The organism is Burkholderia sp. DN3021 (assembly GCF_049805555.1).
Lineage (GTDB): Bacteria > Pseudomonadota > Gammaproteobacteria > Burkholderiales > Burkholderiaceae > Burkholderia > Burkholderia pyrrocinia_C.
On the sequence record NZ_JBNCAB010000029.1, the window covers coordinates 1 to 56910 of the forward strand.

Consider the following 56910-nt stretch of genomic DNA (forward strand, 5'->3'; position numbering starts at 1 on the left):
CGGCGGCGTTCGGCGAGCGCGGCCAGCCGCCGCGCGACGTGCCGGCGACGCCGCCCGCGACCGACGTGTCGCCCGCGACGCTCGCGGGCTGGCTGAAGGAAGCCGCGCCCGGCGAACTCGCGATCGTCGACGTGACGGCCAGCGCGAATTACGTGAAGCGCCATATTCCGGGCGCCTGGTTCGTCGTGCGCGCGCAGTTGCGCGACGCGCTCGCGGCGATTCCGCCCGCGAAGCGCTACGTGTTCACGTGCGGATCGAGCCTGCTCGCGCGGTTCGCGGCCGACGATGCGCGCGCGCTGCTGCCGGCATCGGCCGACATCTCGGTGCTGACCGGCGGCACGGCGGCATGGATCGACGCCGGGCTGCCGCTCGAAAGCGGCGAGACGCGGCTCGCGTCGCCGCGCGTCGACCGCTACCGGCGCCCGTACGAGGGCACCGACAATGCGGCTGCCGCGATGCAGGCGTATCTCGACTGGGAATACGGGCTGGTCGACCAGTTGAAGCGCGACGGCACGCACCACTTCAGCGTGATCTGACCGCTGCGGCGGAACCGGGCGCAGCGGCACGCAGTGCGCCGCGCCCGGCTACCGCACGTTCAGCACGTTCCGGGCATTCAGCGCTTGAACGTATCGACGGCCGTGCGGTCGACCGCCGGATCGTCGGTGAAGAAGCCGTCGATGCCCGCGCGCAGGTAGGCCTGGATCTCGCGCACCGAGCCGGCCGTGTTGCGCGTGGCTGGCGTGCCGCCGTCCTTCAGCGACGCGGGCAGGAAGTTGTTCTCCGGGCGGAACGTGTACGGATGCACGACGAGGCCGGCCTCATGTGCATAGCGCACGTACGGCGTCGGCTGCTGCAGCGTGCCGTCCGCGGCGACCGCGATGATCGACGTCTTGTACGGGCCGACGCCGTTCGCATAGGTCGCGATCTCGCGCATGCCGTCGCGTGTCGACAGGTCGCCGTAGGTGCGCTTGTCGTTCGCCTTCACGAAGTCGTACGGGCGCTGGCCGGCTTCGTCCATCAGCTGCACGAGCTTCCAGTTGGGTTGGCTCGACTTGATCCGGTTGCGGATCGTCTTCAGGTTCGCGACCTCGAACGACTGGATGTAGACGGTCGCCGTGCGCGACGTGTACGGATCCTTCAGCAGCGCATCGACGAGACGGTCCTCGAGCGGCAGATTGATCGACTGGAAGTAGGTTGGATGCTTGGTTTCCGGATACAGGTGGATCGTGCGGCCGGTCTGCGCGGACATCTGCTTCGCGAGCGCGACGATCTCGTCGAAGGTCGGAATCTCGAACTGGTCGTTATACGCGGTGTTCGCGGGGCGGATCTGCGGAATGCGCTCGCGCGCACGCAGCGTCTTCAGCTCGGCGAGCGTGAAATCCTCGGTGAACCAGCCCGTGAGCTGAGCGCCGTCGATCGTCTTGGTCGCCTTGCGGCTCGCGAACTGCGGCAGCGCCGATACGTTCGTCGTGCCCGAGATTTCGTTCTCGTGGCGCGCGACGAGAACGCCGTCGCGCGTCGACACGAGGTCGGGCTCGATGACGTCCGCGCCGTCTTCGATCGCCTTGCGGTACGACGCGAGCGTGTGTTCGGGGCGCAGCGCGCTCGCGCCGCGATGGCCGACCACCTGGACCTTCGCGGAAATCGGCTGCGTGGGATCGGACGTCAGGTCGTCGTCGCCACCGCACGCAGCGAGCAGGAAGGCTGCGGCACAGGCGAACGGGACGTAGCGCAGGGCGGTCGGGCGCGTGAAGAACATGTCGATGAACCTTCGAAACGGGAGTCGGAAAAGTCGGGAAAGGGTGCTCGCTCCGCCGGCGCGGCTGTCGTGCCGCGCCGTATGGGATCGAACGGGACGCGATCGTCGCATTGAATAATTACATATGTATTACTTCGGCCTTTCCGTTTTGTTCGGGGCTGTGACGAGGGCGGCGGGGAGCGGCGCGGCATCGATGTGCATGCCGCATTCCGGCCGTCTCGGACAGGCCTTGCGCCGGATGCACTAAACTTGCGGGAATTTTGCATCGCAGCGCCCGGGCCGACGCCCGCGCGGCGCGACGATGCGGCGACTCGCGAGCCGGCGCGGGCGCCCGGCGCCCGTGTGCGTCCGGGGCCCGCGCCGGCCGATTTTTCCCGACCCATGACGACCCGAACCGATTCCGCCTACCTGCTCGGCGACCTGCTGAAGAACGTTTCCCGCTCCTTCTATCTGACGCTGCGCGTGCTGCCCGACGGCATGCGCGACCCGGTCGGGCTCGCGTATCTGCTCGCGCGCGCGGCCGACACGATCGCCGACACCGCGCTCGTCGCGCCCGATCGCCGGGCCGCATTGCTGACCGACCTGCGCGACGAGATCGAGCGGCTCGGCGACGGCGCGGCGCTGTCGCGTTCGCTCGACGACGTGACGCGGATGCAGACGGATTCGCACGAGCACGTGCTGCTCGGCTCCATGGAGCCGATGCTCGCGCTGCTGCGCGCGCAGCCGGACGCCGACCGGGCGTCGATCCGCAAGGTCGTCGCGACGCTGACGTCAGGCATGGAATTCGATCTGCGCACGTTCCCGGACGAGCAGTCGGGGCAGGTCGCGTCGCTGCCGACGCGCGACATGCTCGATCGCTACACGTACCTCGTCGCGGGCTGCGTGGGCGAGTTCTGGACCGACATGACGGGCGCGCACACGCGTGCCGCGCGCGGCTGGGATTTGCCGGGCATGCGCGAGAAGGGCATCCGTTTCGGCAAGGCGCTGCAGATGACCAACATCCTGCGCGACTGCGCGAAGGACCTGCGCATCGGCCGCTGCTACCTGCCCGACGACGTGCTGCGCACGCACGGGCTCGGCGTCGCCGACCTGATGCAGCCCGACGCGTCGGCGCGCGCGCGCGGCGTGCTGGTCGACCTGCTGCGCATCGCGCTCGACCAGTATCGCGATGCATGCCTGTATACGCTCGCGATTCCGCGCCGCTTCGTGCGGCTGCGGCTCGCGTGCCTGTGGCCGATCATGATCGGCCTCGAAACGCTCGAACTGCTGGCCGGCCACGATGCGTGGCTCGCCCCGGCGAAGCCGGCCAAGGTGCCGAGAAAACGTATCTACCGGATCATGGCGTCGTCGCTCGCGCTGGTCGGCTCGAACACGGCGATCCGTGCGCGGATGACCGCGCTCGCCGATGCGGTGAACGCGCGGCTCGTCGCGCCGGCATCGCGTTGAATGTCGCCGGCGCGCCGCGCCGGCATCGTCCTTCGGCCCGCGTTCGCCGGGCCGCTCCCGTCCGATCTCCCGCGCGCGGACTGAAACGTTTTCATGATTTCGTTTCGCGAAATGTGGGTGTCATGAACGTCAGCGATCCTGCGCGGCGGCGTGAATCGCGGCGTCAGCTGCGATCGCGCATTTGTAAGACGATTTTTTGCCGAAGGCGTCTGACGACATGAGGCGGTCGCGTTGCACCCGTAAAAATGTAAAGCTAGGGTTTTCACCGGGAAATGCCGGAAATGCCCGCCGCGTAAGCGTTTTCAGGTGTTATGTAACTGCTTGGTGAACCCGTGCGTTGCGTCGATCATACGATGACCGACTGCGCGTGTTGGGAAATAATCGGTAATCCGTCAGAATTGCGCCGGCATGTACTCGCACATGTGTCAGTCATAAAACCACACCAGAAAAGAAATCATTCTTTGAGGACGGAGAATCAATGAAAAAGCGCGTCGCTTTCGCCATGACGGCAGCGGGCCTTGCAGCCGCTACCGCCGCCCACGCCCAGAGCAGCGTGACCCTGTACGGTATCGTCGACAACGCCATCGCTTGGCAGAACAACTCGTCGGCAACTGGCGCGACCACGGGTGGTCACTCGAAGGTGCAGATGGCCACCGGCATTTGGGCAGGCAGCCGCTTCGGCCTGAAGGGCAGCGAAGATCTCGGCGGCGGCACGAAGGCGATTTTCCAGTTGGAAGCCGGCTTCAACGCGAACAACGGTTCGTCGCAGTGGGCCAACGGCATCTTCACGCGTCAGGCGTGGGTGGGTCTGTCCAACGCAGCGTACGGTACGCTGACGGCGGGCCGCCAGTACACCGCGTACTACACGCTGCTGTCGCCGTATAGCCCGACGACCTGGCTGACCGGTTATTACGGCGCGCACCCGGGCGATATCGACTCGCTGGACACCAGCTACCGCGCGAACAACTCGCTCGTCTACATGTCGCCGAAGTTCTACGGCTTCACGGTCGGCGGTTCGTATTCGCTCGGCGGCGTGGCAGGCAGCTTCAACCGCGGCTCGACGTGGAGCGCGGCGATCCAGTACCTGAACGGCCCGGCAGGCATCGCGGTCGGCTTCCAGAAGGTCAACAACTCGACGCTCGGCGGCGGCGTGTGGGGTGACAATTCGACGGTCACGAGCGGCGGCCAGCCGGCCGTGTCGGCGATTAACAGCGGCTACCAAACGGCGCAAACGCAGCAGCGCCTCGGTGTGACGGCCGGCTACCAGTTCACGCCGGCATGGGACGTGTCCGTGTCGTACACGAACGTCCAGTACGTGCCGGGAGTCGGTTCGGCGTTCCGCAACACGGCGATCTTCAACACGGCAGGCGCCGTGCTGCACTGGAAGGCAGCGCCGCAGTGGGACTTCGCGGCAGGCTACTCGTACACGGCGGCAACGCAGTCGAACGGCATCTCGAGCGCGGCCAAGTACCACCAGGTCACGCTCTCGCAGTACTACAGCCTTTCGAAGCGCACGGGCCTGTATGCAGTTGAGGCTTACCAGCACTCGACCGGCAACACGCTGAACAAGGCTGGCGGCATCCAGGCAGCAACGACCTCGATCGGCGACGGCGTGGGCGCAGGTTCGAAGCAGAACCAGATCGCTGCAGGCGTCGGCCTGATCCACCGCTTCTGATGTCGCGCGGCGCGCGAGCGCCGCTCACGGCATGCAGTATGAAAAAACCGGCCTTCGGGCCGGTTTTTTATTTGCGTCACGCGTTGCGCGTATAGCAGGTTCAGTCATCGGCTGGCATCGAGTGGAAGCGAGCGGCGACGGCAGCCGAACCTGACAAGTGCGCTGCTTACGTGGTGCGGGGCGTGCAGACCGGCAGTGTCCGGCCGGTGCCAATGCCGTCGTGCCGGTCACCGCGCAGCATCATCCGTCCAGCTTCCCGCCAGCGCCTGAAACAGCGCCGCCGTATCGGTAAGCCGATCGGCCTGCGCGCGAGTACGGTCGAGCGTCGTCTGCAACGTCTGCCGCTGCGCGTCGAGCAGGTCGAACGTGCTGATCCCGCCGGCCGCGTAACGGTCGCCGGCAATCGCGTTGCGTGCCGCCGCTTCCTGCGCGGCCGTGTCCCGCGCCTGCAGCTCGGCTGCGTCGTGCTCGACCGCGCGCATCGCGTCGGCTACCTGCTGAAGCGCCTGCAGCACGGTTTCCCGATAGCTCGCGAACGCGGCGTCGTACGCCGCTTCGGCCGCGCGTTTCTTCGCGCGCAGCTCGCCGCCGTGAAAGAGCGGCTGTGTCAGACCCAGGCCAACGTTCCATACATTCAACCCGCTCACGATATCCGCGATGCGCGTGCGTTCCGAGCCGATCCCGGCCGAAATCGAAAAACGCGGATACAGGTTCGCGGCGGCCACGCCGACGTTCGCGCTCGCCTGGTGCAGCACGGCTTCCGCCGCGCGGATGTCGGGCCGTTCGCGCGCGAGCGTCGACGGCAGCGTGACGGGCAGCGTGCGCGGCAGCGCGAGCGCATCGAGCGCGAGATCGGGCAGCACGGCGCTGGACGGCGGAGCGCCGAGCAGGATCGCGAGCCGGTGGCCGGCCTGCGCGAGGCGGGCCGCGAGCGGCGGCAGCGATGCCTGCGTCTGTGCGAGCAGTGCGCGCTGCGCATGCACGTCGGCCTGCGACACGCCGCCCGCCGCGAAGCGCGCTTCGACGATGCGCAACTGCCGCGCCTGCGCGTCGACCAGTTGCTGCGTGAGCGCGACCTGCTGCGCGAGCGACGCGCGCAGGATCGCGGTGGCGACGACGTTGCCCGCGAGCGTCAGCCGCGCAGCGTCGAGCGTGTACGCCTGATAGTCGACCTGCGCGCGCAGCGCTTCGAGCGCGCGCCGGTTGCCGCCGAACACGTCGAGCACGTACGACACGCTCACCGACGCGTCATACAGCGTGAACGGCCCCGGATTCGGCACGTTGGCCGGCAGCCCGAACGCGGCGATGTCGACCTTCTCGCGTGTGGCGGACAGGTTCGCGTCGACACGCGGCAGCATCGTCGCGCCGGCTTCGGCCGCATGGTTCTGCCGCGCTTCGTCGAGCCGCGCGCGGGCCTCGGCGAGCGTCGGGCTGTTTTGCCATGCGGTGTCGACGAGCCGGTTCAGCGGTTCGGAGCCGAACTCGGTCCACCAGCGTTGCGGCGTGTGCGCGGCCGATGCGAACGTCTGCGCGCCGCCGGCCGGGCCGCCGGCGGCCGCCGTCGTGACGGGCGGCTCGTCGCGCGTGTATTGCTGCGTGGCCGGTGCGTCCGGCGTGAGGAAATCCGGCCCGACCGCGCAACCGGCGACGAGCAGCGCAGCGGCGGCCAGCGTAACGCCGCTTGCAGCGATGGAGGCGCGATGCGAAGCCGGTTTCATCGTGCGGCACCTAATCGAGCGTGCGCCGGTAGAAGCGCAGCGCGATGCCCATCACGACGACGGTGAACAGCGCGACCGGCCACACGGACGGCCACAGGTCGGCCCAGCCGTTGCCCTTCAGCAGGATGCCGCGCACGAGGCGGTTGAAATAGGTGAGCGGCAGCAGGTTGCCGATGAGCTGAGCCCACTTCGGCATCCCGGCGAACGGGAACATGAAACCGGACAGCAGGATGTTCGGCAGGAAATAGAACACCGCGAGCTGCATCGCCTGCAACTGGTTCTGCGCGAGCGATGAAAGCGTGATGCCGACCGTCAGGTTCGCGGCGATGAACAGCAGCGCGGACAGGTAGATCGCGAACACGCCGCCGACGAACGGCACGACGAACACGAACCGCGCCGCGGCGAGGATGATCGACACCTGGATCAGCCCGATCAGCACGTACGGGACGATCTTGCCCGTCATCACCTCGAGCGGCCGCACGGGCGTCGCGAGCAGGTTCTCCATCGTGCCGCGCTCGCGTTCGCGCGTGATCGCGAGGCCCGTCATCATCACCATCGTCATCGTCAGGATCACGCCCATCAGGCCCGGCACGACGTTGTACTGCGTGATGCCTTCCGGGTTGTACAGCCGGTGCAGCACGACGTCGAACGCGGCCGGGCGGCCGCTCAGGTGGGCGAGCGGCCCCGTCAGGTCCTTGTCCGCGACGGGTTGCACGAGGCCCGGCAGCGCGCCGATCGCGGATGCGGTCGCGACGGGATCGGTCGCGTCCGCCTCGACGAGCAGCGACGGACGCTCGCCGCGCAGCAGCCGCCGCGAGAAATCGGCCGGCACGCTCAGCACGAACTGCACGTCGCCGCGGGCGAGCGCATGCCGGCCGGCCGCTTCGTCCGGCAGCGTCTCGACGATGTCGAAGTAAGCGGAATTGCGCATCGCGGCGATGAAGCTGCGCGCGAACGGGCTCGAATCGGCGACGATCACCGCGGTCGGCAGGTGCTTCGGATCGGTGTTGATCGCGAAGCCGAACAGCGCGAGCTGGATGATCGGCACGCCGACGATCATCGCGAACGTCACGCGGTCGCGGCGCAACTGCAGGAATTCCTTCAGCACGATGCTCCACCAGCGCGCGACCGAGAACCATTCGCGCAGGCTCGCCCACGCGTTCATGACGATGCTCCGCCGGGCGGCCCGGACGCGCGGCCCATCATATAGATGAAGACGTCCTCGAGCCCGGTGTCGATGGGCGCGACCTGCAGCGACGCATCGTCGCTCGCGACCCGCGCGAGCGTCGCGTCGAGCGCGGCGCGATCGCGGCCGCTCACGTGCAGCGCGGAACCGAACACGACGGTTTGATCGACACCCGGCATCGTGCGCAGCCGCGCGGACAGTTCGGTCAGGCGCTCGCCGGTGATCGTGCGGGTCGACAGGTGCTGCGACGCGACGATCTCCGCCGACGTGCCTTGCGCAAGCAGTTCGCCGGACGCGATATAGGCGAGCTTGTGGCAGCGCTCGGCTTCGTCCATATAGTGCGTGCTGACGAGCACCGAGATCCCCTGCGCGGCCAGCCGGTGCAGTTCCTCCCAGAAGTCGCGGCGCGCGGCCGGATCGACGCCGGCGGTCGGCTCGTCGAGCAGCAGCAGTTCGGGCTCGTGCAGCATGCACGCGGCCAGCGCGAGGCGTTGTTTCCAGCCGCCCGACAGCGCACCCGTGAGCTGGTCCGCGCGGCTCGCGAGGCCGAGCCCGTCGAGCGCGCGCGCGACGGCCGCCTTGCGGTCGGGCATCCCGTACACGCGCGCGACGAAATCGAGGTTCTCGCGGATCGACAGGTCTTCCCAGTACGAGAAGCGCTGCGTCATGTAGCCGACGTGCCGCTTGATCTGCGCGCTGTCGCGCACGATGTCGTAGCCGAGGCAGGTGCCGCTGCCCGAGTCGGGCGTGAGCAGGCCGCACATCATCCGGATCGAGGTCGTCTTGCCGCTGCCGTTCGGCCCGAGAAAGCCGAAGATCTCGCCGCGCGCGACGCGCAACGAGACGTCCTTCACGACGTGCTTGTCGCCGAAGCGCTTGTTCAGGCGATCGACGTCGATCGCGTACGGAGCGGCCGGCGCGTTCATTGCACCCTCACGGCGACGGGCTGGCCCGGATGCAGCTTCGGCGCGTCGGCGACGGCGGGGCGCGCCTCGATCATGAACACGAGCTTGGTCCGGCTCTCGTTGCTGTAGATCACGGGCGGCGTGTATTCGGCCTCGCTCGACACATAGGTGATACGCGCGGGTACGTCGGCCGCGCAGCCGTCGCAGCGGATCGCGACCGCGCGCCCCGGCGCGAGCGATGCGATGGCGGCTTCCGGCACGAAGAAGCGCACCTTCAGGTTCTGCGGCGGCAGCATCTGCACGACCGGATTGCCTGCCTGCACCCATTCGCCGACGCGGTACAGCGTGTCGTACACGCGCCCGGCGGCGGGTGCGGCGACGCGCTTCTGGTCGAGCTTCCATTGCGCTTCCGCGACCGCTGCCTGCGCGGCGTCGACCTGCGCTGCCTGCGCGGCGACCTGCTGCGCGCGGCCCGGCAGGCGAGCGACGTCGACCTGCTTCTGCAGTTCGCGCATCTGCGCGGCAGTGGTTTGCGCGGACGTGCGCGAATCGTCGAGCTGCTGCTTCGACAGGCCGCCGGCCGCGTACTGGCGTTCGTCGCGCGCGAGTTGAGCGGCAGCCCGTGCGGCCTGCGCGGTGGCCTGCGCGAGTTGCGCCTGCGTGACTGCCACTTCCGGCGGGCGCTTGCCGGTCTGCAGGTCGGCGAGCTGCGCGCGTGCCGCGGCGAGCTGATGCCGTGCCTGCAGCAGCGCGGCCGTTTCGTTCGCGGCTTCGAGCGAGAACGCGAGCGTGCCGGCGGCGACGGCCTGACCGCGTGCGACCGACAACTGCGTCAGCGTGCCCGATTGCGACGACGACAGGTATACGAATTCGCCTTCGACATAACCCTGGTAGGTCGCGCCGTGGTCCGTCGATCGTCCGCAACCGGCGAGCAGCGCGAAGGCGGCGAGCGCGAGCGGCAGCGCGCGGGCCGCGTTCACGACGGCCTCCGCGGCGAGCGCGTCCGCGCACGTGGCGTGGCGGCCGGCGGCTGCAGGCCGGAACCAAGCAGCGCGCGGACGTGCCGGTGCAGCACGTCGCGATCGATCGGCGGCAGGCCGCGCGCGCTTTGCCACAGCTTCGCGGTCGCAAGCGGCAGCATCACGAGCGCGATGATCGAATGGAACAGGAACGCGGGTTCCAGCGCGGGGTTCAGCGTGCCGGCCTGCTGCGCGGCGCGGATGCGTTCGGCGAAACGCCCGACATGCTCGAGCGGAATGCGCCGGACCATCCGTTCGCGCAGCAGCCCGCCTTCATGGACGATCTCGCGCAGCCAGATCGACGGCAGCCACGGCATGCGATGCGTGACGTCGAAGAAGCGGTCGACGAGTTCGGCAACGAGCGCGAACGGATCGTTCTCGATCTGCGGCTCGGTCGGGCGCCACACGAACGCGATGACCTGCGCGAGCCGCTCCTCGACGATCGCGTCGAGCAGTTGCTCGCGATTCGTGAAGTAGTAGTGGACCATCGCGGACGTGACGCCGGCGGCGGCGGCGATCTGCGCGACCGTCGTCGCGGCGATGCCGTGCTCGGCGAACAACTGCATCGCGACGTCCAGCATGTGGTCGCGCAGGTCGAAGTCGTCCACCGACGGGCGGCGCCCGCGCGGCCTGGCGACGGTGGATTTCGCGTTCATGCAGACGACGCTAATTGATGAGTTAGTTAATTTCAAGGAAGGGTTTTCGCCGGCGTTGATCGAGATCAGACGCGCGTCGAATGGCGGCGCGGACGAGCGGGGACGTGATGCGGCGGCACGCCGTGTGCTGGCGATGGAGTGTAGGGAGTGGTTAAGGCAGAGGCGGCTTAGGGGAAACGGCAGAGGGATACGGCGAAGGGGATACGGCGAAGGAAAGGAGATGCGGCGACAAGCGGTGGAGAACCTTCTCGGAACCGGCGGGAAAGCCGTCCGCGAAGCGGGGGCGCGGCCTTGACATGGCTCGCCCCCGAAACGTCGTCACTGATCGATCGGCGACTTCAGCGGCTCGTGTTCGCCGGTCAGCCCGAACACGACGAGCTGCGCGGGCTCGGTCGCACTCGCGTTGCGCGACACCTGGTGGCGCGAGCCGGGCGCCTCGTACCAGCCTTCGCCGGCGCGATAGCGATGCAGCGGGCCGCCGTTCACCTGCGACAGCACTTCGCCTTTCGACACGACCGCGAACACCGAGCCGAGGTGCTTGTGAGCCTCGGAAGCCTGGCCGGGCGCATAGTCGACGGTCGCGACGACGACGAGCTTGCCGGGCGCTTCGGGCACGGCCTGCTGCATGATCGCGTGCACGTTGTCGCCGGCGTCGTGCGCATGGGCGGCGGCCGGCAGCGCGGCGCCGAGCGCGAGCCCCGCGCACAGGGCGGCTCGCTGGAGCGTGGAGCGGATCATCTTCGTCTCCTTACTCGGGCATCTTGCGGAACGCGATCGCGAAGCGGTTCCAGGTGTTGATCGTCGCGATCAGCATCGACAGGTCGAACAGCTCCTCGTCGCTGAAGTGCGGCTTCACGGCTTCCCAGACGGCGTCGGGCACGTGATTGCTGGCCACTAGCGTCAGCGCCTCGGTCCATTCCAGCGCCGCGCGTTCGCGCTCGGTGAAAAACGGCGTTTCGCGCCACGTGACGACGGTCGCGAGACGGCGGTCGGTTTCGCCGCCCTTGCGCGCGTCGGTCGTGTGCATGTCGACACAGAACGCGCAGCCGTTGATCTGCGATGCGCGCAGGCGGACGAGTTCGGCGAGCGGCTTCTCGATCGAGCTCTTCGCGAGGAATTCCTCGGCGTTGCGCATCACCTTGATCGCATTCGGGCTGGCGGTATAGAAGTTCAGGCGCGGTTGCATGGCAGGTCCTTTTTCGGTTGGTGCGCACGGTGGCGCGACAGGACCCACTTTAAGACCCGGATTGGCCTGCTTGAATAGCCAATTTTGCGTAAATTCAGGTAGCCAGTTCCGGGCGGCCGACACGGCCCGAATCCAGCAGCCCGGCCAGTTGCGCGAGCGCCGTGTCGATGCGCAGCGCGTCGATCCCGCCATAGCCGAACAGCAGCCCCGCACGGACCGGCACGCCGACATGGAACGCAGAGATCCCGTACAGGCCGATGTCCTGCTCGCGCGCCGCGCGGACCAGCGCCGCTTCGTCGAGCCCCGGCTTCAGGTGTGCCGCGAGGTGGATGCCGGCGGTCGGCACGATCGCGTCGAACCACGGCGCGAGCTCGCCGCGCAGATGCGCGATCAGCATCTTGCGACGCGCATCGTAATGTTTCTGCACGCGCTTCAGGTGCCGCGCGAAATCGCCTTCGAGCATGAAGCGCGCGAGGGCCGCCTGCGTCAGCGTGCAGGTGTGCCAGTCGACGATCTGCTTCGCCTTGGCGAGCGCGCCGCGCAGCGCGCGCGGCGGAATCGCGTAGCCGATCCGCAGTTCGGGAAAGATCGTCTTCGAGAACGTGCCGACGTACGCGACGAGGCCCGTGCGGTCGAGGCTCTTCAGCGATTCCACGGGCCGGCCTTCGAAGCGGAACTCGCCGTCGTAGTCGTCCTCGATGATCACCGCGCGGCGGCGCTGCGCCCATTCGAGCAGCGCGATGCGCCGCTCCAGCGTCATCGGCATCCCGAGCGGGAACTGGTGCGACGGCGTCACGTAGACGAGGCGCGCTTCGTCGGGCAGCCGTTCCGTGACGAGGCCGTGCGCATCGACCGGCACGCCGATCACCGTCGCGCCGAGCGACGCGAACGCGGCGCGTGCCGGCGGATAGCCGGGATCCTCGACCGCGACCACGTCGCCGGGCCGCACGACGACACGCGCAAGCAGGTCGAGCGCCTGCTGTGCGCCTTGCGTGACCAGCACGTCGTCCCAGCTGCACGCGACCGCGCGGCTGAACGCGACATAGCGTGCGATCGCGCCGCGCAACTGCGGATCGCCGGCCGGGTCGTGGTATTGGCCGGGGCCGCGTGCCTGCTGGCGCAGCGCGTGATGCAGGCAGCGCCGCCACGCATCGAACGGGAACAGCGTCTTGTCGGTCACGCCGCCGCGGAAGTCGAAGCCGGGCGAGTCTTGCGGCGCGGGCATCGCGAGCGCGTCGGGCAGGTCGTTCCACAGCGCGCGTGCGTCGACCGCGTCGATGCGCGGCGTGTCCTCGACGAGCGACGGCGCCGGCATGGCCGCGGCGTGCGGCACGCGCGCGAGGCCGTCGGCGACGAACGTGCCGTCGCCCGCACGCGTATTCAGGTAGCCCTCGGCGACGAGACGCTCGAACGCGTCGAGCGTCGTCTTGCGCGATACGCCGAGCTGCTTCGCGAGATCGCGCGTCGACGGCAGCCGCGCGCCGCCTGCCAGGCGCCCGTCGACGATCGCGGTGCGCAGTTGCCGGAAGATTTGCCCCGTCAGGTCGTGACGGCCTTCGATGCGGATCGCGATGTCCATCGCAGTGGTTACCTCGATTGATGCTGATTTGCCGGAATCGGTGTACCGCCAGTATGCCGCCGGCGCGCGGACTCGGGTTGGCAGGATGTTGCGCCCGACACTCAACCGCCCATCCGCCGCATCGAACGCCGTCCGATTGGACCGCCTCCCGCCGTTGCCTTACGATCCACGGGAGCCACGACAATCCCAGACTCACCCCGAACCGGAGCGCCCCCATGCTGTCCGAAGACGAACTTGCGCTGCTCGACGCGATCCGCGCGACCGGCAGCCTGTCGCGCGCCGCCGCGCGGCTCGGCAAGGCGCCGTCGACCGTGTCGCACGCCGCGCGCCAGCTCGAAACGCGTTTCGACGCGCTGCTGTTCGACCGGCGCGGCTACCGGCTGCGGCTCACGCCGGCCGGACAACTGCTGGCCGACGAAGCGGCGCGGCTGGCGCTGGACGTCGCGCGGCTGACGCAGCGCGTGCGGCAGGTCGCGAGCGGCTGGGAGGACCGGCTGTGGATCGTCAGCGACGAGGTGCTGGAGTTCGACACGCTGCTGCCGGTCGTCCGCGCGTTCGACGCGCTCGATTCGGGCGTGTCGCTGCGCTTCACGCACGAGGTGCTCGGCGGCACCTGGGAGGCGCTGCGCGACGGTCGCGCGGATCTGGTCGTCGGCGCGACCAACGAGCCGCCGGCTATCCCCGGCTTCAAATGGTTCGAACTGGGCGCGATGGAGTGGGTGTTCGCGGTGTCGCCGCGCCATCCGCTTGCATCCGTGAGCGACGCGCTGACGCGCGACGCGATCGGCGCGCATCGCGCGGTCGTCGTCGCCGATTCGTCGCGGCGCGCGGCCGGCCGCGCGTATGGCCTGCTCGGCGGGCAGGCCGTGCTCGCGGTGCCGTCGATGCGCGCGAAGATCCTCGCGCAGCGCGACGCGCTCGGCGTCGGCTGGGTGCCGCGCCGGCGCGTGGCGTCGCTGCTCGCGCGCGGCGAGCTCGTCGAGAAACAGACGGCCAACCCGCGCGAACCGAACGTGCTGTATGTCGCGTGGCACGGCGATCGCGACGGCCGCGCGCTGCAATGGTGGCTGGAGCAATTGCGCGAGCCCAGACTCGCGCAGCGCCTGCTCGACGGGATCGACGTGACCGGCTGAGACGGAAAAACGACGACGGAGCGCCCGCTCGAACACGTTCGACGATTTCGAACATGTTCGCCGCGCGCGTCGTACGGCAACACAGGTCGCCGAGCGCATCCTGTGTTCACGGTCAACTCACCGGTTCACAGGAGAACATCATGCAACGCTTCGAAGGAAAAACGGTCCTCGTCACGGGCGGCAACAGCGGCATCGGCTTGGCGGCCGCCAACGCATTCGCGGCCGAAGGCGCGCGGGTCATCATCACCGGGCGCGACGCGCAGACGCTGGAAGCCGCACGGCAAACGCTCGGCGAAGGGGCGCTCGCGATCCGCAACGAGGCCGGCAGCGTCGCGTCGGCCCGCGCACTGGCGGACGCGATCGCCGCCGCGGGCGCGCGGCTCGACGCCGTGTTCATCAACGCGGGCGTCGCGAAACTCGCGCCGTTCGCCGACAGCGACGAGGCGATGTGGGACCTCGTGTTCAACACCAACGTGAAGGGCGCGTATTTCCAGATCCAGTCGCTGGTGCCGCTGCTGAACCGCGGCGCATCGATCGTGATCAACGGTTCGATCAACGCGCACATCGGGATGCCCGGCTCGTCGGTGTACGCGGCGAGCAAGGCGGCCGTCAATTCGTTCGCGAAGACGCTGTCGACGGAACTGCTGCCGCACGGCGTGCGCGTGAATGTCGTGAGCCCGGGGCCGGTTCAGACGCCGCTGTACGGCAAGCTCGGGCTCGATGCGGCGACGCTCGACGAGACGGCCGGGAAGATCAAGGGCCTCGTCCCGGTCGGCCGGTTCGGCACGCCGGACGAAATCGCGTCGACGGTGCTGCACCTCAGCGCGCCGGAATCCGCGTTCATCGTCGGCGCGGAGATCATCGCGTCGGGCGGGATGGGATTGCTCTGAGCCGTAACGCCGGCGGGGACCGCGCCGGCCGACGCAGCGCCGGGCGGACGGTCCCCGTCGCATGCGGGAAGGGCGACGCTCTCGAACCGCACCTATCGCGTCGTGCAGGCGTTACGCGTATCGCCGCCGGCTTCCAGCTGCGTCACCGTGAGCCCCGAGAACGTCGCGCGGCCGTGCTCGGCAAACACCGCGACGCGGTCCGCGTCGAGCGGCGGAAAGATCAGGTCGGTGAGCGTGACGCGGCCGCCGTTCGCAAACACTTCGACCGACCCGCGATCGACGACGATTTCGAGCCGCAGTTGCCCGTGTTCGAGCGGCAGGTCGACGATATGCTCGCGGCTGAACGTGCCGGCGAAATTCGCTTCGCCGGACTGCGAGCGGTCGAGCGTCAGCGTGCGTTTCGCCGTGTCGTACACGATCCGGGTGCCGGTCGTGCCGTCCGCCGAGCGCCGGACGATCAGGCCCGCGCGCGCCGCGCGCTGCGGCGCAATCGTCACCGTGATGCGTTGCGCGACGCCGCGCGTCGCCGCCGACAGCTCGCGCGTGGCGGACTCGACGGCGAGCGCGCCTTCGTGCACGGCGGGCCTGCCGTCCGCCCACGCGTCGAACGCGGCGGCCGGCGCGGCGACGAGCCGGGGTTCGCCGTCGATCGTCTTCAGCGCCAGCTCGCGCGGCAGGGTCGTCGCGCCGCGCCACGGCGTGGTCGGCACTTTTGCCGCGTAATCCCAGTTGCTCATCCACGCGATCGCGACCGGCCGAGTGCCGGGCGCGCCCGAGAAGGTGCCTGCGGCATAAAAGTCGGCGCCGTGATCGACCCAGCGGAATCGGGCGGGATCGGAACCGGCCGGCGCGACGCGATCGGGCGTGAACGTGCGGCCGTCGAAGTCGCCGACGAAATACATCGCGCCCGAGCCGCCCGCGATCGACCACGGATTCACATTGACGATCATTACCCACTTGATGTGTCGAGGATCGCCGTCGAGCGGCAGCGGCACGAGGTCGGGCATCTCCCACAGTGCGCCTGCATGCGGCACGTCCGGCAACGTGAAGTCGCTCAGGAACGACCAGTGGATCAGGTCGTCGGAGCGATAGAGCTTGACGACCTGCGCGTCGGCGACGACCGTCGTCATCAGCCAGTGGTGCCCGGGCGCATACCACGACACCTTGGGGTCGCGGAACTGCTTCGATTCGGGATCGAGCGTGAGCACGGGGTTGTGCGCGTAGGGCTGCCACGTCGCGCCATGGTCGACGCTGTAGGCGAGCGACTGCGCCTGCGTGCCGGGCGCGTGGCCGGAGCCGTCCTTATAGACGCTCGTGTAGAGCGCAACCAGCGGTGTCTTGCCTGGCGACCCGAGGCCCGACGTGTTGTGCGTATCGGCGACGATCGAGCCGGAGAAGATTTCCTCGGTGGCGTTCGCGCGCATCGCGACCGGCTGCTCGCGCCAGTGGACGAGATCGGTGCTGGTCGCGTGGCCCCACGACATGTTGCCCCAATCGTTGCCGAGCGGGTTGTACTGATAAAACAGGTGGTAGCGGCCGTCGTCGTAGACGAGGCCGTTCGGATCGTTCATCCAGTTGCGCTGCGGCGTGTAATGCAGCGCGGGGCGCCATTGCGGCGTGCCGTTTTCGGTCGATGCGGCGCAGGGCGCGGCGGCGGCCTGCGTGCAGGCCGCGCCCGCCGCACAGGCGAGCAGCAGCCGGGCGACCCGGAAGGAAAAGCGGAAAAACGTCGATCTCATGCGGGGTTCCGTGCTCCGACGCGCGAAGCGGGAAAGGAGGGCGCGTGCCGCTTGCAAAGGCGGCACGCGCGATCTGCGGAAGAAAAAAGCGGCGCGCACGCGACACGCGCGATGTGCGCCGCCTCAACGCTTGCGGGCGGTGCCCGCCGCAGCCGTTACGGGCGGGTGCCCGGGCCGTCGTTGTGGTCGGCGCCCGTCGCCGGCAGGTTCGCCGGGATATCGCCGTAACCGCCGAGCCCGCCGCGTCCGTACGCGCGGTCGACCGCCGTCGACGTGCCGTTGATGTTGACCTTCACCGTCGGCGCGAGCGTGCCGCCGCGCCGCGGGCCGATCGCATCGATGAACGACTCGACGAGCCCGCCCGGCATCACGTAGTGCGAATACGACTGGAATTCGCGCGGGTTCTGGTTCGGATCCTGCGAATACGGCGCGCCGGCCGGTGCGGAGAAGTCGGTCGGGTTGCCGAGCACGAGGCCGCCGCCGCCGTTCAGCGGCAGGAAGTCGCTGCGGATGCCGTTGCCGACGAAGCCGTACACGCCGTCCGGCCCGTCGACACCCGCGGCCATCGTCGTCCGGTGGCTGATCGTGAACAGGTAGTACTTGCCGTCCTTCAGGTAGATCTGCGGGCGCTCGGTCTGGTCGTCGACGCAGTTCGCCGACAGGAGCGGCGGCAGGAACTTCCATTCCGTCAACTGCGGGTTCGTCGCGACCGCGAGGCCGACATTGGCCTTTTGATACACTGCGCCCGAATTCATCACCGCGTTGAGATCTTCCTTGTACGGATCGTTCGGCGCGTAGCCGAGATCGGCCTCGGTGCAGGTGCGTGCGCCGCGCTGGCCGCCCGTATTGCCTTCGAACACCATGTAGGTCTTGCCCGGGTGCGCGGGATCGGTGAACACGAACGGATCGCGGAACGAGAAGTAGGTATTCTGCTGGCCGGTCTGGTAGTAGTTGCCGTCCGGCTGCAGCAGCGCCTTGTGATCGTCGAAGCCGCTGAACCACACGTGCTTGTCGTCGGCGTGGATGTGACCGTCGGCGCGCGTGATGATCGCCTGCGGCGGCGTGATGTCGGCACCGCCGGGCGCCGAGCGGTTGAACGACGTCGCGGTGTAGTAGAGGCTGACGTTGTCGCCGTGCGTGAGGCGCGCCGAACCCGACCATTCGGCGTTGTTGGTCATCGGCGCGGTGCCGAACACCTTGGCGCTCGCGCCGTCCGGGAACAGGTGGCCGCCCCAGGTCCAGCCGCCGTTGGCGGGGCGCTGCGACGCAGGGACGCCCGCGCGGCGGTAGAAGAAGCCGATGCGCGCGTGGACGTGGCGGTCATCGAACGTGTAGCCCGCATGCGGATCGGCGGTGAGCGAGAAGATCACCTCCCAGCCCTTGTAGCTGAGCTGGTTCGCGCGCAGGTCGGCCAGCGGCCAGGTATCCCAGACCCACACGTTCGAGTTGATCAGCGGGAAATCCTGCGGGATATCCGGCATCGTCAGCGCTTGCGGCAGCGAGTTCCTGTCGGCGCCGGCCGTATGCGACTGTGCGACGATCTGGCGGATGTCCGCGCGGGTCCAGCGCATCGTGAAGTTGCCTTCGGGATCGTAGGCCTGCTGCGTATGCGGCGTGGGCGCGGGGGCGCCGGCGCTCTGCGCGTGCGTAACGGACGAAGCGGACGCGAAGGCGGCCAGTGCCGCGCCAGCGAACAGCAAACGTTTGGCCGCAGTCGCGCGGCAAAAAGGAAAGTGTGTCATCTCGGCGTTGTTTCAGTTGACGGTGAAAGGAACGGCTGAAGGTGGCATCGATGTCCAAACCGGTTTGGATACTATTTCAAACCGGTTTGGAACGCAAAAGATATTTATTTGACGGTAATGCTTACCCAATGGAAATAATTACCCGATTGAGGCATCCGGGCATCCGGCATCCGGGCATCCGGCGTCCGGGCATCCGGCGTCCGGGCATCCGGCGTCCGGGCATCCGGGCCGGCGAAAACGAGGAGCGACGGTGAAGGTGAATCTGAAGGCGCTGTCGGATGCGCTCGGGCTGTCGCGGACGACGGTCAGCCGTGCGATGAACGGTTACGACGACGTCAGCGAGGCGACCCGCGAGCGCGTGGCGAAGGCCGCACGGGAAATGGGCTATGTGGCGGACCCGACCGCGCGCCGGCTCGCGACCGGGCGGGCGGACGTGATCGGGATCGTCTATCCGTTCGGCGCGGGCGATCTCGGCGATCCGCGTTTCGGCGAGGTCGTCGCGGGCATCACCGAGCGGCTGGCCGAGCGCAATCTCGATTTCATCATCGCGTCTGCGCGGCCGAATGCGGAACTGGACACCTATCGGCGGATCGTCGACGGCAAGCTCGTCGACGGGCTGATCGTCGCGCGCACGCTGGTCGACGATCCGCGCATTGCGTACCTGCGGTCGAACGCGTTTCCGTACGTCGCATACGGCCGCACGCAAACGGCCGAGCCGTATGCGTGGTTCGATTTCGACAACGAGGCGGGCGCGCGCGATGCCGTCCGCCGGCTGACCGGTTTCGGGCATCGGCGCATTGCGATGATCAGCGCGCCGCTCGCGCTGAATTTCGCTGCGCAGCGTCGCGCAGGCTATCTGTCGGCATTGCGCGAGGCCGGTATCGAGCCGGATCCGGCGCTGCTCGTCGAGTGCACGTTTACGCACGACGGCGGGTTGCAGGCCGCGCGGGCGCTGCTCGCGTGCGCCGAGCGGCCGACGGCGCTGCTGGTCGACAACAACATCGCGGGCGGCGGCGCGTTTCGGGCGCTCGTGGACAGCGGGCTGCGGCTGGGGCAGGACATGTCGCTGATCGTCTACGACGGCGTGCCGCCGGACATCGCGCATCCGCATCGCGTGACGGCCGTCATCCAGCCGACCGGGCACGCGTCGGGACGCGCGCTGGCGGAATTGATGCTGAGGCGGCTGGACGACGGGGCATGCGGGCATCGACTCGAGGCGCCGGTAATCGAGGCCGGCGATACGGATGGTCCGTTGCGCGGCTAGCCGGCGCGACGGACACGGGCGGGGCGCGATCGGCGGCGGATGTTGCCGGATCGCGCCCGGTCGAAAAGGCCATGCCGACGGCAGGGGCGAATGGCCATTTACTAGACGACTGGTCTAATCCGCGGATATCATGCGTCCTCGTGAATGCGACGACGTCCGCTGGCGCGTGCAACGAAGACGCGAAATTGCCATTTCGCGCTGCGATGCCGATCGTGCAGTGTACGCCGTCGTTTTATTTGGGATTTTTCTAGACGACTGGTCTAATAGGCGCGTACGGCATTCGGATACGCGAGTCGCACGTTGACGCGCCATAACGGACTAACCGACAGGCGTGTCGCGCCGACCGCCCCGGTTGCGCGGCAGCGTTCCCGTCCATTTTCGAAGGAGTTTCGATCATGAAGATTCTGGTTGTCCTGACCTCGCACGACATGCTCGGCGACACCGGCAAGAAGACCGGCTTCTGGCTCGAGGAACTGGCCGCGCCGTACTACGCGTTCAAGGATGCGGGCGTCGAGCTGACGCTGGTTTCGCCGAAGGGCGGCCAGCCGCCGCTCGACCCGAAAAGCAGCGATCCGTCCGCGCAGACCGACGCAACGCGCCGCTTCGACGCCGATCCGGCGGCCAAGGCCGAACTCGCATCGACGCGCAAGCTTGCCGACGTGTCGGCCGACGACTACGACGCGGTGTTCTACCCGGGCGGACACGGCCCGCTGTGGGATCTCGCCGAGGATCTGCATTCGATCGGCCTGATCGAGCGCATGCTCGCGGCCGGCAAGCCGGTCGCGGCCGTCTGCCACGCGCCGGGCGTGCTGCGTCACGTGAAGAACCCGGCAACCGGCGAATCGGTCGTGCGCGGCAAGCGCGCGACGGGGTTCACCAACAGCGAGGAAGCGGCCGTCGAGCTGACGGAAGTCGTGCCGTTCCTCGTCGAGGACATGCTGAAGACCAACGGCGCGGCATTCGAGCGCAGCGCCGACTGGGCGCCGCATGTCGTCACCGACGGGCTGCTGATCACGGGGCAGAACCCCGCGTCGTCGGCGCCCGCGGCCGAGGCGCTGCTCGCGAAGCTCGGCCACCGGTAAGCATCCGGCGCCGGCCCGGCCGGCGCCGTTCCGTATCCGTCGCCGGGCGCAACCGCCCCGACGACGGCCCGAATCGTTCCGCCGTGCGCATCGCCCGGCGAGTTCCCAGTCGTTTCGTAGAACCAAGCAAAGGAGTCGTGGATGTCTGCCCTGTTCGAACCGTTCAAACTCAAGGATGTCACGCTGCGCAACCGCATCGCGGTGCCGCCGATGTGCCAGTACGTCGCCGAAGACGGCGTCGTCAACGACTGGCATCACGTGCATCTGGCCGGCATCGCGCGCGGCGGCGCGGGCCTCGTGATCGCGGAGGCGACGGCCGTGTCGCCGGAAGGGCGCATCACGCCGGGTTGCGCGGGGCTGTGGAACGATGCGCAGGCCGAAGCGTTCGCGCCGTCGGTCGCGGCGATCAAGGCGGCCGGCGCGGTGCCCGGCATCCAGATCGCGCACGCGGGCCGCAAGGCGAGCGCGAACCGTCCGTGGGAAGGCGACGACCATATCGCCGACGGCGATCCGCGCGGCTGGCAGACCATCGCGCCGTCGGCCGTGCCGTTCGGCGCGCATCTGCCGAAGGTGCCGCGCGAAATGACGCATGAGGATATCGCCCGCGTGCAGGCCGACTTCGTCGCAGCGGCGAAGCGTGCGCGCGACCTGGGCTTCGAATGGCTCGAACTGCACTTCGCGCACGGTTATCTCGGCCAGAGCTTCTTCTCGGTGCATTCGAACCGGCGCGATGACGAATATGGCGGCTCGGCCGAGAACCGCGGCCGTTTCGTCGTCGAGACGCTCGCGGCCGTCCGCAAGGTATGGCCCGAGCATCTGCCTCTGACCGCGCGCCTTGGCGTGATCGAATACGACGGCCGCGACGAAGAGACGCTCGCCGAGTCGATCGCGCTCACGCAGCGGATGAAGCGGGAAGGGCTCGACATGCTGAGCGTGTCGGTCGGCTTCTCGACGCCCGATGCGCAGATTCCGTGGGGCCCGGCGTTCCTCGCGCCGATCGCCGAGCGCGTGCGCCGCGAGGCCGGGCTGCCGGTGTCGTCCGCGTGGGGGATCGACACGCCGCAACTGGCGAACCGCGTGGTTGCGGAAGAACAGCTCGATCTCGTGATGGTCGGCCGCGCGCATCTGGCCGATCCGCACTGGCCGTACTACGCGGCGAAGCAGCTCGGCGTCGAGCGCCCGTCGTGGACGCTGCCCGCGCCGTACGCGCACTGGCTCGAGCGTTACCGGATCGCCGACAAGGTGGCCTGAGCGGGCGCGGCAACATGGCGCCGGGGCGGCCCGCGTATGACGCGCGCCGCCGATCCGGTGCCGATGGATAGAATGGCGGTTCGTGCAGGCCGGTTGCCTGCGCGAACCGCCATTTTTTCATTTCGACAGAGGTGCCATGGACGCACATGTCCCGTCGTCTCACGCGGCCGCCGCGCAGCCGCGCGCGCAGCAGATCGCTCGCGTCGCGCTGTATGCGGCGCTGCTGGTGCTCGCGCTGTGGGTGATCCGCGACTTCATTCCCGCCATCGCGTGGGCCTGCGTGATCGCCATCGCGATGTGGCCGCTGCTGAAACGCTTCGAATCGCACCGGCTGTTCCGCAACCGGCCTACGGTCAACGCGCTCGTCATCACGGCGGCGGTCTCGCTGCTCGTCGTGCTGCCGATCGCCGTCGCGGCAACCCAGGCGATCGGGCAGGCGCACGACCTGCGCGAGTGGCTGCGTACGATCCAGGACAACGGCATTCCGCTGCCCGACGTCGTCAGCCGGCTGCCTTACGGTTCGGCGCAGATCACCGAGTGGTGGCAGGCCAATCTCGGTCATCCGCTGCATGCGGCCAGCGCGATGCACGGCGTCAACAGCGAGAAATTCCTCGCGTTCGGCCGGCAGTTCGGCACGAAGCTCGCACATGCGCTGCTCGAATTCGGCTTCATGCTCGTCACGCTGTTCGTGATCCTGCGCGCGGGCCACAAGCTGTCGGGCGCATTGCTGCAGGGCGGGCAGCGCGCGTTCGGGCGCAACGGCGCGGAACTGATCGAGCGCATGGTCAAGGCCGTGTACGGCACGGTGACGGGGCTCGTGGTCGTCGGGCTCGGCGAGGGTGCGCTGCTCGGCGTCGCCTATGCGCTCGCGGGCGTGCCGCATGCGGCGCTGCTCGGCCTCGTCACGGCGATTGCCGCGATGCTGCCGTTCTGCGCGCCGATCGTGTTCTGCGGCGCGGCGCTGTGGCTGTTCGTGCAGGGCGCGACCATGTGGGCCGTCGTGGTGGCGGTGCTCGGTTTCGTCGTCGTGTTCGTCGCCGAGCATTTCGTGCGGCCGGTGCTGATCGGCAGTTCGGCGCGGCTGCCGTTCCTGCTCGTGCTGTTCGGCATCCTGGGCGGCGCCGAGACGTTTGGTCTGATCGGGCTGTTCGTCGGCCCCGCGCTGATGACGGTGCTGACGATGCTGTGGACCGAATGGATCGCGTGACGATGCCCGCCGTCGCGCCGATTCGATGGATCGGCGCGACGGGATGGGTGCGCGCACAAGCATGCGCCGGCCGCAACGATCGGCAACGATCCAGCTTGCGCGCGGGGCATGCCGGGCAGGGGTTTGCATACGGATCTCTACATTTCTTTTCGATCCGGACCCAAAGGTCTAGTAGCATGGGGCTTTCGATCACGCCGGCATGGCGCGGCAGAATTCCCCAAGCATGCGATTGATTTCGATGTCCCGTCCCGCGGCGACGCTATCCCTGGCGGCCGGCTGCCTGATGCTGCACGGCTGCGCGTGGTTCGACTCGTGGCTGCCGTTCTCGTATTCGCGCACGCCGCTCGCGCGGGCCGCGTCGCGGCATGGCGCGACGCGCGCCGATGTCGTGCGCGCCGGCGGCAACCCGCGCAGCGTATGGATGGTCCGCAACGGCAGCGGCGTTTGCTACAACTACTTCATCGAGCACGGCAACGATCACCGGCCTTACTTCGTCGTATTCGACAAGGCCGGCGTCGTCACGCAGCACGGCTTCGATACCTGCATGGATGCCGATCGCAAGGGCACGCTCCAGCCGGACAAGGCCGCTTCGCGCTAGCGCGGCGGCGTGCGCCGCGCGTGAGCGGTCATGCGAGCGTGTCGACCACGCCGCCGTCGACGCGCAACGCCGCACCCGTAGTCGCCGAAGCCTGCGGCGAGCACACGTACACGACCATGTTCGCGACTTCCTCGGGCGTCGCGGGTCGCTGGATGATCGAGCTCGAGCGATGATCGCGCACGAAATCCACGGCCACGTCTTCGACACTGCGGCCCGTTTTGTCGGCCGTTTCCTTCAGCAGCGCGCGCACGCCTTCCGACAGCGTCGGCCCGGGCAGCACCGAGTTGACGGTCACATGGGTGCCGGCCGCGAGCTTCGCGAGGCCGCGCGAGATCGACAGTTGCGCGGTTTTCGTGAACCCGTAGTGAATCATGTCGACCGGGATGTTCAGGCCCGATTCCGACGAAATGAACACGATGCGCCCGGCGTTGCGCTCGATCATCCCCTTCAGGTAATGCCGCGCGAGCCGCACGCCGGACATCACGTTCATCTGGAAGTAATGTTCCCATTCGGCGTCGTCGATGTCGAAGAACGCCTTCAGGCCGTAGATGCCCGCGTTGTTGACGAGGATGTCCGCATCGGGCGTGTGCTGCGTGACGCGCGCGACGCCGGCTGCGTCGGACAGGTCGGCGGCGACGCCGTCGAAGCTCGCGCCGGGCACGGCGGCGCGCAGTTGCGCGAGCGCGGACTGTACCGATGCGTCGCTGCGGCCGTTGACGACGACGCGCGCACCGGCGCGCGCGAGCCCTTCGGCGATCGCGAGCCCGATGCCGGCGGTGGAGGCGGTGACGACCGCGGTCTTGCCTTTCAGATCGATGTGCATGAGCGTGACGGGAGAGGAGTGAACGGGAACCGCCGCGCGTGTCGCGGCGGCCGGATTTCAAAGCTTAGGCGAAACGGCGCGATCCGGCTTCGAAGCTGCAAAGCGCCGGTTGCATCGGCCCGCGCTGTCTTGTACGGTGAGCGTTCGCCGCCCGAACCAGGAGCCCGCCGCGTGAGCCGTATCTCCAACCGATCCGCCGTACCGTCGCCGTTCTGGCGGGATGCCGCGCTGCCGTTCATCGAGGCGCGCACCGTCGACGACGGGCGCGCGATCTGCTACGCGAAGCACACGCACGACACGTTTTCGGTGGGCGCGATCGTCGGCGGCACGAGCACCTACGTGAACGGCGCGACGAACGCGCATGTCGGGCGCGGCGTGCTCGTGATCATCGATCCGGAGCAGGTGCACGCGTGCAATCCGTACGGCCCCGACGCATGGGCATACCGGATGGTCTATGTCGACGTGCCGTGGCTCGCGCGGTTGCAGCATTCGCTGGGCCGCGATCCGAACAGCGATTTTCACGGGTTTTCGCCGAAGTTGACGGAGCGGCGCGACCTGTTCGCGCAATTTGGCGGCTTCTACCGCGCGCTCGTGTCGCCCGGCATCGATCCGCTCGGCAAGGAGAGCGCGGCGGTCGAATTCTTCACGCAACTGCACGGCGCGCTCGATCGCGAGCTGCCCGATCCGCGGCCGGGAGACGACAACGCGAAGCTCGCGCGCGCGGCCGACTACATCGCCGCGCATTGCCGCGAGGGCGTGACGCTCGATGCGGTCTGCGCGGCGGCCGACTTGTCGCCGTCGTACCTGATCCGTGCGTTCAACGCGCGCTACGGGATGACGCCGCATGCGTTCCTGATCGATCGCCGCGTGCAGTACGGCCGCACCGAGTTGCGCCGCGGCCGGCCGATCGCCGAAGTCGCGCTCGACGCCGGCTTTGCCGATCAGGCCCATTTCCAGCGCGCATTCCGGCGGATCGCGGCCGCGACGCCCGGACAGTACCGTAGCGCAATGAGCTGAGCGCCAGGGCGGCGGAACGCGGAGTGCGGAGTGCGCCGTCGATGCGCCGAGGCGCCCGATCTGCGGACCGGCCGGCTAGACGTCGAGCAGGAAAAGCGCGCTGCCCGCGAGCAGCAGCGCCATCAGCCGATTGAACATGCGCATGCGCCGCGCGTTCGCGAGCCGGTGCCGCAGCGACGCGCCCGCATAGCCCCAGCACGCGATCGACGCGAAACAGATCACCAGATACAGCGCGGCGAATTGCCAGACCTGCGCGCGGTCGCCATCGGCCGCATACGCGCCCATCGCGGCCACGCATGCGAGCCACGCCTTCGGATTCAGCCACTGCATCGCCGCGCCGGCCGCCGCCGACGGGCCGGCCACGTCCGGGGCGGCTGACAGCCGGCCGTCATCGAGCGCGAGCCGCAGCGCCATGTACAGCAGGAACGCGATCCCCGACCACTGCGTGGCGGTCGTCAGCACGGGCCAGCGCACGAGCGCCGCGTGCAGGCCGAGGCCGATCAGCAGGAACAGCGCGACGAAGCCGAGCGTCGCGCCGGCCGCGTAGCGCAGGCTCGCACCGAGGCCATGGCGCGCGCCGGCACTGAGCGCGACGATGTTGACGGGACCGGGGGTGATCGACGAGGCGAGCGCGAACGCGGCCATCGAAACCAGCATGCTCATCGGGTGTCTCCATGCGAAATGTCGAAAGTCGCATCGAGACTACGGGAGCCGCACCGGCCCGTATTGAAGAAAACTGCCCTCGGCGGCGCGCTGCCGCCGTCAGTGCAACGCGCGCGGCGCGTGCGCCGGCCGCGTGTCGTGCGGCCCGGTCGAACCGGCGGCATCGGCGGCGTCGCCCGCGCGTAGCGGTCCGCCCGCGCAGGGTTGCGTCGACACCGAGAAGCCGAACGTATTGACGCCGCCCGAGCATGCGACGAACACGCTGCCGCCGTGCATCTCGGCCACGGCCTTGACGATCGACAGCCCGAGCCCGTGGTTTTCCTTGCTGTTCGCGCGCGCTTCCTCGAGCCGGTAGAAGCGTTCGAACACATGCGAACGCTGCACGGGATCGATCGGCTCGCCCGGGTTCGCGACGGCCATTTCGACGAGCGCGTCGCGGCGCGCGATCGTCACGTGCAGCGTCGCGCCGGGCGCCGAATGCTGGATCGCGTTGATCAGCAGGTTCGTCATCGCGCGGCGGAACAGCGACGGATCGACGGCCGCGCGCGCATCGCCGTGCAGTTCGGCGCGCAGTTGCGCTTCGTCGAGCGGGATTTCGAGGAAGTCGAGCATGCGCCGCACCTCGTCGGCGAGCGACACGTCCTTCAGGTCGGTCGCGCGTTCGCCGCGATCGCTGCGCGACAGGAACAGCATGTCGTTGATGATCACGCGCAGCCGCTCGAATTCCTCGAGGTTCGACTGCAGCGTCTGGCGCATCCGGTCGACCGAGCGATCGCGGCTCGTCAGCGCGACCTGGGTCTGGCCGATCAGGATGCTGACCGGCGTGCGCAGCTCGTGCGCGACGTCGGCGTTGAACGCTTCGAGCCGCGCGTAGGTTTGCTGGATGCGCTCGAGCGCGCCGTTGAACGAGGTGGCGAGATCGCGCAGCTCGGCCGGCAGCGCGTCGGTCTGCAGCCGCTGGCGGCGGTTCGTGGCGCTCACCGTCGCCGCATCCTGCGACAGCCGGTCGAGCGGCGCGAGCCCGAAGCGCGCGACCGCGCGGCTCAGCAGCAGCGTGACGACGGTGGCCGTGGCGATCAGCGCGGCGAGCGTCAAGCCGAAGCGGCGCAGCATCCGTTGCGTGCGCTCGCACGAGCTGGCGACGATCAGCTTCAGCGTCGGGCGCTCGCCGCTGCCGGCCACGGTGACGGTCTTCGTCATCACGTCATAGCTGCTGTCGTTCAGCGCATAGCGCTGGAACGCGCCGAATGGCGGATCGACGGGCACGCCGTTTACCGGCGTACCGAAGCGGAATGCCGGGTTCGTGCTGTCGACCTGATAGCGCGTCGAGCCGTCGGGCGGGACGAGATCGGCGAGTTTTTCCTGCATCATGCGACCGCGCGCGGCCGTCGTCGCATGCGACACGATCATCTCGGCGACCTTCGCGCGCGTGTCGAGCGTCGCGCGCAGTTCCGCGAAGAGCTGGCGCTCCATCATCACGAACAGCCCGCAGCCGACCAGCGTGAACACGAGCAGCGACACGATGCCGAACATCGCCGACAGCCGCAGGACGATCGAGCGTTTCATCAAGCGTGCCTCTCGGTGTCGCCGTCCTCGCGCGCCTCGAGCACGTAGCCCATCCCGCGGATCGTGTGCAGCAGCTTGTCCGCGAACGGGCCGTCGAGTTTCGCGCGCAGGCGCTTGATCGCCGTCTCGACGACGTTCGCGTTGCTGTCGAAGTTCACGTCCCACACGAGTTCGGCGATCGTCGTCTTCGACAGCACCTCGCCGCTGCGCCGCGCGAGCACGCCGAGCAGCTGGAATTCCTGAGCGGTCAGGTCGAGCCGCGTGCCGTCGCGGGTCGCGCGGCGGCCGATCAGGTCGACGCGCAGGTCGCCGATCGAGATCAGCGTCGATTCCTGCACGCGCGCGCGGCGCGTCAGCGCGCGCAGCCGCTCGATCAGTTCGAGGAACGAGAAGGGCTTGGTCAGGTAGTCGTCGGCGCCGCCGCGCAGCCCGCGCACGCGATCGTCGACGCGGTCGCGCGCGGTCAGCATGATGACGGGCGTCTGCTTCTGCGCGCGCAACGCGCGCAGCACGCCGAAGCCGTCGAGCTTCGGCAGCATCACGTCGAGCACGACCACGTCGTAGTCGAATTCGACGGCCTTCCACGCGCCGTCCTCGCCGTCGAGCGCAGTGTCGACCACCCAGCCTTCCTCGGTCAGGCCGCTCTTCAGGTATTCGACGACTTTCGGTTCGTCTTCGACGATCAGCACTTTCATGTTGTTGTTCCGCGTAACCGGGTTAGGGGCCGACGCCCGCGGTGCGCTGCGGGCCGGCCGCCGCGACGTCGGACGGCGCGGGGCCGCTCGTCGCATCGCCGTCCCAGCCGCCGCCGAGCGCCTTCGCGAGAAAGACGACGAGCGCCGCGCGCTGGCCCTGGATCTGCACGGCCTGGCGCTCGCTCGTCAGCAGTTGCTGCTGGGCCGTCAGCACGTCGATGAACGGGGTCAGGCCGCCCGCGTAGCGGTCCTGCGCGAGCGACACGAGCTTGCGCGCGTCGTCGACGGCCGCCGATGCCTGCTGCGCGGCGTCGGCCAGCACCGACAGGCTCGTCACCGCATTTTGCACCTCCTGGAACGCGGTGAGCACGGTCTGCCGGTAGCTGGCCTGCGCGGCGGCATAACCGGCCTGCGCGAAATCGACGCCGGCCTTCAGCTTGCCGCCTTCGAACAGCGGCTGGCTGACCGACGCGCCGACCGACCACAGCAGCGCCGGCACGGTGAACAGGCTCGCGAAGCGCGTCGCATCCCAGCCGATGTCCGGCGACAGCGCGATGCGCGGGAAATACGCGGCGCGCGCGACGCCGATCTGCGCGTTCGCGGCCGCCATCGCGCGCTCGGCCGACGCGACATCGGGGCGCCGCTGCAGCAGGTCGCTCGGCATGCCGGTCGGCAGCGCGGGCGCGTTGATCGGCACCACGCGCGGCGGCAGCGAGAATTCGGGGGCCGGCGTGCCGACCAGCGTCGCGATCGCGGTTTCGACCTGCGCGCGCTGCTGGATCAGCAACTGTGCCTGCGTGCGCGTCGCGTCGAGCTGCGAGCGCTGCTGCAGCAGGTCGAGGCCCGACACGGCACCGAGTTCGTGGCGCGCGCTCACGTAGTCGAGCGCCTTTTGCTGCAGGTCGATCGAGCGCTTGACGACGTCGATCTCGCTGTCCAACTCGCGTAGCGCGAAATAGCTCGACGCGAGATCGGCGGTCAGCACGAGGCGCGCGTTCGCGAAATCGTCGTGCGCCTGCTCGGTGCTTGCCTGTGCGGATTCGACGCTGCGCCGCACGCGGCCGAACAGGTCGAGCTCGTAGCTGACGCTCGCGCCGACCTGGATCTCGTTCTGCACGGTCGACATGCTGCGCGTCGCGTAGTTGGTCTGCGGCCGGTCGGCGGAGATCTTGAAGCGCTGGCCGCTCGCGGTCAGGCCGACCGCCGGATACTGCGCGGACGCGACCGATGCGAGCGTCGCCTTCGCCTGGTCGTAGCGCGCGGCGACGGCTTTCAGGTTCTGGTTGTTGCGCAGCGCGTCGGCTTCGAGCGCGTCGAGCTGCGGATCGCCGAACGCGGTCCACCACGCGGGATCGAGCGGCGCGCGGGCCGGCGCGGCCGGGTGCCAGTACGCGTCGGCCGGGTCGAGCCGCCACGCGGCCGGCGTATCGACGGCCGGGCGCCGGTAGTCGGGGCCGACCGTGCAGCCGGCGAGGGCGGCCGCTGCCATGACGGCGGCGAGCGCCGCGGGCCGCACGCGGGCGCGCATCGCGATCACGACTTCGCTCCCGCGACGGCCGATGCGGGTTTGGCCGCCGGCGTCGATACGACGACCGGATCGCCATTCGCGAGCGCGTCGCTCGGGTTCGCGACGAGGCGGTCGTTCGGCGTGAGCGGCCCGTCGACTTCGAGCGTCTGCCCGATCGTGCGCACGACCGTCACCGGTTTCAGGCGGACCTGGCCGTTCGCGTCGACGGTCGCGACCGTCGGGCCTTCGGCGCGGAACAGCAACGTATTGGCCGGGATCTGCAGGCGGCCGACCGGTGTCATCGGCAGCGTTGCCTGCACGTACGCACCGGGCAGCAGCCGTGCATCCGGGTTCGGCAGCGTGATCTCGATCTGCAGCGAACGCGTCGCGACATCGATCGACCCGGACGTGCGCGTGATCGTGCCGTCGAAGGTCCGGCCCGGCAGCTCGGCCTGCGCGACGCTCACGTGCTGGCCGACCTTCACCTGCTGCGCGTACGCCTGCGGCACCTGAACGTAGAGGCGCAACCGGTCGGCCTGCACGACCGTGAACAGCGAGCGGCCCGCGTTGCCGGAGCTGACGAGATCGCCGACGTCGACGTTGCGCTGCGTGACGATCCCGTCGATCGGCGCGACGATTCGCTGGAAACCCTTCAGTTCGGTGAGCCGGCGCATGTTCGCATCGGCCGCGGCGAGGTTCGCGGTGCCCTGGTTGAATGCGCCCTGGCGGTCGTCGAGTTCCTGCTGCGACACCGCATCGCGCTGGCGCAACTGCTGCGCGCGGTCGAACGACGTCTTCGCGAGCGTGAGCGCTGCCTGCGCCTGCTGGCGCTGCGCGGTGGCCTGCGCGAGCTCCTGGTTCAGTTCGGGCGTGTCGAGTTCGGCGAGCACTTGCCCCTGTTTCACGTGCGCGCCGATATCGGCCTGCCAGCGCAGCACATAGCCGCTCGCGCGTGCATAGATCGGCGCCTCGACGAAGCCGCGCAGCGTGCCGGGCAGCGTCAGCTTGCCGCCGCTGGCCGCGTCGGCCGGGCGCACGACGTTCACGTACTGGCGCGTGTTCTGCTCGGCGATCGCGTCGAGCCGGTTGCGGTTCAGCACGTTGACGACGATCGTGCGCGCGGCGCCGGCGGCCAGCAGCACGCCGATCACGATCAGCACGATTCGCCCGCGCCGCGACACCGACGTGCGTGTCGGCAGGTGCATGCCGTGTTCGTCCACCTGGATGCCGACGGAGCTGTGATGTTTCTCTTCCATGAATTGACCGGGTCTATAGGCGAAAGTCAGTGTCCGGCCTGGCGCGCGCGCCGGCGGGCCAGCCGCGAATGCACGCCGCCGAACACGAGCGGCACGAACAGCAAGGTCGACACGGTTGCGAACAGCAGCCCGCCGATCACCGCGCGGCCGAGCGGCGCGTTCTGCTCGGCGCCTTCGCCGAGACCGAGCGCCATCGGCACCATGCCGATGATCATCGCGAGCGCGGTCATCAGCACCGGCCGGATTCGCGTCGCGCCGGCCTCCAGCGCGGCCGTGAGCGGCGGCGCGCCGGCCGCGAGACGCTGGCGCGCGAACGACACCACGAGAATGCTGTTCGCGGTCGCGACGCCCACCGTCATGATCGCGCCCGTCAGCGCGGGCACGCTCAGGTGCGTGCCGGTGATGAACAGCATCCACGCGATGCCGGCGAGCGCGGCGGGCATCGCGCTGATGATGATCAGCGGGTCGAGCCACGACTGGAAATTGACGACGATCAGCAGGTAGACGAGCACGATCGCCATCGCGACACCGGCGCCGAGGCCGATATACGACGTGCGCATCGTCTCGATCTGGCCGCGCATCGTCAGGTCGGTGCCGCGCGGCAGGCTCGCGCGCATGTCGGACACGATGCGGTCGATCTCGCCCGCGACCGAGCCGAGGTCGCGGCCCTCGACGCTCACGTACAGGTCGATCGCCGGGCGGATGTTGTAGTGCGTGATCACGGCCGGGTTGGCGGCGGTGCGCACCTGCACGAGGTTGCCGAGCAGTTGCAGCGGCATGCCCGTGCGGCCGCTCGCCGAGATCGGCGTGCCGAGCAGGTCGTCGACCGACGAGATGTCGTATTGCGGGGTCTGGATCTGCAGCGGGTACTGGACGCCCGTTTTCGGGTTGATCCAGAACGACGGCGTCGTCTGCGAACTGCCGGACAGCGAGATCAGCATGTTCTGCGCGACGTTCTGCGCGGAGAGGTTGAGCTGCTGCATGCGCGTACGATCCATGTCGGCCAGCAGGGTCGGCTCGTCGTTGCGTTGCAGCACATGCACGTCGACGGCGCCGGGGATTTGCCTGATCTTTTTCATCAGGTTGCTCGCGATAGTCATGTTACTCGCGAGATCGTTGCCGAGCACCTGCACGTCGATTGCGGCCGGCTGACCGAAGTTGAGGATCTGCGTGATGATGTCCGACGGCTGGAAGAAGAATTCGACGCCGGGGAAGCGTTCGGGCAGCAGCCTGCGCAGCGTCTGCACGTAATCCCGGGTTGCGCGGTGGCCGGGCTTCAGCGCGATCAGCAGCTCGCCGTCAAGCGTGCCGATGGTGCCGGCATTGCTGTACGACAGGTTGATGCCGCTGACGGGCAGGCCGAGGTTGTCGACGATCGCGCCGAGCTCGTCGGGCGGCACGACTTCGCGGATCACGCGCTCGACCCGGTCGGCGAGGCGCGCGGTTTCCTCGATCCGGTAGCCGGTCGGCGCGCGCATATGCAGCCGGATGTTGCCCGAATCGGCGTTCGGGAAGAAGTCGCGGCCGAGCGCGAACACGAGGCCCGTCGACAGCACGCAGAAGCCGAGGAAGCACATCGCGTAGAAGCGGCGGCGCACGAGCAGCATGCTCAGCAGCACGATGTACCACGCGCGCAGCCGCTCGAACGCGTTGTTGAACGCATGATGAAGGCGCGCGAAACGCGACGTCGCATGATCGGGGCCGGTGCTCGCCTGCTGCGGGCGGAACAGCAGCATCGCGAGCGTCGGCACGAGCGTGCGCGACAGCACGTACGACGCGAGCATCGCGAACACGACCGCTTCCGCGAGCGGCACGAACAGGTAGCGCGCGACGCCGGTCAGGAAGAACATCGGCACGAACACGATGCAGATGCACAGCGTCGACACGAACGCGGGCACCGCGATCTCGCCGGCGCCTTCGAGGATCGCCTCGTGCAGGTCCGTGCTGAACGACGACCCCCGCGCTCCCTCCGGTCGCTGCCCCCCGAGGGGGCCGCTCGGCACGCTTGGGGCGGCCCGGCGCGTGCCGAGATGCAGGTGCCGTTCGATGTTCTCGATCGTGACGGTCGCGTCGTCCACCAGGATCCCGACCGCGAGCGCGAGCCCGCCGAGCGTCATGATGTTGATGGTCTCGCCGAGCGCCGACAGCGCGATCAGCGACGTGAAGATCGACAGCGGAATCGAGATCGCGATGATCAGCGTGCTGCGCCAGTTGCCGAGGAACAGCAGGATCATCATCGCGGTCAGCACGGCCGCGATCAGCGCTTCGTGGATCACACCCTGCACGGCCGCGTTGACGAACACCGACTGGTCGAACAGCGGCGTGATCGTGAGCCCTTCGGGGAGCGTCGGGAGCACCTTCGGCAGCAGCGCCTTCAGGTCCGACACGACCTTGAGCGTCGACGCGTCGCCGCTTTTCAGGATCGACACGAGCACGCCGCGCTGGCCGTTCTGGCGCACGACGTTAGTCTGCGGCGCGAAGCCGTCGCGCACGGACGCGACCTCGCGCAGGTAGGTCGTCGCGCCGCTGACGGTCTGGATCGGCAGGTTGTTGATGTCGGCGACCGTATCGGCCGACGCGTTCGTGTCGATCCGGTATTCGGTCTGGCCCATCTTCGCGGTGCCGGTCGGCAGCACGAGGTTCTGTGCGTTGACCGCGTTGACGATGTCGGCCGGCGTGAGGCCCTTCGCGAGCAGCGCCTGCGGATCGAGATCGATCGCGACCACGCGCGTGCGGCCGCCGTACGGGAACGGCACCTGGGCACCGGGAATCGTGATCAGTTGCGGGCGCAGGAAGTTCAGCGCGATGTCGGCGAGCGACTGTTCGCTGAGCGTCGTGCTCGACAGCCCGAGCTGGATCACCGGGATGCTCGACGCGGAATAGGTGATCACGAGCGGCGGCGTCGCGCCCTGCGGCATCTGCCGCACGATCGCCTGCGCGGACGAGACCGTCTGCGCGATCGCCGTCTGCACGTTCGCGCCGGGCTGCAGGAACACCTTCACGACCGCGATGCCGGGCAGCGACGTCGACTCGACATGCTGGATGTTGTTGACGGTCGTCGTCAGGATCCGTTCATGCACGGCCGTGATGCGGTTCGTCATCTCCGTCGCGGAGAAGCCGCTGTAATTCCAGATCACGCTGATCACGGGGATGTTGATCGCGGGCAGCACGTCGACCGGCGTGCGCATCAGCGCAAGCGGCGTGGCCAGCACGATCATGATGGCCATCACGATGAACGTGTAGGGGCGCCTGAGCGCGAGATTGACGATCCACATGGAGGCAGCGGGACAGGCGGTGATCAGGCGTCGGTGACGGGAACCCGAATGATAGGCGTCGGCGTGGAACGGGTTACTGTCGCGAAACTGGCGGAATTGTCAGGTTGGGCGCGCGGTCGCCGCGGGCCGATTCCGCAGACGAAATGCGCGCACATGCCGCGACTGACGAACCGACGCGGCACCGGTTTCGCTCATCGCGCCGCGCTCAGATCTGCTCCATCCCGAAGCGCGCGAGCGCGCCCAGATCGACGACCTCGATCTGGTTGTACGCGAGCCGTAGCGCGCCGAGCTTCTCGAGCTGCTGCAGCGCCTGGTTGATCCGCTGCCGCGACACGCCGACGAGCATCCCCAGTTCCTCCTGCGAAATCGACAGCGACGGGCCGGTGTCCGGGTACAGGTCCGGGTTGAAGAGCTGCGCGAGCGCCTGCGCGACGCGCGCATCGACGTCGAGCAGCCGGCTGTTCTGGATCGACGCGATGAATTCGCCCATCCGGTTGTTCAATTGGTGGATCACGAAGCGCGTGAACGGCAGGCTCGTGTCGAGCAGCGCATGGAACGTATCGACCGGCACGAACAGCACGGTCGAGCGCTGGATCGCGACGACCTCGTACTTGCGCAGTTCGCGCTTGATCACGCTGCCTTCGCCGAACCAGCCGCCCGACGGCACGCCGGAAAACGTGCAGCCGCGCCCCGACGCGTTGAAGATCGCGAGCTTCAGCAGCCCGCGATGCACGCCGATCCAGTATTCGGACGGCGCGAGCCGGTGCGCGATCACGTCGCCGGCCTCGCGCTGCTCGACATGCGACTGCGCGAGCACCAGCGCCTGGTGCTCGGGCGCGAGCGTGCGGAACCACGCGCACTGGCCGAACAGCGTCGACAGCGCCGGCAGCGGGCCCGGTTCGGGAAGCGCGTCGGCCGGGCGGGCGGCCGCGTCGGGCGGCGCAACGTGGTGGTCGTGCATGGGTGCGGGTTTGCGAGGTTAGGGATAACGCGCAGCGCTCGAAAGGCACTCTGTCGTTTCGATGACAGACGGCTCACAATAACGCCCGTTAGGCTGTCGGCAATTGAACCACATCAAAACGATCCGGGGTGCATGCACCCCGGTCGACAGAACACGGGAGACAGGATCATGACGCAGATGTTCGAGGCCGGGCTCGGCCGCCGCGATGCCAACTACGTACCGCTCACCCCGATCGACTTCCTGGTCCGGACGGCGGAAGTCTACGGCGAGCGCCTCGCGATCGTGCACGGCGACGTGCGGCGCACGTGGGGCGAGACCCATACGCGCGCGAAGCAGTTGGCGAGTGCGCTCGCGCAGGCCGGCGTCGGGCGCGGCGACACCGTCGCGGCGCTGCTGCCGAACATCCCGGCGATGGTCGAGGCGCACTTCGGCGTGCCGATGGCCGGCGCGGTGCTGAACACGATCAACACGCGGCTCGACGTGCCGTCGGTGATCTTCATGCTGCGTCACGGCGAGGCGAAGGTGCTGATCGTCGACACCGAATACGCGGAGCTCGCGCATCGCGCGGCGCTCGACGTGCCGGGCCTGAAGATCGTCTGCGTCGCCGATGCGATGCCGGCCGATCCCGAGCGTTTCGCGGGCGCGATCGACTATGAAGCGTTCGTCGCGAGCGGCGACGCCGACTACGCATGGACACAGCCCGCCGACGAATGGGACGCGATCGCGCTGAACTACACGTCCGGCACGACCGGCGACCCGAAGGGCGTGGTCTACCACCATCGCGGCGCGTATCTGGCGGCGATCAGCAACATCCTCGAATGGGACATGCCGAAGCACGCGGTGTATCTGTGGACGCTGCCGATGTTCCACTGCAACGGCTGGTGCTTTCCGTGGGCCGTCGCGGCGCGCGCGGGCGTGAACGTCTGCCTGCGCAAGTTCGACGCGAAGACCGTGTTCGACCTGATTCGCCGCGAACGCATCACGCACTATTGCGGCGCGCCGATCGTGCAGAGCGCGATCGCGAACGCGCCGGCCGAATTCCGCGAAGGCATCGACCACACGGTGCACGCGATGGTCGCGGGCGCGGCGCCCGCGCCGGCGGTGATCGCGAAGATGAAGGAGATCGGTTTCGACCTGCTGCACGTGTACGGGCTGACCGAGGTCTACGGCCCGGCGACCGTGTGCGCGAAGCAGGCGCACTGGGAAGCGCTGCCGGATGAAGAGCGCGCGCGGCTCAATGCGCGGCAAGGCGTGCGCTACCACCTCGAAGCGGGCGCGACGGTGCTCGATCCCGACACGATGGCGCCGGTGCCGGCCGACGGCGAGACGCTCGGCGAGATCATGTTCCGCGGCAACATCTGCATGAAGGGCTATCTGAAGAACCCGCACGCGACCGACGAGGCGTTCCACGGCGGCTGGTTCCATACCGGCGATCTCGGCGTGCTGACGCCGGACGGCTATATCCGCATCAAGGATCGCCGCAAGGACATCATCATCTCGGGCGGCGAGAACATCTCGAGCATCGAGGTCGAGGACGCGCTGTACCGGCATCCGGCCGTCGCCGTTGCGGCCGTCGTCGCAATGCCCGATCCGAAATGGGGCGAGGTGCCGTGCGCGTTCGTCGAGCTGCGCGAAGGCGCATGCGCGACCGAGGAGGAGATCGTCGCGCACTGCCGGCAACTGCTCGCGGGCTTCAAGGTGCCGAAGGCCGTGCGTTTCGGCGAACTGCCGAAGACGTCGACCGGCAAGATCCAGAAGTTCCAGCTGCGCAATGCGGTCGGCTCGGACAAGGCGATCGACCTGGCGGGCGACAAGAAGTAGGCGGCGAGCGGCCGCCGGCCGCCGCCGGTCGACGCTCATGCGTCGCGTTCGAGCCGGAACACGCTGACGGCTTCCGACAGTTGCGCGGCCTGGTCGCGCAGTGCGACGGCCGCGCGTTCGGCGTCCGAGATCAGCGTCGCGTTCTGCTGCGTGGTCTCCCCGATCTGCGTGACGGCCTGGTTCACCTGCTCGATACCGGTCGATTGCTCTCGCGACGCGGCGCTGATCTCGCCGATCAGCGTGCTGACCTGATCGACGCGCGCGACGATGTCGCGCATCGTGCCGCGCGCCGCGTCCGCGATACGGTAACCCTGTTCGACGGTCGTCGACGATTCGGCGCTCAGCGCGTCGATTTCCTTGACTGCGGCCGCGCTGCGCTGGGCGAGCGCGCGCACTTCGGCCGCGACCACCGCGAAGCCCTTGCCGTGCTCGCCTGCGCGCGCGGCCTCGACGGCTGCGTTCAGCGCCAGGATGTTGGTCTGGAACGCGATGCCTTCGATCGCGCCCGTGATTTCGGCGATCCGGCGCGTTGCGCGGCCGATTTCGTCCATCGTCGCGACCACGCGCTGCACGGCCTCGTCGCCGTCGGTCGCGGCGGCCGAAGCGTTCGCGACCAGCGCGTTCGCTTGCGCCGCGTGCTCGGCGTTTTGCTGCACGGCGGCCGTGATCTGCTCCATGCTGGCCGCCGTCTGTTCGACGCTGCTCGCCTGCGTCGCGATCCGTGCGGCGATGTCGCCGCTGCCGGCCGCGATGCCGACCATGCCGCGCGCGATGTCGGCCGAGCCGCTGCGCACCTGCGCGACGATCCGCGCCAGGCCGTCGCCGATCCCGTCGACCGCCTGTACGAGCCGGCCGATCTCGTCGTTGCGCGTGGCGCCGCGTGCCGTCTCGCCGTCGCGGATCCGCACGCTGAGGTCGCCCGCCGCGTAGCGTTCGGACGCGCGTGCCGCCGCATCGAGCGGCCGGCTCACGACGCGCCTCACGACGACGACGAACAGCGCCGCGAACGCCGCGACGAGCACGGCTGCGATCATCAGGAAGCGGTCGCGGAGGGTGCGCATGCCGGCGAGCAGTTCGTCGTCGATCGCGATGCCGCCGACCAGCCATTGCCACTGCGGAACCGTCGTGAACGACACGAATTTCGCGGTTGGCCGGCTGTCGTGCGCGGCCGGGTCGGCCGACGTATACGCGAGCCGGCCGTGGCCGGCCGCGAGCATCTGCGTGTACGGCGCGCGCGCGTCGTCGGCGCGCTGGCCGGCTGCATCGGGATGAACGACGAAGGTGCCGCGCGATGCGCCCGGCGCGGCGTCGAGCACGAAGTAGTAGCCGTTATCGCCGACCTTCAACGCACGGATGCCGTCCTGGACGACTTGCAGCTCCGCGCCGACGTCGAGACCGACGAACAGCGCGCCGATCACGCGGCCGGTTGCGTCGGTGACCGGCTTGTACTGCGTGATGTACTGCCGGCCGAACAGTTTGGCGAGGCCCGTGTAGCTGCGCCCGGCGGCGAGCGGCGCATACGCGGGGCTCGCGCGATCGAGGCGCGTGCCGACCGCGCGTGCCCCGTCCTGTTTCTTCAGCGACGTCGTGATGCGCACGAAATCGTCGCCGTCGCGCGCGAAGATCGTCGCGATCGCGCCGCTTTTCTTCAGGAACTGGTCCGGAATCGAGTAATCGAGGTCGAGCGGCTGGCCGCCCGCGGACAGCGTGGGCGCGGCGACGCCGCCGATGTCGACGGTGCGCGCCGGGTCGAGCGAGAAATCGGCCGGCAGGAAACTCGCGAACAGCGACATCGCGCGACTGGCTTCGGCCGACAGCGCCTTGTCGAACATCTCGACCATCGCACGGATCGACTGCTCCTTGTCGGCGATTCGCGCGTGCGCCTCGTCCGCGAGTTGCTGGCTGGCGAAATGGGCGAGCGCCCACGCGAAAACGGTGAACAGCAGTGCGACGAGCGTGCACGCCAGCGCGGCCAGGCGCGCGCCGACGCTCACCCGGCCCAATTGGGTCAATCTCATACGGCATCCTGAGTGGGGTGGGAGAGGGGCGGAACGCACGCGTCACCGCACACTGTAAGGAGAACGGCAGCTTCGGCGGATTCTTTAGCGTTGCGAAGCCGGTGGCGGCGCGAGCAGGCGCCAGCGACGGAGGAAAGGTCGCGTCAGTACCGTCAGTACGTCACGAGCCACGCGACGGCCAGGTAGCGGCCGACCTTCGCGAGCGTGACGATCGCGAGAAAGGTCGGCAGCGGCTCGCGCAGCACGCCGGCGATCATCGTCAGCGGATCGCCGATCACCGGCGCCCAGCTCAGCAGCAGCGACCAGCGGCCGTAGCGCGCATACCAGCGCTCAGCGCGCGCGAGCGCGGACGGCTTGACCGGAAACCAGCGGCGGTCGCGGAAGTGCTCGATGCCGCGCCCGAGCGCCCAGTTGATCGCGGAGCCGGCGACGTTGCCGAGGCTCGCGACGAGCACCAGCGCCCACACGGGTTCGCGCCTGGCGAGCAGCAGGCCGGCGAGCACGGCTTCGGACTGGAGCGGCAACAGGGTCGCGGCGACCATCGACACGGCGAACAGGCCGCCGTAAGTGAGCAATTCGGACATCGCGCGATTGTACCGGTCGAGCGCCGACCGCTCTGGGTCACACGGTTAGCGGCTCAACGGTTCAGCGGCTCACTGGGCCAGCGGTTCACTGGGGCAGGCGGCATCGGCGGTCCCGAACACCAGATGCGAGATTACCGACTTGTCGCCCGGTTCGTTGTTGAGCGTGCTTGCGAGCAGTTCTCCGGCGAGCTGCTGCGGCGAAAACACTGTGTCGGGTTTCGGCAGCCGCAGCCGTTCGAGGTTGCGCTGCTCGCTCAGTTCCAGCCGACCATGATCGCGCCCATCCCGACGAGCAGCCCGCCCGTCACGCGGTTCATCGCGCGCATCCGCGCCGGCCGCCGCAACGCGCGGCTCAGCCGGTGCGAGAACAGCGCCATCGACGCGACGCCACCCGCGAACAGCAGCGCGAACGTTGCGGCGAGCAGCAGGTATTGAAGGTTCAGGCTCCAGTCGGCGTTCGGGCTGATGAACTGCGGAAAGAACGACGGAAAGAACAGCAGCGTCTTCGGATTCAGGCCCGACGTCGCGACGCCGCGCCAGAACAGCGCGCGTCCGGTGTCGGTGTCCTGCGGGACGATCGCGGCTCCGGCTCCAGCTCCAGCCCTGGCTGCGGCTTCCGCCGATGCGGCGGACGCGTTGACCGGCGAGCGGCCGAGCCATTGCTTGCCGCCGAGCCACACGAGATATGCGGCGCCAGCCCAGCGCAGCACGGTGAGCGCGTGCTCGTCGATATGAACCAGCGAATTCAGGCACAGCGCGGTCAACGCGAGTTGCAGCAGCACGGCGAGCGTGCCGCCCCACACGCACGGCAGCGCGCGGCGCCAGCCGGCGCGCAGCGCCTGGTTCATCGTGAGCAGGTTGACGGGGCCGGGCGCGTAGATGAGGACGACGGAAGCAGCGAGGAACGACAGATAAAGCCTGAACGACATGACGGGAAGTGCGAGAACGGGATGCAGGCACCGGCTCCGCACGCGGTCGGATAGGCGTGCGGGCGGCGGGGAATCGCATGCCTGCTTGTCCGGCACCGCAACTCGTGATTGCGGCCGTGCGTCCCGGTGCGAAGGGGTTGTCGCGGGGAGCGTGCCGGGCAACAGGCATGGAGATAATGTATCAAGCGAGCCGGTTAAAAGGCTTCCTGTTTTCCGGCGAAACGGGTCTGAAACCGGAATCCTGTTCAGATAGAATGGCGATTTTCAGTAGAAGATTCTTCTCGTCATGGCCACCCGCGAACGCACGCCGAAAACACTCGACAATCAGGACCGCAAAATCCTTGGTGCATTGCAGAAAAATGCGCGGCTGTCGAACGCCGAATTGGCCGAACAGATCGGCATGTCGACGACCGCGTGCTGGAACCGCACGCGGCAGCTCGAAGCCGACGGCTACATCGACGGTTACGTCGCGCTCGTCAACCAGCGCATGCTCGGCTACGCGGACATCGTGATCCTCGAAGTCACGCTCGATCGCCACGAAGACGACGCGCTCGCGCGTTTCGGCGCGGAGCTGGCCGCGTTGCCGGAAGTGCTCGAGGCGTATCTGGTGTCGGGTGAATACGATTACTGGATCAAGGTCGCCGTGGACGGCACGGCCGGCTACGAGCGGTTCCTGCGCGAAAAGCTGTACAAGATCTCGAGCATCCGGCACAGCCGCTCGATGTTCGCGCTGCGCTGCATGAAGGATGTGCCTTCGATCCAGGTGTGAGGGGGCGGAGAAGGGGGCGCGGCCGTCGTTGAAACGACGGCGCATGCAACTGCGCGATGGCGCGGAGCAAGCCGGCGATCGGCCGCCACGGAGGGCGTTCGGCGTGGAACCGCACGCGGGCAGACAAAACGGATGAATCTTCCGTCCGCAACGATCAGGCGCAATCGCGCGCCGACGGGATAACGGTAGCCCGTCCGGGCAACCGGCAGACAAAACCGCACCGATACCGATCGGTGCCGGACCTCAAACCGACCTCAACGCTCCCGAGTGGTGAGCGCATTCGACCCGGGGCAAGCCCGGCCTGTTTCCGCGTGGCCTGCCAGATATTCCGGTGCCGGACGCAGCGACCTCGCGGCGCGCGTCCGCACAAGCGGATCCGGCAGGTCATCGCGCCGGCTGGCGGCTGATCGTTCCGTTCAGCGCGGGAGGCGCGCGTGCGCTTCGGCGATGACTTCGCAGTTCTCGAGGTGGAGCTGCCAGGCTTCTGCAAGCAGCTCGCCAACACGTGCGAGCCAGCCAGTGGATTGGGTGGAACGATCGGAGACATTAGACGTTTGCATGACGAAGCCCCATATAAGGGGGCGAGTTAGGGATAACCCTAATCATAACGAAATGTCACCGCCTTGTGAAATGCGATTTCGTTATATGAGAATTACTGACAATTCATGTTGCTGCTGCGCAACATGAATTGGGCGATCCACCAGGTCGCGGACAGGCGCGACAAGGCCGTTGCAAGCACACGGCCTTCAAGGAGAAAGAGAGGATTAATCGCGCGACGCGGAAGAAGGCGGCGCTGCGGCGATTACCGGCCGATCCACCCGAACCGCCACGACAGCCGCCGCGTCGCGGCGAGCAGCGTCTGAGCGAGGTCGCTGTCCGGCCCGCGCGGGAAGCCGCGCGACGAGCCGATGATCGCGATCACGAGCCGGATGCTGCCGGTGTGGTCGAACACGGGCGCGGCGATCGTCCCGATGCCGGGCACCGGCGCGTCGAACGCGAAATCGAGCGCGTCCGCGCGGATCGCCGCGAGCCGCGCACGGAATGCATCGTCGGCCTGCGCGGGGCCGCTGCCGGCGAGGCGTACGGGCTCGTTGGCGAGCAGGTCGGCCAGCACGTCGTCGGACATGCCGGCCGAGAAGATCCGGCCGATCGCCGTATTGACGAGCGACATCACGGTGCCGACCTGCAGGCTCACGTGCTGCGGCCGCGCCGATTCCTCGAGGCGGATCACGGTCGGGCCGAGCGGGCCGAGCGTCGCGGCGGCCACGCTCATGTCGGTCGCGGCGGCCAGCGCGACGATCTCGGCTTCTGCGTCGCGCGTCGGCGACACGCGCTGCATCGCGATCAGGCCGAGCGCCTGCCCGAGCGGGCCGCCGTCGAAGCAGCCGGCGTCGTCGCGGCTCAGCAGGCCGATCTTCTGCAGGCTGACGAGATGCGGAAACGCCTTCGCCGCCGGCATGCCGGCCGCCGCCGCGAGATCGCGCAGCGGCAGCGCACGGCCCGCCGATACCAGCGCAAGCAGCAGCTCGCCGGTGCTGTCGAGCGCGTTGATTCCGCGCTGCGCTTTCGCGTCGTCGGCCAGCGCGGGCGGCACGCGCGGTGCGCCCGCCGAGGGGGCGGGCGGCGGTTCCGCACGTTCCGCGCCCAGCGATGCGGTGGCCTGCCGCGCCGCATCGCGCAACGCGGTCGCGATCGGGCCATCCCAGCCGACATCGATCGACCCGCTCGAACCGATCACAGTCAAAGCGAGCTGCAGGCGCCCGTGCGCGTCGAATACCGGCACGCACATCGCGCTGACACCGGGGCTCGGCCGGTCGACGCTGCGTTCGATGCCGCGTGCGCGGATCGCGTCGAGTTCGGCCAGTTGCGCTCCGGCATCCTGCGCGGGTTGCGTGCTTTCGGCGCCCGCGAGCGTATCGCCCGCGCCGGCCTGGCTGGCCGCCATCGCATCGAGTTGCGCAGGATCGCCGAACGCGCGGAACACGCGGCCGGTCGCCGTCGTGTCGAGCGACATCACCGAGCCGACGTGCAGGTTCACGTGCAGCGGATAGCCGCCGTGCTCGATGCGCACGATCGTCGGGCCGAGCACGCCCGGCACCGACAGCGCGACGCTCAAGCCCACCGCTTCCGCGAGCCGTGCCGCGTGCGGCAGCGCCGCGCGGTAGGCAGGCTGGCTCTCGATCGACATCAGCCCCAGCCGCAACGACAACGGGCCCGGCTCGTAATTGCCGGTGATCGCGTCGCGCTTCACGAGCGCGAGCCGCATCAGGCTGACGAGATAGGTATGCGCCTGCGCGGTCGACAGGTCGGCTGCCGCTGCCAGCTCCGACAGGCCGAGCGGCTTGCGCCGGCGCGCGAGCGCGTCGAGCAGCCGGCCGCCGACCTCGACACTCTGGATCCCGCGCTGCGCCTTGGGCGGCGCGTCGTCCGCGCTGACTTCGTGGTTCTGCACGCGATGATTCTTCCATTGACGAAACCCCGCATGGTATCCGACGCCATTTATCGCGCCAGTCCGCAGGTTTACCCGTATTAGACAATAGCAAGTAGATTTGTCATTGACAAATAATCGATGAGAGAAGATGATCCGTTCACACCCCTCAACACATGGCTCGCAGCCACGGAACGCAACATGGCCAAAGCATTCGCCTCCCAAGCCGATCTGGAAGAGAAGAAAGTCACGTGGACGAAGCTGTCCGAGAACGCGTACGCGTACACCGCCGAGGGCGACCCGAACTCGGGCGTGATCATCGGCGACGACAGCGTGCTGATCGTCGACACGACCGCGACGCCCGCGATGGCGCAGGACCTGATCGCGAAGATCCGCAGCGTGACCGACAAGCCGATCAAGCACGTGGTGCTGTCGCATTACCACGCGGTGCGCGTGCTCGGTGCGTCCGCGTATTTCGCCGAAGGTGCGCAGCACGTGATCGCGAGCCGCGGCACCTACGAGATGATCGTCGAGCGCGGCGAGGCCGACATGAAGTCGGAGATCGAGCGTTTCCCGCGCCTGTTCGCCGGCGTCGAGACGGTGCCCGGCCTGACCTGGCCGACGCTCGTGTTCGAGCGCGAGATCACGCTGTTCCTCGGCAAGCTCGAAGTGAAGATCATGCATGTCGGCTCGGGCCACACGAAGGGCGACACGATCGTCTGGCTGCCGTCGCAGAAGGTGCTGTTCTCGGGCGACCTCGTCGAATACGACGCCGCGTGCTACTGCGGCGACGCGCAGCTCGAGCAGTGGCCGGCCACGCTCGAGGCGCTGCGCGCGCTCGGCGCCGAGAAGCTCGTGCCGGGCCGCGGCCCCGCGCTGCTGAATCCGGCCGACGTGAACAAGGGCCTCGACTACACGAAGGATTTCGTCACGACGCTGCTCGCGCAGGGCCGCAAGGCCGTGGAACGCAATCTCGACCTGAAGGCGTCGATGGCGCTCACGCGCGAAGCGATGGATCCGAAGTTCGGCCACGTGTTCATCTACGAGCACTGTTTGCCGTTCGACGTGTCGCGCGCGTTCGACGAGGCGAGCGGCATCAAGCATCCGCGCATCTGGACCGCGCAGCGCGACAAGGAAATGTGGGCCGCGCTGCAGGACTGAGCGGCACACGGCGGCGGAGCGTTCGTCTGAACGCGTCGCCGTTTCGCTGAGGGCGGCGGTTTCCGCCGCCGTATCCGGTCTCACAAGAAAGCAGGGCGCATGCACGCCCTCGGAGACTGCTGCGCGCTCGAATCGCGCGGCCCGTTTGGAGAGAGACATGCCCCAATCGCTTCCCGCCGAAGCGACGCTCGCGCACACGAGCGCTTCGGTATCCTCATCGACGTCGGAATCCGGCGACGCGCGGCTGTTCCGCAAGATCGCGTGGCGGATCGTCCCGTTCCTGTTCCTCTGCTACGTCGTGTCGTTCCTCGACCGCATCAACATCGGCTTCGCGCAGTTGCAGATGAAGCACGATCTCGGCTTCAGCGATGCGATGTACGGCCTCGGCGCCGCGGTGTTCTACGTCGGCTACGTGTTCTGCGAAGTGCCGAGCAACCTGCTGCTCGCGCGTTTCGGCGCGCGCCGCACGTTCACGCGGATCATGCTGCTGTGGGGCATCGCGTCGACCGGGATGATGTTCGTGTCGCAGCCGTCGCATTTCTACGTGCTGCGCTTCCTGCTCGGCGTGTTCGAAGCCGGTTTCTTCCCCGGCATCGTGCTGTACCTGACCTGGTGGTTCCCCGCGAACCGGCGCGCGGCCGCGATCTCGGTGTTCTTCGCGGGCGTCGCGGTGGCCGGCGTGCTCGGCGGCCTGATGTCGGGCTGGATCATGCGCGACATGAGCGGCGTGCTCGGGCTGCACGGCTGGCAATGGATGTTCGCGATCGAAGGCGCACCGGCGATCCTGCTCGCGTTCGCCGCGTTCACGTTCCTCGTCGACCGGCCGCAGGACGCCGCATGGCTCACGACCGATGAAAAGGCGCGCGTCGCCGCGCTGTGCGCGGACGGCCGCGGGCACGGCGGCGCGCACGACGGGCGCAGCCTGGCGGCCGCGCTCGCGAACCCGCGCGTGTACCTGTTCGCGTTCATCTATTTCTCGCTGACCTGCGCATCGCTGACGCTCAATTTCTGGATGCCGCTGATGATCCGCGACTTCGGCGTGACCGACGTCGTTGCCGTGAGCCTCTACACGGTCGTGCCGAATGCGGTCGGTGCGGTCGGGCTGATCCTGATCGCGCGCCGCTCGGATCGCACCAGCGAGCGCCGCAGGCACTTCGCGTGCTGCACGATCGGCGGCGGGCTCGCGCTCGCGGCGCTGACGCTGCACCTGCACAGCTTCGCGGCGATGCTCGCGTGCCTGTCGATCGCGGCGACGCTGATCTTCGCCGCGCTGCCGATCTTCTGGGCCGTGCCGACCCGCTACCTGTCGGGCAACGCGGCCGCGGCCGGGATCGCGCTGATCAGCAGCATCGGGATCACGAGCGGCATCGTCAGCCCGTGGGTGATCGGGATCATTCGCACGCGCACGGGCAGCATGGATCTTGCCGTGTACCTGCTGGCCGCGCTGCTGGTCGCCAGCGGCGTCGCGCTGATGCTCGGCGTGAAGGGCGGCGACGCGCTCGTACGAACGGAAGCGCAACATTGATCGCGAGGTCGGGCAATCGCGCGGCTGGTGTTGTCGCCGTCCGGTTCGACGCGGGTGGCTCGTACCGCTTCGATTACGCCCGATACACCTCGATCCGGTTGCGGCCGCGATCCTTCGCGAGATAGAGCGCCTTGTCGGCGCGCGACAGCGACTGGTACGCGCCGACATCCGACTCGCGCATCGCGTCGATGCCGATGCTGACGGTCAACTCGACCTGCTGATCCTCATGCATGAGTCGCGCCAGCATCGCGCGTTGCTGCAGGCGCCGCGCAAACGAAATTGCCGTATCGAGGTCCGATCCCGGCAGCACGATCGCGAATTCCTCGCCGCCGATCCGGCCGACGATGCCGTCCGTCCCGGTTTCCGCGAGCAGCAGCCGCGCGAAATGCCGGAGTGCGCGGTCGCCGAGCGGATGGCCCCAGCGGTCGTTCAGCGCCTTGAAGTGATCGAGATCGAGCATCAGCACCGCGGCGGCCCGGCCGGTCGCGCGCACGCCGCGCAGCGCGGCTTCGCTTTGTCGCATGAACGCGTGGCGGTTCGACAGTTGCGTCAGGTGGTCGGTCGTCGCCATCCGCTGCAGTTCGGCCTCGATGCGTTTGCGGTCGGTCGCGTCGGTGATGAAGCCGTGCCACACGGTGCCGCCGTCGGCCATGCGTTGCGGGCGCGCATCGCCTTCGCGCCATCGCAGGCCCTGGCCGGGCAGCAGCACGCGATATTCGAGGCGCCACGGCGTCAGTCGCGCGGAAGACTCATGCAGCGATTGCCGATAAGCGATCAGGTCGGCCGGATGGATCCGCGTCTCGACCGCCTCCGCGTTGCGGGCGATCTGCTCCGGTGTCAGTTCGTAGATGTCGCGGATACCCGCACTCGCATAGGTAAAGGTGCGGCGCCCGTCGGCCGCCTGCCGTAGCTGGAACACGAGCCCGGGAACCTGGTCGGTGAGATCCGTGACGAGCGCGGCCGAGTCGCGCAGCCGCGCGGCAAGCTCGCGCAGCGCCGTGATGTCGGTTGTCGTGCCGACCATGCGCAGCGCGCGGCCGTTGCCGTCGCGGCTGATCACCTTGCCGCGGCTGCGGATCCACTTGTACGTGCCGTCCTTGCAGCGGATGCGGTGCTCGACCTCGTAGCTGTCGGTCCGGCGCTCGAAGTGCGCGAGCATGGCCGCCTTCACGTCGTCGACATCGTCCGGATGCAGCCGTTCGTACGCATCCTCGATCCGGCAGCTCAGCTCGTGCGGCGCGTAGCCGAGCATCGCCTTCCAGGCCGGCGAGTAATGGATCTCGCCGGTTTCCACGTTGCGATCCCACACGCCGGTGCCGCTTTCGGTCAGCGCGAGCGTCGTCAGCGTGCTGTGTTCTTCTACGATGGTGAGCCGTTCGCGCAACGCGGCTTCCGCAATCGCGCGGGCGAGCGCGCGTTCGGCCAGCGCAGCGAGGTCGCGCAGCAGCGCGCATTGCGTCGCGTCGAGCGTCAGGGCAACAGGGTTGACGATGCACAGCGTGCCGAGCGCAGCGCCGTCGGGCGCGACCAGTTCGCAAGCCGCGACGACCTGCGGCGCGTGAGGTGGACTGTCGTCGGATTGCAGGTTGCCGTTCGCGCCGAGAAGGACGAATCGTCTGTCGGCAGACGGATCTCGTTCAGCCGGTAGCGGGAATAAATCGGCGGGGAGCGGGGCGGGCAGCGTCCCGTCGGCGGCCAGCACGTGTTGCGTGCCGGCTTCGGCGTGCGCAACGAAAGCGCCGGCCGTGCCGAAATGCGCACGCGCGACGCGGCAGACGGTCTCCAGCTCGGGCGGCGCAAGCGCCGGCTGACCGTCGGCCGAACCACGCGCGGCGGCCGGCGCGTCGCCGGCCTCGGTGATGAACATACGGAACCGCATGGTCGAATTCCGCAACGGACGATTGCCCAGGTGATCGGACGAATGCCGACCGGATGATTGCTGCTCGGAAACTGCGATCGTAGAGCTTACTGTTGCACAAATTGCGTGGCAATCGGGTTTGAATGGGATTTCAATGCGATCCATTTGCGCCTGCCGGGAAAGAATCCGGGGGTGTTTTCCCGGCGTTTTCCCGGCACGCGGGCGGCCGGACGCCGTGCATCGTCGGTGCCTTCCCGCAGACGAATGAAGCGACCGACGCTCGCCCGGAAATGTGCCGCCGAACACCGGATGACCGTCGGCCGATTCTTCGCGTGTTACTTCGTGCCGCAGCACGCCCCGATGTTCGGCAAGCTTGCCGCCTTCGATCCTCAGGAAGTCCGGCGCGATCAGCGTACCGACGCGTAGCGCGGCGCGGGCGTATCGGTCGACAGGTGCGGCGCCATCGTGCGGCGCGCGGCCTCGTAAGCGTCCCATTCGTCGGCCGCGTGCAGCGACGGAATCGTCACGAGTTCGCCGCGATCGAAGCCGACCAGCGCCGCGTCGACCATGTCGGACGCCGGCATCACGATTTCCTTCGGCAGGTGCTCGAGCGGCAGGCCGCCCGTCTGCCAGAAATCGGTGGCCGTCGCGCCGGGCAGCACGGCCTGCACCTGCACGCCCTTGTCGGCGAGTTCGTGATGCAGCGACTGGCTGAACGCGAGCACGAACGCCTTGCTGCCGCCGTACACGCCGTTCAGCGTTTCCGGCGAGATCGCGACGATCGACGAAATGTTGATTACCGCGCCGTGGCCACGGGCGACGAAGCCGGGCACGGCTGCATAGGTGAGGCGCGTGAGCGCGGTCACGTTCAGCTCGATCATCCGCGTCATCGCGTCTACGTCGCTGTCGAGCAGCGCGGCGTGCGTGCCGACCCCCGCGTTGTTCACGAGCAGCGTGATGCTCGCGTCCTGCTTCAGCTTCGTTTCGACGGCGGCGAGCGCCGCGCGGTCGTTGAGGTCCGCGTCGACGATCTCGACGCTGCGCCGCGTGTCGTTCGTGATGCGCTCGGCGAGGGCGGCCAGCCGGTCGCGGTTGCGCGCGACCAGGATCAGGTCGTAGCCGCGGCGCGCGAGCCGGTCCGCGTAGATCGCGCCGATGCCCGACGACGCGCCGGTAATGAGGGCGGTACCGCGATGTGCTTGAGTCATGATGTCGCTCCGTTTCGATGAAGGTGGCCGAATGGCGTGAATGCATTCTGGCTTCGAATCGCGGCGACACAAATGACGTAGATAGGTATGATTCAGGACATCGGGCCAAACGCACGCCCGGGACTGGAGAACACGCATGCACCGAATCGGCTTTCTGATCAGCGACGGTTTCCAGATCATGGCGCTCGCCGCGCAGTCGGTGTTCGAGTACGCGAACATGGGAGCGGGCGAGCCGTTCTACGTGATGGACAACTATTCGGTCGATGGCGGCGACGTGCGCTCGTCGCTCGGGCTGTCGGTCGCCACGCGCGCGCTGCGCGGGCGGATCGCCGTCGATACGTGGATCGTCGCGGGGGTCAACGATCCGCTCGCTGCGCCGGCGCCGGCCGGCGTGGTCGCGTTCCTGCGCCGCACGAACGTGCGCGCACGGCGGATCGCCGGCATTTGCACGGGCGCGTTCGTGCTGGCCGAGGCCGGGCTGCTTGCGCAGCGCCGCGCGACGACGCACTGGGCGTTCGGCCGCGACATGCAGCGGCACTACCCGGAGATTCGCGTCGAGGAAGACCGGATCTACATCGTCGACGGGCCGATCTGGACGTCGGCCGGGATGACGGCCGGCCTCGACCTCGCGCTCGCGATGGTGGAAAAGGATCTCGGCGCCGATGCCGCGCGCTCGGTCGCGCACAAGCTCGTGATGCACCAGCGTCGGGCCGGCGGCCAGTCGCAGCATTCGGAAATGCTGGAGCTCGCGCCGAAATCCGACCGGATCCAGAACGCGTTGAACTACGCGCGGCAGAACCTCGGCCGCGCGCTGACCGTCGAGGATCTGGCCGATGCCGTCCACCTGAGCCCGCGGCAGTTCAGCCGCGTGTTTACGCTCGAAACGGGGCAGTCGCCCGCGAAGGCGATCGAGCGGCTGCGGCTAGAGTCCGCGCGGCTGATGATCGAACAGAGCCGCCATCCGCTCGACGTGATCGCGAAGGAGAACGGTTTTCGTGATCGCCGCCATATGCGCGAGGCGTTCGTGCGCGGGTTCGGCGTGCCGCCGCAGGCGATGCGGCGCGATGCGCGCGCGGACGAGCGGGAAACAGGCTGACGCGTGGGCGCGAGCCCTTCGTCGCGGGTCGGAAAAATGGCGCAGAATCTCGTCGATATTCTTCGCGAGGAGACACGATGCACACCGCCCCGTTCAACATTGCGATTCCCGATCACGCGCTTGATGATCTGCGCCGGCGCCTGCGCGACATGCGCGCACCGATGCTGACACCCGCCGGGCCGTGGCAGCAGGGTGTCGACGGCGCGTGGCTGCGCGAACTGACCGCGTACTGGGCCGAACGCTTCGACTGGCGTGCGGTGGAGCGTGCGCTGAACCGGCTGCCGCAGTTCGTCGCAGACGCAGGCGGGCAGCGCGTGCATTTCATCCATCGACGCGGCGTCGGGCCGAGGCCTTATCCGCTCGTCGTCACGCACGGCTGGCCGGGCTCCGTATTCGAATTCGACGCGCTGATCGATCGCCTCTGCGACCCGGCGGCGTTCGGCGGCGATCCGGACGATGCGTTCGACGTCGTCGTGCCGTCACTGCCGGGCTTCCTGTTCTCGCCGGCGCCCGCGGCACCCGGCATGTCGGCATTTCAGGTCGCCGACCGCTGGGCGGCGTTGATGTCCGGTCTCGGATATCGACGCTTCGGCGCGCAAGGCGGTGATCTCGGCGCAGGCGTGTCGATTGCGCTCGGCGCGCGACACGCCGACGTGGTGGACGGCATCCATCTGAACTACCTGCCCGGCAGCTACGAGCCTCCGACCGACGCGGCTTCGCCGCTGACCGAGGACGAACAGGCCTTCGTGACGCAGCGCGGCGAGTGGGCCGCGATGGAAGGCGGATACGCGCATATGCATATGACGAAGCCGCAGACGCTGGCCGTCGCGCTCAACGATTCGCCGGCCGGGCTGGCCGCGTGGATCACCGAGAAATTCCGCACGTGGAGCGATTGCGACGGCGACGTCGCACGGCGGTTTTCGCACGACGTGCTGCTGACCGGAATCTCGCTCTACTGGTTCACCGGCTGCATCGGCTCGTCAATGCAGATGTATTGGGAAAACCGGCTGCAGCCAATGCGCTTCGCGGCCGGGCAACGCGTGGCGGTGCCCGTCGCGTTTGCGCGTTTTCCGAAGGAAATCAGCCACCCGCCGCGCAGCTGGCTCGAACGGGTGTTCGACGTCGTGCAGTGGACCGACATGCCGCGCGGCGGCCATTTTGCTGCGATGGAAGAGCCGGATCTGCTGGCCAACGATATTCGGCGATTTTTCCGGCGTTTTCGGTAATGCGCGGGTAGGCCGGGGAAGCTGGCGAAGTGCGCAGGCGGCCATCCGCGCATTAGCGAGAGCCGGCACCATGCGGATCGTGACGCGACGATGCCGCCTGTCTTACCGTGTGACGAACGGCGCAGCGTCGTCCGGCGCCGTGCGCGCATGCTTGCGCTGGCGCAGCAGCGCGACGCGGCAGTTCTCGCGCGCGGTCTCGCGGCCGTCGTCGTCGAGCAGCACGAGATCGCCGCGCATCACGTTGAGCGTGATCACGTCCTCGCCCGGCGCGCCGAGCGTTTCCGGCGTATGCACCGAGCCGGCCGGTTCGAGCACCGTCGAGCCGGCGTGCGCGACCCAGTCGTACTCCAGGTAGCGCCACGCACCCTGCAGCGTATGGACGAACACCTCGCCATCGTGGCGATGGCGCGGCAGCGTGCCGCCGGCCGGCATCTTCAGCAGCGCGGTCAGCGTGTCCTCGGCCGCATTGATGTGCAGATACTTGATCGCCAGCCCCGGCAGGTCGGCGCTCATCGGCAGCCACGGCAGCGCATCGCCGGGCAGGCACGAGATCGGCGGCAGGTCGGTGGAGAGCGGGGCGGACGGTTGCGTCATGGCGGGGCGGCGGAACGGGAATGGGGAGCCCGCATTATCGCAGAGCCGGATCGCGCAGCTGAACGGCGGTGGTTCGCGCGCGGCGCACGGCGCTGAACGCGATGCCCGCGCCGCCGTTCCCGCGCGGGGCGGGGCGGACCGTCGCGCCGGCTACGCTTTCACGTCGTGCGCGGCTTCCAGGCACGACTGGAACAGCAGCGCCGCCCGCGACGGCCGCGGCGAGCGCCGCAGCAGGCTCACGAACCGGCATCGGTAGTTGAACCGGTGCGGCGCGATCGGCTGCATCAGCCCCTTGTTTTCGAAGCTTTCCGCGTAATGGTCCGGCAGGAAGCCGAGATAACGGCCGGACAGGATCAGCGTCGCGATCGATTCCTGGTCCGACGCGGTCGCGCTGCGCGTGAGCTTCGCGCGATGGCTCAGTTCCATGTTCGGCGAATGGAAGCCGAGCCCCGCGAACGCATGGTTGCGGATCGTCGTCCACGTGAGCTTGCCGTGCGGCGCATCGTAGAGCGGATGCTGGCGGCCGCAGTACAGCAGCATCCGTTCGTCGAACAGCTCCGAATACACGAGGCTGCCCGAGTTGCGGTGCGCGGGAATGATCCCGACCTGGTAGCTGTCGTCGATGATCCCGCGCTCGACCTCGTTGATCGACGCGACATGCAGGTTCAGCGCGACGTCGGGTGCCTCGTCCGTGAACTGGCGGATCGCGTCGCCGAGCCGCGCGTTCGCGTTGGTGGCCGTCTTGTCGAACACCGCGACGTGCAGTTCTCCGCCCATCCTGTCGTGAATACCGTCTATCCTGCTGCGAAAGGCCTCCATCGACGCGAGCAGGCGCAGCGTCTCCTCGTACACCGTCTGCCCCTCGGGCGTCAGCGTGAAGCCCGCGCGACCGCGCCGGCACAGCACGAGGCCGACGCGCGTTTCCAGATCCTTCACGTGCCGGCTGATTGTCGAGATGCCGATATTCAGTTCCAGTTCGGCCGCCGCCATCCCGCCGCACTGCACGACGCCCTTGAAGACCCGCAGCAGGCGCAGATCCATGTCGCTGAGCTGCCCGAGCAGCGCGCGGCTCTTCGGTTTCTTTGCTTGCATAGTTGAGCAAGTGAACATTGATATTGCGATATTGAAGAGACTAATTGGCCTCCCGACAATGTGCAACATCATCACAAGAAGGAGGGGCGCGCCGCGCCGACCGACATGACCGACATCACCACCGCCGCGCAGCAGGACGATACGACTATCCGCACCGACGCCGCGTGGCTCGACGCGCACTGGATGCCGTTCACCGCCAACCGCCAGTTCAAGGCCGATCCGCGCATGATCGTGTCGGGCCAAGGCGCGTATTACACGGATGCCGAAGGCCGCAAGATCTTCGACGGCCTGTCGGGCCTCTGGTGCACGGGCCTCGGTCACGGCCGCACGGAAATCGTCGAAGCCGTGAGCCGCCAGGTCGCACAGCTCGACTACGCGCCGGCGTTCCAGTTCGGCCATCCGAAGTCGTTCGAGCTCGCCAACAAGATCAAGGACCTGACGCCGGCCGGTCTCGACTACGTGTTCTTCACGGGTTCGGGCTCGGAAGCGGCCGACACGTCGCTGAAGCTGGCCCGCGCGTACTGGCGCGCGAAGGGCAAGGGCACGAAGACGCGCCTGATCGGCCGCGAGAAGGGCTACCACGGCGTGAACTTCGGCGGTATCTCGGTCGGCGGGATCGGGCCGAACCGCAAGCTGTTCGGCCAGGGCCTCGACGCCGATTTCCTGCCGCACACGCAACTCGCCGAGAACAAGTTCTCGCGCGGGATGCCCGAGCACGGCGCGGAGCTGGCCGACCGCCTGCTCGACCTGATCACGCTGCACGATGCATCGAACATCGCGGCGGTGATCGTCGAGCCGTTCTCCGGTTCGGCGGGCGTGGTCGTGCCGCCGAAGGGTTATCTGAAGCGGTTGCGCGACATCTGCACCGCGCACGACATCCTGCTGATTTTCGACGAGGTCATCACGGGCTTCGGCCGTGCCGGCGCGATGACGGGCGCCGACGCGTTCGGCGTGACGCCGGACATCCTGAACTTCGCGAAGCAGGTGACGAACGGCGTGCAGCCGCTCGGCGGCGTGGTCGCGACGAAGGAAATCTACGACACGTTCATGGCGGCAGGCGGCCCCGAGTACATGCTCGAATTCCCGCACGGCTACACGTATTCGGCGCACCCGGTCGCGTGCGCGGCCGGCGTCGCGGCGCTCGACCTGCTGGTGAAGGAAGACGCGGTGGCCCGCGTGCGCGATCTCGCGCCGCATTTCGAGGCGGCCGTGCACGGGCTGAAGGGCCAGCGCCACATCGCGGACATCCGCAACTACGGCCTCGCGGCCGGCCTGACGATCGCGGCGCTGCCGGGCGAACCGGCACGGCGCCCGTACGAGATCGCGATGCGCTGTTGGGCGAAGGGCTTCTACGTGCGCTACGGCGGCGACACGATCCAGCTCGCGCCGCCATTCATCTCGGAGAAGCGCGAGATCGACAACCTGGTCAACGCGCTGTCCGACGCGCTGAACGAAGTGGACTGAGCCGCGGCCCGCCCCCAAGCGACAACCGAATTCACGAAAGAGCCAGACAGATGAAACACGACAGCAAGGTGACTTCCACCGTCGGCCACCTGATCGACGGCAAGCGCGTCGACGGCGGCAGCCGCGTCCAGCCGGTGTTCGACCCGGCCACCGGCGAATCGGACAAGAGCGTCGCGCTCGCCGACAAGCTGACCGTCGAAGCCGCGATCGCGTCCGCGCAGGCCGCGTTCCCGGCATGGCGCAGCACGCCGCCGCTGAAGCGCGCCCGCGTGATGAGCCGCTTCAAGACGCTGCTCGAGGAGCACGCCGACGAGCTGTGCGCGCTGATCACGGCCGAGCACGGCAAGGTGCTGGCCGACGCGATGGGCGAACTGCAGCGCGGGATCGAGAACGTCGAATACGCGACCTACGTGCCCGAGCTGCTGAAGGGCGAGCACAGCAAGAACGTCGGCCCCGCGATCGATTCGTGGAGCGAGTTCCAGGCGCTCGGCGTGGCGGCCGGCATCACGCCGTTCAACTTCCCGGTGATGGTGCCGCTGTGGATGTGGCCGATGGCCGTCGCATGCGGCAACACGTTCGTGCTGAAGCCGTCCGAGCGCACGCCGTCGTCGACGCTGCGCATGGCCGAGCTCGCGCTCGAGGCCGGCCTGCCGCCGGGCGTGCTGAATGTCGTCAACGGCGACAAGGAAGCGGTCGACACGATCCTGACCGATCCGCGCGTGAAGGCCGTGAGCTTCGTCGGCTCGACGCCGATCGCCGAATACATCTACTCGACCGGCTGTGCGCACGGCAAGCGCGTGCAGGCGCTCGGCGGCGCGAAGAACTTTGCGGTCGTGATGCCTGACGCCGACATCGGCAACGCGGTGAACGCGCTGATGGGCGCCGCGTACGGCTCGTGCGGCGAGCGCTGCATGGCGATCCCGCTGGTCGTCGCGATCGGCGACGACACGGCCGACCAGGTCGTCGCGGGCCTGAAGGCGGAAATCGACAAGATGAAGGTCGGCCCGGGCAACGGCGCGGGCGTCGACATGGGCCCGCTCGTCACGCAGCAGCACTTCGGGAAGGTGACGGGCTTCGTCGAAGCGGGCGTGGCAGCGGGCGCGACGCTCGTCGTCGACGGCCGCGGCGTGAAGGTCGACGGCCATGACGGCGGCTATTACCTCGGCCCGTGCCTGTTCGACAACGTGAAGCCCGGCATGCCGATCTACCAGCACGAGATCTTCGGGCCGGTGCTCGGCGTGATCCGACTGAAGTCGCTCGACGAGGCGATGGCGCTGATCGACGCGCACGAATACGGCAACGGCACGTGCCTGTTCACGCGCGACGGCGAGGCCGCGCG

49 protein-coding genes and 1 pseudogene (1 of these 50 only partly in view) are annotated in these 56910 nt (G+C 68.4%); 21 read left to right on the forward strand and 29 right to left on the reverse strand.

Going from position 1 to position 56910, the window contains the following annotated elements; all coding sequences use genetic code 11:
• Nucleotides 1-536: rhodanese-like domain-containing protein (locus ACPUER_RS16335; RefSeq protein ID WP_425131577.1), on the forward strand; the 536-nt coding region annotated here is incomplete at its 5' end.
• Nucleotides 537-613: 77 nt separating this feature from the next.
• Here ACPUER_RS16335 and ACPUER_RS16340 read toward each other — a convergent pair.
• The gene (locus ACPUER_RS16340; RefSeq protein ID WP_425131578.1) at nt 614-1759 is read right to left on the reverse strand and encodes a glycerophosphodiester phosphodiesterase; all 1146 of its coding nucleotides are present in this window, start codon (nt 1757-1759) and stop codon (nt 614-616) included.
• Nucleotides 1760-2140: 381 nt separating this feature from the next.
• On the opposite strand from ACPUER_RS16340, the gene ACPUER_RS16345 reads away from it, so the two are divergent.
• Together ACPUER_RS16345 and ACPUER_RS16350 are read left to right on the forward strand one after the other, a co-directional pair.
• Nucleotides 2141-3205, forward strand: coding sequence for a phytoene/squalene synthase family protein (locus ACPUER_RS16345; RefSeq protein ID WP_204422830.1), 1065 nt, complete (start codon nt 2141-2143; stop codon nt 3203-3205).
• 478 nt (nt 3206-3683) lie between these two features.
• On the forward strand, nt 3684-4880 hold the full coding sequence (locus ACPUER_RS16350) for a porin (protein ID WP_175959014.1): 1197 nt from the start codon (nt 3684-3686) through the stop codon (nt 4878-4880).
• A gap of 227 nt (nt 4881-5107) precedes the next feature.
• Here ACPUER_RS16350 and ACPUER_RS16355 read toward each other — a convergent pair whose 3' ends face one another.
• From ACPUER_RS16355 to ACPUER_RS16375, 5 genes are read right to left on the reverse strand one after another with little or no spacing between them, the layout of a single operon-like run.
• Nucleotides 5108-6598: an efflux transporter outer membrane subunit gene (locus ACPUER_RS16355; RefSeq protein WP_310139806.1), complete on the reverse strand. Its 1491-nt coding sequence runs from the start codon at nt 6596-6598 to the stop codon at nt 5108-5110.
• Between the two features lie 10 nt (nt 6599-6608).
• On the reverse strand, nt 6609-7763 hold the full coding sequence (locus tag ACPUER_RS16360; RefSeq protein ID WP_425131579.1) for an ABC transporter permease: 1155 nt from the start codon (nt 7761-7763) through the stop codon (nt 6609-6611).
• A complete protein-coding gene (locus tag ACPUER_RS16365) occupies nt 7760-8710 on the reverse strand; it encodes an ABC transporter ATP-binding protein (protein ID WP_310139811.1) in 951 nt (316 codons plus the stop codon). Before ACPUER_RS16365 ends, ACPUER_RS16360 begins: the two co-directional genes overlap by 4 nt.
• Nucleotides 8707-9669, reverse strand: a complete 963-nt coding sequence (locus ACPUER_RS16370) for an HlyD family secretion protein (RefSeq protein ID WP_425131580.1) — start codon at nt 9667-9669, stop codon at nt 8707-8709. Before ACPUER_RS16370 ends, ACPUER_RS16365 begins: the two co-directional genes overlap by 4 nt.
• Nucleotides 9666-10364 carry a TetR/AcrR family transcriptional regulator gene (locus ACPUER_RS16375; RefSeq protein ID WP_175959019.1) on the reverse strand — a complete coding sequence of 233 codons (699 nt, stop codon included), beginning with the start codon at nt 10362-10364 and terminating at the stop codon, nt 9666-9668. Before ACPUER_RS16375 ends, ACPUER_RS16370 begins: the two co-directional genes overlap by 4 nt.
• Here ACPUER_RS16375 and ACPUER_RS16380 point away from each other — a divergent pair.
• Complete coding sequence (locus ACPUER_RS16380) at nt 10363-10659, forward strand: hypothetical protein (protein WP_175959020.1); 297 nt, start codon at nt 10363-10365, stop codon at nt 10657-10659. The genes ACPUER_RS16375 and ACPUER_RS16380 overlap by 2 nt on opposite strands.
• A gap of 23 nt (nt 10660-10682) precedes the next feature.
• Here the strand turns inward: ACPUER_RS16380 and ACPUER_RS16385 are convergent, their stop codons facing one another.
• The 3 genes from ACPUER_RS16385 to ACPUER_RS16395 form a co-directional block, all read right to left on the reverse strand.
• On the reverse strand, nt 10683-11102 hold the full coding sequence (locus tag ACPUER_RS16385; RefSeq protein WP_175959021.1) for a cupin domain-containing protein: 420 nt from the start codon (nt 11100-11102) through the stop codon (nt 10683-10685).
• 10 nt (nt 11103-11112) lie between these two features.
• Nucleotides 11113-11550, reverse strand: coding sequence for a carboxymuconolactone decarboxylase family protein (locus ACPUER_RS16390; RefSeq protein WP_175959022.1), 438 nt, complete (start codon nt 11548-11550; stop codon nt 11113-11115).
• A 94-nt stretch (nt 11551-11644) separates the two neighbouring features.
• Nucleotides 11645-13129, reverse strand: coding sequence for a PLP-dependent aminotransferase family protein (locus ACPUER_RS16395; protein ID WP_425131581.1), 1485 nt, complete (start codon nt 13127-13129; stop codon nt 11645-11647).
• A 215-nt stretch (nt 13130-13344) separates the two neighbouring features.
• Here ACPUER_RS16395 and ACPUER_RS16400 point away from each other — a divergent pair, with 215 nt between their 5' ends.
• Both ACPUER_RS16400 and ACPUER_RS16405 read left to right on the forward strand, forming a co-directional pair.
• On the forward strand, nt 13345-14262 hold the full coding sequence (locus tag ACPUER_RS16400; RefSeq protein ID WP_310139831.1) for a LysR family transcriptional regulator: 918 nt from the start codon (nt 13345-13347) through the stop codon (nt 14260-14262).
• A gap of 140 nt (nt 14263-14402) precedes the next feature.
• Nucleotides 14403-15152 carry an SDR family oxidoreductase gene (locus tag ACPUER_RS16405; RefSeq protein WP_310139834.1) on the forward strand — a complete coding sequence of 250 codons (750 nt, stop codon included), beginning with the start codon at nt 14403-14405 and terminating at the stop codon, nt 15150-15152.
• A 92-nt stretch (nt 15153-15244) separates the two neighbouring features.
• On the opposite strand, the gene ACPUER_RS16410 is transcribed toward ACPUER_RS16405, so the two are convergent.
• Together ACPUER_RS16410 and ACPUER_RS16415 are read right to left on the reverse strand one after the other, a co-directional pair.
• A complete protein-coding gene (locus ACPUER_RS16410; protein WP_175959026.1) occupies nt 15245-16891 on the reverse strand; it encodes a glycoside hydrolase family 32 protein in 1647 nt (548 codons plus the stop codon).
• 155 nt (nt 16892-17046) lie between these two features.
• Nucleotides 17047-18633 (reverse strand): glycoside hydrolase family 68 protein, encoded by a 1587-nt coding sequence (locus tag ACPUER_RS16415; RefSeq protein WP_175959027.1) that lies wholly within the window; start codon nt 18631-18633, stop codon nt 17047-17049.
• 250 nt (nt 18634-18883) lie between these two features.
• Here ACPUER_RS16415 and ACPUER_RS16420 point away from each other — a divergent pair, with 250 nt between their 5' ends.
• The 5 genes from ACPUER_RS16420 to ACPUER_RS16440 all read left to right on the forward strand — a co-directional run bounded on the left by ACPUER_RS16420 (nt 18884) and on the right by ACPUER_RS16440 (nt 24035).
• Nucleotides 18884-19897, forward strand: coding sequence for a substrate-binding domain-containing protein (locus ACPUER_RS16420; protein ID WP_425131582.1), 1014 nt, complete (start codon nt 18884-18886; stop codon nt 19895-19897).
• A 395-nt stretch (nt 19898-20292) separates the two neighbouring features.
• Complete coding sequence (locus tag ACPUER_RS16425) at nt 20293-20979, forward strand: type 1 glutamine amidotransferase domain-containing protein (RefSeq protein ID WP_425131583.1); 687 nt, start codon at nt 20293-20295, stop codon at nt 20977-20979.
• A gap of 141 nt (nt 20980-21120) precedes the next feature.
• Nucleotides 21121-22230 (forward strand): NADH:flavin oxidoreductase/NADH oxidase, encoded by a 1110-nt coding sequence (locus ACPUER_RS16430; RefSeq protein WP_425131584.1) that lies wholly within the window; start codon nt 21121-21123, stop codon nt 22228-22230.
• Between the two features lie 136 nt (nt 22231-22366).
• A complete protein-coding gene (locus ACPUER_RS16435) occupies nt 22367-23437 on the forward strand; it encodes an AI-2E family transporter (protein WP_425131585.1) in 1071 nt (356 codons plus the stop codon).
• Between the two features lie 223 nt (nt 23438-23660).
• Nucleotides 23661-24035 (forward strand): hypothetical protein, encoded by a 375-nt coding sequence (locus ACPUER_RS16440; protein WP_175959032.1) that lies wholly within the window; start codon nt 23661-23663, stop codon nt 24033-24035.
• Between the two features lie 28 nt (nt 24036-24063).
• Here the strand turns inward: ACPUER_RS16440 and ACPUER_RS16445 are convergent, their stop codons facing one another.
• Nucleotides 24064-24858 carry an SDR family NAD(P)-dependent oxidoreductase gene (locus ACPUER_RS16445; protein ID WP_175959033.1) on the reverse strand — a complete coding sequence of 265 codons (795 nt, stop codon included), beginning with the start codon at nt 24856-24858 and terminating at the stop codon, nt 24064-24066.
• 171 nt (nt 24859-25029) lie between these two features.
• On the opposite strand from ACPUER_RS16445, the gene ACPUER_RS16450 reads away from it, so the two are divergent.
• A complete protein-coding gene (locus tag ACPUER_RS16450) occupies nt 25030-25875 on the forward strand; it encodes an AraC family transcriptional regulator (protein ID WP_310139851.1) in 846 nt (281 codons plus the stop codon).
• Between the two features lie 75 nt (nt 25876-25950).
• Here ACPUER_RS16450 and ACPUER_RS16455 read toward each other — a convergent pair whose 3' ends face one another.
• From ACPUER_RS16455 to ACPUER_RS16485, 7 genes are all read right to left on the reverse strand, one after another.
• The gene (locus ACPUER_RS16455; protein WP_175959035.1) at nt 25951-26538 is read right to left on the reverse strand and encodes a LysE family translocator; all 588 of its coding nucleotides are present in this window, start codon (nt 26536-26538) and stop codon (nt 25951-25953) included.
• A gap of 99 nt (nt 26539-26637) precedes the next feature.
• The gene (locus ACPUER_RS16460; RefSeq protein ID WP_425131586.1) at nt 26638-28104 is read right to left on the reverse strand and encodes a heavy metal sensor histidine kinase; all 1467 of its coding nucleotides are present in this window, start codon (nt 28102-28104) and stop codon (nt 26638-26640) included.
• Nucleotides 28104-28799 (reverse strand): heavy metal response regulator transcription factor, encoded by a 696-nt coding sequence (locus tag ACPUER_RS16465; protein WP_174382823.1) that lies wholly within the window; start codon nt 28797-28799, stop codon nt 28104-28106. The genes ACPUER_RS16460 and ACPUER_RS16465 overlap by 1 nt, the downstream gene beginning before the upstream one ends.
• A gap of 22 nt (nt 28800-28821) precedes the next feature.
• The gene (locus ACPUER_RS16470; RefSeq protein ID WP_425131614.1) at nt 28822-30327 is read right to left on the reverse strand and encodes an efflux transporter outer membrane subunit; all 1506 of its coding nucleotides are present in this window, start codon (nt 30325-30327) and stop codon (nt 28822-28824) included.
• 5 nt (nt 30328-30332) lie between these two features.
• Entirely contained in the window at nt 30333-31562 is a 1230-nt protein-coding gene (locus ACPUER_RS16475) for an efflux RND transporter periplasmic adaptor subunit (protein WP_425131587.1), read from the reverse strand.
• Nucleotides 31563-31588: 26 nt separating this feature from the next.
• Entirely contained in the window at nt 31589-34837 is a 3249-nt protein-coding gene (locus tag ACPUER_RS16480; RefSeq protein ID WP_310139861.1) for an efflux RND transporter permease subunit, read from the reverse strand.
• Nucleotides 34838-35042: 205 nt separating this feature from the next.
• Nucleotides 35043-35798, reverse strand: coding sequence for a Crp/Fnr family transcriptional regulator (locus ACPUER_RS16485; RefSeq protein WP_175959040.1), 756 nt, complete (start codon nt 35796-35798; stop codon nt 35043-35045).
• Nucleotides 35799-35966: 168 nt separating this feature from the next.
• Between ACPUER_RS16485 and ACPUER_RS16490 the strand changes: the two genes are divergently transcribed.
• Nucleotides 35967-37619, forward strand: coding sequence for an acyl-CoA synthetase (locus tag ACPUER_RS16490; RefSeq protein ID WP_425131588.1), 1653 nt, complete (start codon nt 35967-35969; stop codon nt 37617-37619).
• A gap of 35 nt (nt 37620-37654) precedes the next feature.
• Here ACPUER_RS16490 and ACPUER_RS16495 read toward each other — a convergent pair whose 3' ends face one another.
• The 4 genes and pseudogenes from ACPUER_RS16495 to ACPUER_RS16510 form a co-directional block, all read right to left on the reverse strand.
• Nucleotides 37655-39637: a methyl-accepting chemotaxis protein gene (locus ACPUER_RS16495; protein WP_425131589.1), complete on the reverse strand. Its 1983-nt coding sequence runs from the start codon at nt 39635-39637 to the stop codon at nt 37655-37657.
• Between the two features lie 152 nt (nt 39638-39789).
• Nucleotides 39790-40221: a YqaA family protein gene (locus ACPUER_RS16500; protein ID WP_425131590.1), complete on the reverse strand. Its 432-nt coding sequence runs from the start codon at nt 40219-40221 to the stop codon at nt 39790-39792.
• Between the two features lie 69 nt (nt 40222-40290).
• Nucleotides 40291-40479, reverse strand: a pseudogene (locus ACPUER_RS16505) (hypothetical protein); the annotation flags it as partial.
• Complete coding sequence (locus ACPUER_RS16510) at nt 40476-41150, reverse strand: LysE family translocator (protein WP_425131591.1); 675 nt, start codon at nt 41148-41150, stop codon at nt 40476-40478. The gene ACPUER_RS16510 and the pseudogene ACPUER_RS16505, both read right to left, overlap by 4 nt.
• 286 nt (nt 41151-41436) lie before the next feature.
• On the opposite strand from ACPUER_RS16510, the gene ACPUER_RS16515 reads away from it, so the two are divergent.
• Nucleotides 41437-41919, forward strand: coding sequence for an Lrp/AsnC family transcriptional regulator (locus ACPUER_RS16515; protein WP_425131592.1), 483 nt, complete (start codon nt 41437-41439; stop codon nt 41917-41919).
• A 416-nt stretch (nt 41920-42335) separates the two neighbouring features.
• Here ACPUER_RS16515 and ACPUER_RS16520 read toward each other — a convergent pair whose 3' ends face one another.
• Together ACPUER_RS16520 and ACPUER_RS16525 are read right to left on the reverse strand one after the other, a co-directional pair.
• The gene (locus ACPUER_RS16520) at nt 42336-42479 is read right to left on the reverse strand and encodes a hypothetical protein (protein WP_425131593.1); all 144 of its coding nucleotides are present in this window, start codon (nt 42477-42479) and stop codon (nt 42336-42338) included.
• Nucleotides 42480-42721: 242 nt separating this feature from the next.
• A complete protein-coding gene (locus ACPUER_RS16525; protein WP_425131594.1) occupies nt 42722-44371 on the reverse strand; it encodes an IclR family transcriptional regulator in 1650 nt (549 codons plus the stop codon).
• Nucleotides 44372-44548: 177 nt separating this feature from the next.
• Here ACPUER_RS16525 and ACPUER_RS16530 point away from each other — a divergent pair, with 177 nt between their 5' ends.
• Together ACPUER_RS16530 and ACPUER_RS16535 are read left to right on the forward strand one after the other, a co-directional pair.
• Complete coding sequence (locus ACPUER_RS16530) at nt 44549-45508, forward strand: MBL fold metallo-hydrolase (RefSeq protein ID WP_072436919.1); 960 nt, start codon at nt 44549-44551, stop codon at nt 45506-45508.
• A 157-nt stretch (nt 45509-45665) separates the two neighbouring features.
• Nucleotides 45666-47033 (forward strand): MFS transporter, encoded by a 1368-nt coding sequence (locus ACPUER_RS16535; protein WP_425131595.1) that lies wholly within the window; start codon nt 45666-45668, stop codon nt 47031-47033.
• A 73-nt stretch (nt 47034-47106) separates the two neighbouring features.
• Here ACPUER_RS16535 and ACPUER_RS16540 read toward each other — a convergent pair whose 3' ends face one another.
• Nucleotides 47107-48912 carry a sensor domain-containing diguanylate cyclase gene (locus tag ACPUER_RS16540; RefSeq protein WP_425131596.1) on the reverse strand — a complete coding sequence of 602 codons (1806 nt, stop codon included), beginning with the start codon at nt 48910-48912 and terminating at the stop codon, nt 47107-47109.
• Nucleotides 48913-49017: 105 nt separating this feature from the next.
• Here ACPUER_RS16540 and ACPUER_RS16545 point away from each other — a divergent pair, with 105 nt between their 5' ends.
• On the forward strand, nt 49018-49317 hold the full coding sequence (locus tag ACPUER_RS16545) for a hypothetical protein (RefSeq protein WP_425131597.1): 300 nt from the start codon (nt 49018-49020) through the stop codon (nt 49315-49317).
• Here ACPUER_RS16545 and ACPUER_RS16550 read toward each other — a convergent pair.
• Entirely contained in the window at nt 49299-50099 is an 801-nt protein-coding gene (locus ACPUER_RS16550; RefSeq protein ID WP_425131598.1) for an SDR family NAD(P)-dependent oxidoreductase, read from the reverse strand. The two genes, ACPUER_RS16545 and ACPUER_RS16550, sit on opposite strands and share 19 nt — an antisense overlap.
• A 136-nt stretch (nt 50100-50235) precedes the next feature.
• On the opposite strand from ACPUER_RS16550, the gene ACPUER_RS16555 reads away from it, so the two are divergent.
• Both ACPUER_RS16555 and ACPUER_RS16560 read left to right on the forward strand, forming a co-directional pair.
• Nucleotides 50236-51195 (forward strand): GlxA family transcriptional regulator, encoded by a 960-nt coding sequence (locus ACPUER_RS16555; RefSeq protein ID WP_425131599.1) that lies wholly within the window; start codon nt 50236-50238, stop codon nt 51193-51195.
• 77 nt (nt 51196-51272) lie between these two features.
• Nucleotides 51273-52421 carry an epoxide hydrolase family protein gene (locus ACPUER_RS16560; protein WP_425131600.1) on the forward strand — a complete coding sequence of 383 codons (1149 nt, stop codon included), beginning with the start codon at nt 51273-51275 and terminating at the stop codon, nt 52419-52421.
• Between the two features lie 102 nt (nt 52422-52523).
• Here the strand turns inward: ACPUER_RS16560 and ACPUER_RS16565 are convergent, their stop codons facing one another.
• Together ACPUER_RS16565 and ACPUER_RS16570 are read right to left on the reverse strand one after the other, a co-directional pair.
• Nucleotides 52524-53015: a 2,4'-dihydroxyacetophenone dioxygenase family protein gene (locus ACPUER_RS16565; RefSeq protein WP_072436731.1), complete on the reverse strand. Its 492-nt coding sequence runs from the start codon at nt 53013-53015 to the stop codon at nt 52524-52526.
• 150 nt (nt 53016-53165) lie between these two features.
• Complete coding sequence (locus ACPUER_RS16570; protein WP_425131601.1) at nt 53166-54107, reverse strand: LysR family transcriptional regulator; 942 nt, start codon at nt 54105-54107, stop codon at nt 53166-53168.
• Between the two features lie 105 nt (nt 54108-54212).
• On the opposite strand from ACPUER_RS16570, the gene ACPUER_RS16575 reads away from it, so the two are divergent.
• A complete protein-coding gene (locus tag ACPUER_RS16575) occupies nt 54213-55571 on the forward strand; it encodes an aspartate aminotransferase family protein (protein ID WP_425131602.1) in 1359 nt (452 codons plus the stop codon).
• A 50-nt stretch (nt 55572-55621) separates the two neighbouring features.
• Nucleotides 55622-56910: the 5' portion of a CoA-acylating methylmalonate-semialdehyde dehydrogenase gene (locus tag ACPUER_RS16580; protein ID WP_425131603.1), read on the forward strand. Its footprint extends 229 nt past the window's final position; 1289 of the gene's 1518 nt are visible here — the first part of the coding sequence; it begins with the start codon at nt 55622-55624; its stop codon lies off the right edge, out of view.

Excerpts from the sequence above, each read along its gene's own strand:
- ACPUER_RS16340 (WP_425131578.1), bottom strand. The coding sequence starts at position 1,759 with ATGTTCTTCACGCGCCCGACCGCCCTGCGCTACGTCCCGTTCGCCTGT.
- ACPUER_RS16345 (WP_204422830.1), top strand. The coding sequence starts at position 2,141 with ATGACGACCCGAACCGATTCCGCCTACCTGCTCGGCGACCTGCTGAAG.
- ACPUER_RS16350 (WP_175959014.1), top strand. The coding sequence starts at position 3,684 with ATGAAAAAGCGCGTCGCTTTCGCCATGACGGCAGCGGGCCTTGCAGCC.
- ACPUER_RS16355 (WP_310139806.1), bottom strand. The coding sequence starts at position 6,598 with ATGAAACCGGCTTCGCATCGCGCCTCCATCGCTGCAAGCGGCGTTACG.
- ACPUER_RS16360 (WP_425131579.1), bottom strand. The coding sequence starts at position 7,763 with ATGAACGCGTGGGCGAGCCTGCGCGAATGGTTCTCGGTCGCGCGCTGG.
- ACPUER_RS16365 (WP_310139811.1), bottom strand. The coding sequence starts at position 8,710 with ATGAACGCGCCGGCCGCTCCGTACGCGATCGACGTCGATCGCCTGAAC.
- ACPUER_RS16380 (WP_175959020.1), top strand. The coding sequence starts at position 10,363 with ATGCAGACGACGCTAATTGATGAGTTAGTTAATTTCAAGGAAGGGTTT.
- ACPUER_RS16375 (WP_175959019.1), bottom strand. The coding sequence starts at position 10,364 with ATGAACGCGAAATCCACCGTCGCCAGGCCGCGCGGGCGCCGCCCGTCG.
- ACPUER_RS16385 (WP_175959021.1), bottom strand. The coding sequence starts at position 11,102 with ATGATCCGCTCCACGCTCCAGCGAGCCGCCCTGTGCGCGGGGCTCGCG.
- ACPUER_RS16390 (WP_175959022.1), bottom strand. The coding sequence starts at position 11,550 with ATGCAACCGCGCCTGAACTTCTATACCGCCAGCCCGAATGCGATCAAG.
- ACPUER_RS16395 (WP_425131581.1), bottom strand. The coding sequence starts at position 13,129 with ATGGACATCGCGATCCGCATCGAAGGCCGTCACGACCTGACGGGGCAA.
- ACPUER_RS16400 (WP_310139831.1), top strand. The coding sequence starts at position 13,345 with ATGCTGTCCGAAGACGAACTTGCGCTGCTCGACGCGATCCGCGCGACC.
- ACPUER_RS16405 (WP_310139834.1), top strand. The coding sequence starts at position 14,403 with ATGCAACGCTTCGAAGGAAAAACGGTCCTCGTCACGGGCGGCAACAGC.
- ACPUER_RS16410 (WP_175959026.1), bottom strand. The coding sequence starts at position 16,891 with ATGAGATCGACGTTTTTCCGCTTTTCCTTCCGGGTCGCCCGGCTGCTG.
- ACPUER_RS16415 (WP_175959027.1), bottom strand. The coding sequence starts at position 18,633 with ATGACACACTTTCCTTTTTGCCGCGCGACTGCGGCCAAACGTTTGCTG.
- ACPUER_RS16425 (WP_425131583.1), top strand. The coding sequence starts at position 20,293 with ATGAAGATTCTGGTTGTCCTGACCTCGCACGACATGCTCGGCGACACC.
- ACPUER_RS16430 (WP_425131584.1), top strand. The coding sequence starts at position 21,121 with ATGTCTGCCCTGTTCGAACCGTTCAAACTCAAGGATGTCACGCTGCGC.
- ACPUER_RS16435 (WP_425131585.1), top strand. The coding sequence starts at position 22,367 with ATGGACGCACATGTCCCGTCGTCTCACGCGGCCGCCGCGCAGCCGCGC.
- ACPUER_RS16440 (WP_175959032.1), top strand. The coding sequence starts at position 23,661 with ATGCGATTGATTTCGATGTCCCGTCCCGCGGCGACGCTATCCCTGGCG.
- ACPUER_RS16445 (WP_175959033.1), bottom strand. The coding sequence starts at position 24,858 with ATGCACATCGATCTGAAAGGCAAGACCGCGGTCGTCACCGCCTCCACC.
- ACPUER_RS16455 (WP_175959035.1), bottom strand. The coding sequence starts at position 26,538 with ATGAGCATGCTGGTTTCGATGGCCGCGTTCGCGCTCGCCTCGTCGATC.
- ACPUER_RS16460 (WP_425131586.1), bottom strand. The coding sequence starts at position 28,104 with ATGAAACGCTCGATCGTCCTGCGGCTGTCGGCGATGTTCGGCATCGTG.
- ACPUER_RS16465 (WP_174382823.1), bottom strand. The coding sequence starts at position 28,799 with ATGAAAGTGCTGATCGTCGAAGACGAACCGAAAGTCGTCGAATACCTG.
- ACPUER_RS16470 (WP_425131614.1), bottom strand. The coding sequence starts at position 30,327 with ATGCGCGCCCGCGTGCGGCCCGCGGCGCTCGCCGCCGTCATGGCAGCG.
- ACPUER_RS16475 (WP_425131587.1), bottom strand. The coding sequence starts at position 31,562 with ATGGAAGAGAAACATCACAGCTCCGTCGGCATCCAGGTGGACGAACAC.
- ACPUER_RS16480 (WP_310139861.1), bottom strand. The coding sequence starts at position 34,837 with ATGTGGATCGTCAATCTCGCGCTCAGGCGCCCCTACACGTTCATCGTG.
- ACPUER_RS16485 (WP_175959040.1), bottom strand. The coding sequence starts at position 35,798 with ATGCACGACCACCACGTTGCGCCGCCCGACGCGGCCGCCCGCCCGGCC.
- ACPUER_RS16490 (WP_425131588.1), top strand. The coding sequence starts at position 35,967 with ATGACGCAGATGTTCGAGGCCGGGCTCGGCCGCCGCGATGCCAACTAC.
- ACPUER_RS16495 (WP_425131589.1), bottom strand. The coding sequence starts at position 39,637 with ATGAGATTGACCCAATTGGGCCGGGTGAGCGTCGGCGCGCGCCTGGCC.
- ACPUER_RS16500 (WP_425131590.1), bottom strand. The coding sequence starts at position 40,221 with ATGTCCGAATTGCTCACTTACGGCGGCCTGTTCGCCGTGTCGATGGTC.
- ACPUER_RS16510 (WP_425131591.1), bottom strand. The coding sequence starts at position 41,150 with ATGTCGTTCAGGCTTTATCTGTCGTTCCTCGCTGCTTCCGTCGTCCTC.
- ACPUER_RS16515 (WP_425131592.1), top strand. The coding sequence starts at position 41,437 with ATGGCCACCCGCGAACGCACGCCGAAAACACTCGACAATCAGGACCGC.
- ACPUER_RS16520 (WP_425131593.1), bottom strand. The coding sequence starts at position 42,479 with ATGCAAACGTCTAATGTCTCCGATCGTTCCACCCAATCCACTGGCTGG.
- ACPUER_RS16530 (WP_072436919.1), top strand. The coding sequence starts at position 44,549 with ATGGCCAAAGCATTCGCCTCCCAAGCCGATCTGGAAGAGAAGAAAGTC.
- ACPUER_RS16535 (WP_425131595.1), top strand. The coding sequence starts at position 45,666 with ATGCCCCAATCGCTTCCCGCCGAAGCGACGCTCGCGCACACGAGCGCT.
- ACPUER_RS16540 (WP_425131596.1), bottom strand. The coding sequence starts at position 48,912 with ATGCGGTTCCGTATGTTCATCACCGAGGCCGGCGACGCGCCGGCCGCC.
- ACPUER_RS16550 (WP_425131598.1), bottom strand. The coding sequence starts at position 50,099 with ATGACTCAAGCACATCGCGGTACCGCCCTCATTACCGGCGCGTCGTCG.
- ACPUER_RS16555 (WP_425131599.1), top strand. The coding sequence starts at position 50,236 with ATGCACCGAATCGGCTTTCTGATCAGCGACGGTTTCCAGATCATGGCG.
- ACPUER_RS16560 (WP_425131600.1), top strand. The coding sequence starts at position 51,273 with ATGCACACCGCCCCGTTCAACATTGCGATTCCCGATCACGCGCTTGAT.
- ACPUER_RS16565 (WP_072436731.1), bottom strand. The coding sequence starts at position 53,015 with ATGACGCAACCGTCCGCCCCGCTCTCCACCGACCTGCCGCCGATCTCG.
- ACPUER_RS16570 (WP_425131601.1), bottom strand. The coding sequence starts at position 54,107 with ATGCAAGCAAAGAAACCGAAGAGCCGCGCGCTGCTCGGGCAGCTCAGC.
- ACPUER_RS16575 (WP_425131602.1), top strand. The coding sequence starts at position 54,213 with ATGACCGACATCACCACCGCCGCGCAGCAGGACGATACGACTATCCGC.